Source organism: Bacillus sp. FDAARGOS_527, assembly GCF_003812125.1.
GTDB classification, from domain to species: domain Bacteria; phylum Bacillota; class Bacilli; order Bacillales; family Bacillaceae_G; genus Bacillus_A; species Bacillus_A paranthracis.
Window position 1 is genome coordinate 3,901,691 of record NZ_CP033795.1, and the last position, 45,810, is coordinate 3,947,500.

A 45,810-nucleotide genomic window follows, 5' to 3' on the forward strand; every position below is an offset into this window, starting at 1 on the left:
ACTTTCTTAAAAGTACGAAAAAAGCAATTTGGGATTTTAACAGTACTTGGCATATCCCAAAAACAATTAAAGAGACTCGTATTTCTAGAAAACATGCTAATTGGTGTTCTTTCCATCTTTTTCGGCATTCAACTTGGACTTGTTTTCTCGCAGTTCTTTTTATTAGTTACCGCCAAGATTACACATGTTCCTGGTTTATATTTATATTGGCCAACAGCTGCCATTATTTTAACTATGATCATTTTTCTAGGACTCTTCATTCTCGTCTCATCGTTTACGCCGATGCTCATTCGGACGAGAAAGGCTGTACGTCTTTTAAAAGAAGGAACAAAACAAAAAGAAAGAAAAGCATCTGTGCTCATCTCTCTATTTGGTGCGATATGTTTAATATCTGGATACGTACTAGCAGCCAATCCGCTATATTTCATGTCGCTCGGCGACGTAGTTGGGCTTTTGTACGCCGCCACCAGTATATTTCTCATTCCGTCACTTGTTACAGCTGGAACATACTTTTTCTTTTCACAAATTAGTTTTTTACTCATTCGTATATTAAAAACGCGAAGAACATTTTATATGAAGCGAATTAATATGCTTTGGATTTCTGATTTGGCAGCGCGCATTCGTACAAACATTAACATGCTCTTTATTGTAGCGATGCTATCAACACTTGCTTTTACTATGATTACATTCTTATACGGATTTAGTAAATTTATGAAGTTCGATACAGTAAGAGAAAATCCTTTTCCTTTTACATATTTATCACATACTGAAAATACGTTGGCGGATGAACATTTAAACTGGTTAGAACAAAAATTTAATGAAGAGCACTTTACTTATACAAAATTTAAAACGGATATATATGAAGTATCTTCAGCTGAAAATAACACGCAGCTCTATTATGCCATTAAGCAAAGTGACTATAATGTACTTGCTAAGGCTTTAAATTGGGAGACACTCACGGTAAATAAGAATGAATCTTATATTCTTATGAAAGACTTAGATGATCAAGTTATTGGAACGCTTCACAATAAAGACAAGAAAAATACTCTTACACTTACGCAAAACAATTTACAACTACAAGTGAAAGAATATAAAAGTTATAATCCATTCCCAAATCGCTTAATATACCAATTGCTCATACTATCTGATGAAAATGTAGAAGCATTATCCACTGTTTCAAAACAGATGAGTGTATATAGCTTTAAAGTTAAGGAATGGGAAAAAGCTAATAACATCGGCGCGGTATTCATAGACAAAATTAATACCGACGGGAACAACATTCAAGCAGAGCACCCGCCTTTCCATGCAAGTGAAGCGAGCGATTCTCTATACACAACAAAACAAAATGTCGCTTCGTTCTTCTTAATTGGTACTTTCTTAGGTGTTATTTTCTTTATTGGTGCTGGCAGTGTTCTTTACTTCAGGATGCATACAGATTTAACAAATGAACAAGAAAAGTATGTAACGATTACAAAAATTGGTTTAACAGAAGCCGAAATGAAACGATCTGCTACAATTCAACTTGCGATTCTATTCTTTGTCCCGTACATTATGGCATCCATTCATACGATGTTTGCGACAAAGATGCTGCAAGAAGTTTTACATCTCTCGTTCTTCGCTGAGATTACAGTCGTACTGATGATTTTTGGAACAGTTGAAATTTTATTTTTCCTTTTAATTCGTTCCTTCTATATGCAAAAATTATCACACCATATTAAGTTTTAAAGGATAGAAAGGTGATTATTATGGAAGAAGTGTTACACATTAAAAATGTCTCAAAAGTGTATGAAGGAAAGGTCCCTCATACTGCTTTAAAAAATATAAATTTACATGTAGATAAAGGTGAATTCGTTGCGATTATGGGACCATCTGGTAGCGGTAAATCTACATTTTTAAACGTTATTTCTACCATTGATTCTCCGACTGCTGGTGATGTCGTGATTAATGGAAAAAAACCGCACACATTTCGTAGAGAGAAGTTAGCTATTTTCCGCCGCCAAGAGCTAGGATTTGTTTTCCAAAACTTTAACCTACTAGATACACTAACAATCGGTGAAAATATCGTACTACCTTTAACATTAGATAATGTTCCTTTAAAAGAAATGGATGAAAAGCTTGATAACATTTCAAAGAAACTTGGAATTGATCATATTTTAGACAAGCGTATCTTTGAAGTGTCAGGAGGACAAGCACAGCGTACCGCAGTAGCACGTGCTGTTATTCATCATCCTTCACTTTTACTTGCCGATGAACCGACAGGAAATTTAGATTCAAAAGCGGCAATTGACGTGATGGAACTATTTACGAAATTGAACAAAGAAGAAGATGCAACAATTTTAATGGTTACGCACGATCCATTCGCAGCAAGTTATTGTAACCGCGTCATTTTCATTAAAGATGGCGAACTTTACAATGAACTACACCGCGGATTGTACCGTGAGAAATTTTATCAAGAAATATTAGATGTTTTAGCATTACTAGGAGGAAGACGTGGATGACATTTTGGCAATTCGCATTTAAAAATGTCTCCCGTAATTCAAAAGCATATTTCGCCTACTTTGTAAGTAGTGCGTTTTCTATCATGGTTTTCTTTTCATTTACTGTATACGCGTATCATCCGCGGTTACAAAGTGTACAAAGTTTCCAAGAACGTGATCCTCTAATGAACTTAGCTAGTACAGCGCAGTTGGTTATCGTTATGTTCTCGTTCTTCTTTCTCTTATATTCAATTGGAACATTTTTAAATGTACGGAAGCAGCAATTTGGCGTTTTAACTGTTCTCGGTATATCTCAAAAACAATTAAAACGTCTTTTGTTTACTGAAAATATGATCATTGGAATGCTTGCTATCTTTGCAGGTATTCAAGGCGGTCTTGTTTTCTCTAACTTTTTCTTACTCGTTACTTCTAAATTAACAAGTGCAAAAGGCCTCTATTTATATTGGCCAACAGAAGCTATTATCGTTACAACCGTAACTTTTATTATTTTATTTTTCATCGTATCTACGTTTACACCAATGTTTATTCGTACTCGAAAAACAACGCAGCTTATTAAGGGAGTTAACAAAGAGAAGAGCGAAAAAAGACCATCTATACTCATTTCACTATTTGCTTTAACTTGTCTAGGACTATGTTATTATATTGCCGGTTATCCGCAAGGCTACATAACAGAAAAAAATGCCCAAAATGGATCTGTATTCTTAATTATGTTATCTATTTTACCGCTTGTAGTAATTGGGACGTATTTATTTTTTTCACAAACATTTCTTCTCTTTATCTATATTTTAAAGAAACGAAGAAAGTTTTATTTGAAACAAATAAATATGTTATGGATTTCAGATTTAGTTTCTCGTACCCGCAGTAATATTAATGTACTCTTTATCGTTTCTATGCTATCTGCACTTGCATTTACGATTATTATCGGGTTATTTGCTGCAAACAATCATACGAAAGCACCCATACTAGAACGATATCCTATACCATTCACCTATACATCAGAAGGTATTAATGTATTTGAACAAAAGCATATTACTACGATTGAAACTGAACTTACAAATGCTAATTTTCAATATGACAAATATAAATTTACCGTTTTAAAAGATACAGCTTCAAAAGAATCAATTGCCATTATGAAAATGAGTGATTATAACGCAATAGCAAAGCAATTAAACAGGCCAGAAATCACTCTCGAATCTTCACAAGTTTATAATATTTCTCGCTATTCACCAGCGTTATTAAATCTCGTATCTAACCCATTTGCGAAGCAGGGCACGATTACACTTGGCTCTAATAAAAAGGAATTTCAAATTAAAGGTTTTATTAATAGAGGAATTGAGCCCCCCTTTGCATTACCTCACTTAATAGTGATTCGAGATGAAGTAATTGAAAATATGGTTCCTCATATTGAAACAATTACAGTTTATAACTACTTCGTGGAGAATTGGGAAAATGCAATTGTCCCAACAAAAAATATATTAAAAAGCTTAAATCATGATGAAGAAACTTTGTATGAAGCACATAAGGGTGAAGAAGATTTCATTAAACCATTTCATATTTATACAGCTACGGATGAACTGGTTCATAGTAAAGGAAATGCAGTTGCTCAATTCTTTATTTGGGCATTTCTCGGCTTTATTTTCTTTATCGGTGCAGCTAGTGTTTTATACTTCCGTATGTATAACGACTTAACGAATGAAAAACAAAAATATATTACGATTACAAAGCTTGGATTAACTGAGTCAGAAATGTTTCGCTCCGCAACGATTCAATTAGGAATTTTATTTTTCGTCCCTTACATTGTTGCTGGTGTTCATACATTATTTGCGGTTAAGTTTTTACAAAGCATGCTCGCTTTTTCTTTACTAAAAGAGCTATTAATTGTACTCACTTTCTTTGGGATTATCGAGATTATTTTCTTCTTCTTAATCCGATCTCTGTACATTAATAAATTATCACAACACATAAAAATATGAATAAAATGGCCTTGTGCGTATTGCACAAGGCCATTTTCAATAGTTTTTAATTAGCAGCAATATCCGCCGTAGCCACCATATCCGTAGCCGCCGTAACCGCCATAACCACAACCGCCTCCGCCACCGAAGCAGCTAGCACCGATGATAATTAATAAAATAAACAATACGATTAGAAGCGCAAAACCGCCTCCGCACCCATGTCTGCGGTTACAATCATCATGTCTGTGTTCACACTTTTCGCTCATTACTCTATTCCTCCTTTAGTATCATTCATAACAAGTTCACCTTGCTCTAAATGAGGGGATTCCATTTATATTATGTTTTCAGGGCGAATAGGAAGCTTGGCTTGCTTAAAAACGGGCTTGTTTTTAGAAATGGGCTTTATCAAAAAAAGATACCTGTTAAGGTATCTCCTAAATAAACATATTCAATAAAAGCGCAAAACCAAATGCGATAAATGATAACAATGTCTCCAGTACCGTCCACGTTTTAAACGTTTCCTTCACCGTCAAACCTAAATACTCTTTTACAAGCCAGAACCCTGCATCATTTACGTGAGAAAACATTAATGAACCTGCTCCGGTTGCAATAACAAGCAACTCTAAATTCACACCAGACATGTGCTGAATAACTGGTGAAACAATTCCTGCTGCTGTCGTTAATGCTACTGTCGCTGAACCTGTTGCGATTCGAATTAATCCAGCTACCATGAAAGCTAACACAATTGGTGATAACGATATATGTTCTGCCATTTGCGCAATCGCCGTTCCAACGCCGCTTTCAATTAATATTTGTTTAAATCCACCGCCTGCACCGATTATTAAAATAATGGAACCGACCGGTAATAAACTTTCGTCTGTTAATTTTTTAATCATCTTTTTATTAATTCCTTGTCTTATTCCAAGTAAATAAAATGCTGCGAAACATGAAATAAGTAAAGCGATTACTGGACTTCCAATAAATACAAAAAATTCAGTCATCTTTTTCGGTAATGAAATATATGGTGCAACGACCGATAAAATCATCAATACAACTGGTAATAAAATAATAAAGAATGAAACTTTACGACTCGGTAAGTCAGTTGAGACAGTCGTAACTCGAATAAGCTCTGGTTCATTTTCAGGTATAACCCTTTTATGTACCCACTTTGCAAATATCGGTCCTGCGATAATGGCTGTTGGTAACGCGATAAGTAATGAATATAAAAGTACCTTTCCTAAGTTCGCGTTATAAATACCGATTGCTGTCATCGCCCCTGGATGTGGTGGCACGAGCCCGTGAACAATAGATAACCCAGCAATAACAGGTAAAGCAATTAATAATATATTTTGCTTCGTTGTTTTTCGAATTGAAATAACAAGTGGTAATAAAATGACAATCCCTACTTCAAAAAAGACGGGAATCCCTATAACAAACCCTGCAAATAACATAGCCCACGGTAGTTTCTTTACACCGAAAAATCGAATAAAGAAATCTGCCACTTGCATGCCGGCCCCTGAATCGGACATCATTTTCCCTAAAATTGTTCCGAGAGCTAAAATACCAACTAAATGCCCTAGTACACTACCAACACCAGTTTCATAGGCAGTCACTATCTTCGTTAAGTTCAGTCCAGACATAATAGCTAAAAATAAACTCGCAACTGTTAAACTAATAAATGCATGCCATTTCCACCATGATACCCCTAAAATAACAATCGCAATTGCAAGTAACGTGACGATTAATAAGTATATATCCATCTCTCATTCCCCTTACTTTATAAAAAAAGAGGGCGAATACCCTCTTTTTATACGTCATAATTCACTACATAATGCTGCATTTCTGTATTGTAGTAGCCTTCGCTATATTCAATTACTTCGCCAACTTCATCGTAAGAATAGCGCATTCGTTTTAATAACGCTGTGCCCTCTTTTTCACCTAATGCTTCTGCAACGAAACTAGGCGCAAGTCCAACAGCGAATTCATCTCTAAAGTTTTCTAAATGAATGCCTCGGTCCTCGACTAAATCATAAAGCGATTGCAAATCAAAATCCGATAAATCTGTACTTGCCATTTTCGCTGAGAAATAGTGCGTATAATGAATGTACGGTGCATCATTTAACGTATATAAACGTTCAATACGAAAACTCTCTTTACCGAATAATCGAAATGGCACTGTTCCTTCTTCATTCTGAACAATTTCTGCTTTTAGCAATTTTTTCTGTACTTTATACCCTTCTTCCACTAACACTTCAGTAAATTTCTTACCCTTTGACAGTTTTGTCGCAGAAGTGTTACGGATGACTTTCGTTCCTTTACCGCTTTTCTTTTCTAAATACCCTTCTTGAGCGAGTTCTTTAATCGCATTTCGTACTGTAATTTTACTCACCTTGAACTCTTCTTCTAACTGCGGTTCGGAAGGAATATTTGTATGAATTGCATATACACCATGCAATATTCGATCACGAATAATGTTTTTTATTTGTAAATATAATGGTCCTTTTTTTCTCGTTACGTTCACCCTTACACCCACTACCTTTCTACATCACCTACTGATGCCGTCATTGCCCGAAGTATATCCTTCTCTGATGACATTGGCGTATCACCGACGATTGTATGTGCAAGCATTCCAGCTGCTGACGCAAATGAAACAGCTTTCTCTGGTGCAAATTCTTCTATCTCGCCATGAATAATCCCGCTCGTATAAGCATCTCCAGCACCTATTCTATCATATACAGAAAACGTAAGTGTTTTTGCAAAAGTGAACGCACCATCTTTACATATAAATCCGCGAAGGGAGTGTGTATTATCGCTATTAATAGTGCGATGTGTACCAGCGATTGTAGCGATACTATACGTTTCAGCTACCTTTGGAATAAGATCAACAAGTTGCGCCTCTCGCTCCGTTTCTTCTGTTTTCATTCCTAAAACAAACATTGCATCTTTTTCATTCATCATTACAATATCAGCTAGCCCTAACATTTCTTCATAATGCGGTTTCGCCTGCTCGTACCCATCTTCTCCCCAAAGTGATGGACGATAATTGCAATCAAAAACGACAGTGCCTCCGTTTTGTTTAACTGCTTTCGCTAAAGATTTCATATGATGGCGCACAGTATCATTCATCGCAAGTGTAATCCCGCAAAAATGAACGATATCAATTTCCTTCGCGATTTCTTCAAATTGATACATTTCTTCACATGCCGTATTAAAGCTACTTTCTAATCGATTCGAATATGTAACGCGGCTTGCACGTGCGCCAAATCCATTTTCTAAAAAGTACATGCCGACATATTTACCGCCTCTTGAAACAAGCGAGGTTTGCACGCCTAATTTTTGAATGTAAGATAATGCAGCATCTCCAACCGAATTTTCCGGTAAAGTTGAAATAAGAAGCCCTTCATGCCCTAGATGAGAAAGTGCTGCAGCAACGTTCACACCTGTACCAGAAAATGAGTATTTTAATGTATTAGCTTGCGATAACAATTCATATCCTGGTACTTGCAGGCGCATCATTACTTCACCGAATGCTGCAATTTTCTTACGCATATTGATCAACTAACTTCTTCACGACTGCTAATAATTCACGAACATCTTCTGTTTTCGTATTGCCAGTTTCTTTATCAATAATAGAAGAGTACACGTGCGGAATAACTTGCTCTACATTTGCTTCAAGCGCGATACGTAAAATTGTTTCAAAGTTTTCTTTATCAATTCCGCCTGTTGGCTCTAATGCGAATCCTTCTTCCGCACAAGCTTTCGCAACTGCACGATATTCTTCTTCATGAGCTAGCCCTTTCATCGGGAAGTATTTCAATGAATTTCCGCCCATATCACGTACAAGTGCGATCGCTGTTTTAATTGGAACGATTGCTTTTTCTTCTCCAGCTGCACTAATTGGACCAGTAGAAATATTTACGTACCCTACTTTTCCTGTTGGCGATACTAAACTATTAATCCAGCTATCTTTTCCACCAAGATTTGCACGTGTCGCTCCAACTGAAGGGAATACTTGGTTAATATGGCTACCTGGATAATGTTTCGCAATTTCAGCTACAACTGCTGCTTGGCGATTATCTCCTGCTCCTAGTCCGATCGATACAGCGTCATCAATTTCTTTTCCATATGCTTTCATCGCTGTAACAGCTTCTTCTACTGTTGGATAATCTTTTGATAATACACCTACTACTACATAACCTTCTGCTGCTTCAAAAATATCTTTCGCATTTTCGATATTGTTCGCTAATACATTTAATGCTACGCGGCCTTTATAAAAACGTTTTTGAATGTTTGTCATTTTAGTTTCCCCCTACAATTTCTCTCAATTTTTCTTCAATCACATGTATGTCATCACCTTGAAGTGGACGTGGATCAATATCAAAGAATCCTTGTCTTACTCCGTAATCACGTGTATAAATCGCGATTTCCCCTTCGCGTAATGCTGTCACAACGTCTTTTGCCGATTTATTTAACTCTTTTTCGTTAATATGAATACGGGCTCTAAAAATTGCTCTTCCCGCTTCATCTTGAACAATCGTTACATTTACACCGTTTAATTCTTTTAGCGGCATAAGTACTTGTAACAACTCTTTTTCTTGCTCACTCTTATCTTCTTTTACTCCGTACTCATCAAGCGCTTGAAGTAAGCCAAATGTTGTTTCTTTCCCAACTTTCATACTTCTTCCGATGCAATGTAATTGCACTTTCAGCCACTCAATATATTTTCGTTTCCCGCCAACAATACCAGAAGTAGGCCCTTCAATTGCTTTTGAACCGCTATAAATGGCAAGGTCTGAATACTTCACATATTTTTGAATATCTTCTTCAGCTGCCGCATCGACGATAAGTGGTACATTATTTCGCTGCGCAACTTCCCATGCTTCTTCAACAGAAATCATATTTTTTTGCACGGCATGATGTGATTTTACATAAAGAATTGCTGCTGTATTTTCACCAATTGCATCTTCAATATGCTCTGCTTTCCCTTCATTTGCGTAGCCAACTTCTACAAGTTTTCCTCCGCCTAAGTAAATCATCGTTTCAACAGGAGCACCGTATTGAACGTTATGACCTTTTAACATAATCACTTCGTTTTTCGCGATGACCTCTTGATGAAGTCTTTCACTTTTACGGCGATTTCCTTCTGTCACAATTGCTGCGATAGAAAGCGCAATTCCGCTCGATGCTGAATTCACAACAACCGCTGCCTCTGCATCTAGAATTCTCGCAATATGATCTCCTGCTTTATCTACTAAATCAGCAATTTCCACATAATTTTGTCCCCCATGTTTCATTGCATCCATAACTGTATCTGTCGGAGCGGATACACCTAAAATACTCATTCTACCGCTCGCATTTATTACTCTTTTTAATCCGTACTTAGCATTCAATGAATAACCCATTGACTACAACCCCTTTCGTATCAATTCTTCTTTCAGCAATACGCTGATCCCCTTCTGAATCTATTAACGTAATCTTCTCATCTTTCACCGTAAATAAAGTTAAATTTGCAATATCCCCTTCTTGAATACGGCCAAGCTCAGGTTTCTTAAGCCATTCTGCCGCATGTTTCGTCACCGCATCAATCACTTCTTCTAGCGGATAACCTAAGTAAAGGAATTTCGAAAGAACATGAGCCATACTATACACTGGACCGTGCACGCGATTCTTCCGGTAAATATCTGTACTAATTGTATTAAAGGCAATATCGTGACGCTTTGCTGCCTCTGCTACTTTAAAAGAAAAACTAGCATTACCATGCCCAACATCTAAATGAACGCCGCGATTCACTGCTTCTAGTAACACAGGTAGCGGTTTACCTTCTTCATCAAACAAATTATTTTCTTTCCCGTTTAAGTAATGTGTAATAACATCATCTTTTTCTAAAAGAGGTACAACTTCCTCAATGCGAGGAGGCGCTGAACCGATATGTACCATAATCGGTAATGATGTTTCACGTGATAAAGAGCGCGCTACATGCAGCGGTTCAATTCCACTATCACAAACGACGCTTTTACTCATTCTCGCCTTTAACCCAACGATTACATCTTTATACTTTTCTACTGCTTCTATTACTTTCTCTTTATCGATCCATTCCATATTGGATAATTCATCAATTCGTTTCAAACCGATGCGAGAAATATTTAAAAAGGCAAATAAATTCGTTTTCGCCTGCTCTCTACTTTTTACTAAATCTGCAATGCGATCAGCTCCGCAGCTACCCGCATCAACAATTGTCGTTACCCCTTGTTTAACGCCAATTTCATCCACCTCATCGCCATACGGATCAAACTCTGGAAAAGCATGAACGTGCAAATCAATCCAGCCACTCGATACGTAAGTACCCGAGTAATCAAGAACCTTTCCACCCTCTCCAGCACCTGCTTTCGTCACCTGTGCGATTTTATTATTTTCAATTACAATGTCAATCTCTTCCCCGTTCACACGTTTCACATTACGTAGTACGAATCGTTCTGTCATTGTACTTCACCCTTTTCTATAAGAAGCCATAAGAATACGCTTACATTAAAGTTTCATTTTATATCTCTTTCACACGTTTAGCGTAACACAAAAAAAGGGAGAAGTAAATATAACGTTATAATGTTTGGAAGTAAAATAAATAATACTCCTCAAAAGGCTGATAGTACAGGAGTTTATATCAACGATCTTTCGAATATATCTATCGTAACTCACAATATATCAACGATTCCACAAGAAATATCGATCCCTTTCTTATATACGAAAAGGCTGCTCCAAAACGGAACAACCTCTTTTTCTATTCCTGAACCGTCACAATAACCCCGTCCATATTGTTTCCCGAAATTTCATACTGCTTATTCACCGGAACATTCACTTTCCTATTCCCGGAAACTTTATAATAAGAAACCGTATATTGCTTACCTTCCACATCGGTTGTGATTTCTTTTTGTTCTTTTAAGAAGTCTAAGTATTCCTCTAATGTAATTTTCTTTTTTTGCATAATTGCACTATGAGGTAGGCCGACATAACGAATGTGCCATGGCTCATATTGAATGCCTGTAATGTTACTTTTATTTTTCGGATAGCGTAAAACAAATCCGTGCTTCCATACGTTCTCTTCAATCCATTTTCCTTCAGGCGCTTTTTCCATTTTCTTTTGCGTTGAACCAACGTCCAGTGATAACCCTAAATTATGTTCACTATATCCTGCTGGGAGTGCATAATCAGATCCCATTTTTTCATATAGCTGTCTTTGCTCTTGGAAATCTCGATAGCCGCTATTCATTAAGAAATGTTGTACGCCATCTTTTCCAGCCGCATCGACAACGTTCAAAAACTTTTTTACAACATCCTTTGATAAACGAAGATTTCTATCAAATATTACGTAGCCTCTCACTAATTCACTATTATGATTTACATTTATAATATCAGACCTAATGCTATCTTTTTTTAGTGGATAATCTTTGTTAACTAATAATAGATTCCCTTTATAAATTTCTTCTTTTGTAATCTCTACCTTTTCCATATTTGCATTCTTTATTGCGCTATTTTCCTCACCGATTTTCACATCAATTTCTTTTTGAAATAACGGTGATATATATAAGCCTACACAGATTGTGCATGCGATAAAAAGAGAAATAAATACCCACTTTTTCATTTCTAGTTCCTCCTTAACGTAACTTACGTATAGAATAGAAAAAACTATTAAAATAAAAAGTGGGGTAAAGTTTAAATTTTTATTAAATTGTTACGTGCTCGTCTTTTGGCAATCGCACTTCAAACATTGTTCTAACTATATTACTTTCAGCAGAAATCGTACCGTTATGCTGTTCAACAATATTTTTCGCAATAAACAGTCCAAGGCCTGTCCCGCCACGGTTCTCTGACCTCGATTTATCACCTGTATAAAACATATCAAAAAGATACGGTAAGTCTTCTTCTGGAATGCTATCTCCGTAATTCATAACTTGTACAACAACTTCTCCATTATCGATATACCCATTCAGATCAACAAATTGCCCATCATATCCGTAACGAACAGCATTTGTTAACAAGTTTTCAAATACTCTAGCTAACAATTTCCCATCACCGTTAATCGGCAAATGAGGATCAACATTCAATCTAGCTTCTAAATGATGTTTTTCTAATAACGGATACAATTCCTCATCTAGCTGTATAAGCAGCTCACTTATATCAATCGGCTTTTTATCCAGCTTTAGCATGCCATAATTCATACGTGTAATTTCAAATAACTCATCAATTAAACTTTCGAGCCTTTGCGATTTCGTATATGCAATTGTAGAGAAATGTTTAATTTGTTCTTTTGTTAAATTTTCATCTTTAAGAATTAAATCTAAATAACCTAACACAGATGTTAACGGCGTTCTTAAATCGTGAGCTAGGTTAACAATAAGCTGGTCCTTACTACTTTCTGCGAAGTCTCCTCGTTCCACTGCTTCCTTTAACTTTTCACTCGCAACATTTATTTCACGCGCGATGTCTCCAAATTCATCATTTGATGAAACTTGAACTCTATTCGTAAAGTTACCGTTCGCAAGATGATGAATCCCGTTAGAAATCTCACTAAAATACTTTAAATACGGTTTTGTCAAAAAGAAGAAAAAGATAATAGACAACGGGATAAAGAAAATTAAAAAGAAGTTAATGTCTCCAAATTCCCTTACGATCGACCTAAATTGTGCTAAAGGCTCTTCATAGCGAACCATCGTTTTATAATACAACTGCAATCCTTTATAAATTATATAAGTTACAGTTGCAGCGAGCACCATACTTAACGCAAATAAGGCAATCATTTTAAATCGAAAGCTTTTCATCATGTTATCCATTGAAAGTATACCCTACTCCCCACACTGTTTTTATTAACTTATTCTTTCTTTTATCCTCCCCAAGTTTTTTCCGCAATGTGCGAATATGTACCATAACTGTATTTCCGCCTTCAAAATAATCATCGGCCCATACTTGCTGAAAAATATTTTCCACATTGTACACTTTCTTCGGGTGACTCGCTAATAAATATAAAATATCAAACTCTTTCGGTGTTAATTCAACTTGTTCTCCGTACACATTTACCGTTCTTCGCTCAGGATCAATAACGACTCCTCCTACCTCTAAAGCAGATTTATTCTCCGCCACTTTCGGCTGATTTAACGTAAGAAATCGGCGTAATTGTGCATTTACACGTGCGACTAATTCAATCGGTGTAAAAGGTTTCGTCATATAATCATCTGCGCCTAGCACAAGACCTGTCACCTTATCAAAATCAGACGTTTTCGCACTTAAGAAAATGATTGGCATATGATGCTTCGCGCGAATTTGGCGCGTCACTTCATACCCATCCATTTTCGGCATCATAATATCTAAAACCACTAAGTCGATTGGCTGCGTTTCAATAATATGAATTGCCTCTTCTCCATCAGCTGCTTTCACGACGTGGTACCCTTCTTTTTCTAAATGTATCTCAATTAAATCAGCAATTTCTGCCTCATCATCCGCTATTAAAATGGAAATGCGCTTCATTTTACTCCCCCTTTTATACGCTCGATTGTAAACTAGTCTATCCAATTTGTACAATACGAAAAGGTTACTCGCGGGAGTAACCTTTGTAAATAAAATTATATCAGCGATTTTCCAAATATATCGAACACAACTTGAATTATATCGACGTTTCGACAAGGAATATCGACTTACCGACAATTAACGACGAAATTCGCCCACTATTTTAAAGAATCCATTCACCGCTCAAAAACAATCCGCTGCTTCGTGATTTCCGCCAGCCTTCCGCGATCTACTTCATACTCAGCGTCAACACTTTGCGGCACCATCACTTTTCCGCCCTCAAGCGTCACTTCTGGTGAAATAATATCCTCCTCCCAATGTCTACTAGAAGCGGATATATCTCCTGGAATCGTAAAGTTCGGCAATGAGGCAAGCGCAACATTTTGCGCTCGTGAAATTCCCATCTCCACCATACCGCCGCACCAAACTGGTATGTTATGTTCCATACAATAATTATGAATTTGGATCGATTCTGTTAATCCGCCCACTCGCCCCGGTTTAATATTAACGATTTGGCAACTACCAAGTGTAATCGCAACGCGCGCGTCTTCTAAACTATGGATACTTTCGTCTAAACAAATCGGCGTTTCAATCTTCTTCTGTAGCTGTGCATGATCAAGAAAATCGTAATCTGCTAGTGGTTGCTCAATCATCATCAATTGGAATTCATCTAGTCGTTTCAGACTCTCCGTATCCGCTAATGTATACGCTGAATTGGCATCAGCCATTAACGGGATATGCGGAAACTCTTTACGTATTTCTTTTAATAACTCATAATCATGCCCTGGCTTTATTTTCACTTTAAAACGCTCGTATCCTTCTTCAGCGTACTTCTCGATTTGTTTTAACATAACCGGAATCGTATTAAGCCCAATTACAACACCGACTTCAATTTCAGACTTCGTTCCGCCAAGCACTGTCGCTAACGATTTCTTTTGACGCTTCGCATATAAATTCCAAACAGCCCCTTCAATTCCCGCCTTTGCCATTCGGTTTCTTTTTATATGCTGAAACAAGCTCGGCACTTCATTCGGATGAGAAATGTCAGCCTTTAATAAATCCGGTATTAAAAAATCTTGCAGTACATGCAGCGCGGTTTTCACTGTTTCTTCCGTATACCACGGTTCAGAAAATGCAACGACTTCACCAAATCCAATATGTCCGTCCGTATCTTCTAATTCAATGACGATACTTTCACGCTTTTCATACGTTCCGTAGCTTGCAGCAAACGGGATTACGAGTGGCATTTCCGTTATATGAAGTGTCGCTTTTTTTATTTCCACTTACATCTCCTCCACTAATTGTCTTAACTCTCGTCTTAACAATTTTTTCGAAGCGTTTCGTGGTAATTCCTCTAAGAAACATGCTTTTTTCGGCACTTTATATTTCGCTAATTTCTCCTCGCAAAAGTGAATAATTTCTTCTTCTGTTACCTCTCCGCTTTTTACAACAAAAGCAGCGGGTACTTGTCCCCATTTATCATCAGTCATACCGACAACACCAGCTTCCGCTACCGCCGGATGAGAAAGTAACACTTCTTCAATTTGGGCCGGATATATATTTTCCCCACCAGAAATAATTAAATCACTTCGGCGATCTAATACGTATAAAAATCCTTCTTCGTCTAAATAACCGAGGTCGCCAGTATGAAGCCATCCGTTTTGAATTGTTTCGCGCGTCGCATCTTCACGGTTAAAGTAACCACCTGTTACGTTCGGTCCTTTTACTACGATTTCGCCTTCTGTAAATGCCGGCACTACGACGCCATCTTTTTCAATACGAAGTCGGCACTGAAATAGTGGTTTTCCAGCTGATCCTACTTTCGTTAACATATAATCTGCGGACAACGTACAAATTTGCGACGACGTTTCTGTCATACCGTACGTTTGATATACAGGAATTCCTTTTTCTACACACGTTTCTAATATTGGTTTCGGCGCTGGTCCTCCGCCAAGTAACATGCATCGTAAAGAAGATGGGTATGTCTCTGCCCCAAGTCGCTCTAATAAATCAGTTAACATTTTAGAAACGACAGAGATAATTGTTACGCCTCTCGTTTGAAGTGCTTTATGAATAAAATCAGCATCATATTTCGGAACGAGTAAAATGCGCATGCCGTACATAATGTTTTTCATTAAAAGAGATAGCCCACCAACGTGGAACATCGGCATACAAGCTAACCAGCAATCATCATCACGAAGGCCTAAATTAAGCGAAGAACCAACTGCGCTTGCCCAATGATTGCCGTACGTTAAAATAACGCCTTTCGGTTTGCCTGTCGTCCCAGACGTATAAATAATTGTCATTGCTTCTTCTAAAGAAAACTCTTCTTGTATAGAGGCTTCCTCTTTTGGTCCATTCATCACTTCAGCGAATGAATATACAGGAATATCTTTAGCATCAAAGTCTTGATCTGTCACTAAACAAATAACTTCAGCATCATCCATTTGCCAAAGTAGCTCTTCTCTTGAAAGACGCGTATTTAAAAGCACAGCTACTGCACCTACGTAAGATAGGGCGTGAATAACTGTAATCATCTCCATACCATTTTTCATCAGAACAGCCACCTTTTGCCCACGCTTCACTCCAACATGCGTAAGGTGTTCGCAAACAGATACTACTTTTTCATGCAGCTGCATAAAAGTAACTTTCTCTTCCTCTATTTCAATTGCAGTGCGATCTGGTGTTAAAAATGCACGTTGCATTAACCAATTTGGCATCGTCTCCATCACTCATTCTCCTTTCATGAAAGAAAGAGACTTGATATGACATCAAGTCTCTTAGTTGTTTTGTTTCCGATTGATTCCATCTAGCTACAGCGGCTAGAACAGTCGGTCGTTTCACGCCTTCCTACGAGGCAAAAAGCGCCTCTACGTCAGGAGTTCCAACGCCCTCTTGTTCTAAGTGAGCCGCTTTCGCTTTTAAAACATCCAGCTACAGCAGCTAGAATGTTCGGTGGCTTCACTTCTTCCTACGAGGCAAAAAGCGCCTCTACGTCAGAAGCTCCATCCCCCTCACATTCTGAACGAGCTGCTTCCGCTTTTGATCAAGGGAAACGAGGGAATTGACCGAAGTCTGGACGGCGTTTTTCTTTGAACGCGTCGCGACCTTCTTTTGCTTCGTCAGTTGTGTAGTACAATAACGTTGCATCTCCAGCTAGTTGTTGAATACCAGCTAGACCGTCTGTGTCTGCGTTGAATGCAGCTTTTAGGAAACGAAGTGCCATTGGGCTGTTTGCTAAAATTTCTTCTGCCCATTGTACTGTTTCTGCTTCAAGTTGTTCTAATGGTACTACTGTATTTACTAAGCCCATATCAAGCGCTTCTTGCGCGTTGTATTGACGGCATAGGTACCAAATTTCGCGAGCTTTCTTGTGGCCTACCATACGAGCTAAGTAACCAGCTCCGTATCCACCGTCAAAGCTTCCTACTTTAGGACCTGTTTGTCCGAATACAGCGTTGTCTGCAGCAATTGTTAAGTCACATACGATATGAAGTACGTGTCCACCACCGATTGCATAACCTGCTACCATTGCGATAACTGGTTTAGGAATTGCGCGAATTAGACGTTGTAAGTCTAATACATTTAAACGAGGGATTTGGTCGTCACCTACATATCCACCATGACCGCGAACTTTTTGGTCGCCGCCTGAACAGAATGCACGTCCACCTTCACCTGTTAAAATGATAACGCCAACATTTGCATCATCACGAGCATGTGCAAAAGCGTCGATTAACTCCATTACCGTTTTAGGACGGAATGCGTTATGTACTTCAGGGCGGTTAATCGAAATCTTTGCGATACCATTGTATGTTGAATAAATAATATCTTCGTAATTGCCTTCTTTTACCCATTCAATAGCCATTACAACTACCTCCTTGTATATTTCTGATCTCCTCTATAAGTGCAACTTCATTCTTAACTGAAAAAAGCATCACTGCATAGTTTTTAGAAATCCCTTTACTATTGTATCAAAATTTTCCGGTTGTTCCACATGAATTGCATGGCCAGCGCCATCAATTTTGACAAATTTCGCGTCAGAGACGCATTTTTCGATATTTTTTAATATGCGAAAGAACTTTTCATCATGCTCACCGTTCATTAAAAGAACAGGCATTTTTAAGTTTTGCAGCTCATTCCACCATGAAGGCTGAGCCCCTGTTCCCATGCCGCGCAAGCTATTTGCAAGCCCTTTTGGATTGTTAGCGAGTCGTTCTTTTCGCACTGCTTCTTGTACGTTTTGTGCTAAACTTTTTTGCGTTTCAAACAGCGGAATATTTTCCCACATCGATACAAAACTTTCGATGCCTTCTCGCTCAATTTTTTGAGCAAGTCGCTCATCTTTTTCACAGCGTTCTTTTCGCTCATCTTCACTTTCAAGCCCAGCTGTACAGTTTTCTAATAAAAGAGAACGTACATATTCTGGATATAGACACGCCATCGTAATCGCCAGTCTACCGCCCATTGAATAGCCAAGTATATGCGCCTTTTCAATATGAAGATAATCTAGTAGTTCTTTCATTTGCAATGCCGCATTTCGAATATCATAATGCGTCACATCTTCAGGACTTTCCGTTTTTCCGTGCCCAACAATATCTACTAAAATGACTTGAAACTGCTCGCTCCAAGAAGGAATGAAGGAACGCCACGTTTCCATACTTCCCGTAAAACCATGAAGAAGTAGAAGTGGTTCTCCGCTTCCGACTACTTCATATTCATACGATAAACCTTGCAGCGTTACGTTCATTTTGATTCACCTTGCAACGATGTAGTAATGACGTCCTGTGTTTTTGCCCATAACGTACGGTGCAACGTTAAGTTTTCATCACGGTTCGTACAAATTTCCACAACGTGTAAACCTTCTGTCGTCGTTCCTTTTTGTACCTCTTCACGGAATTGCTCCCAACCATTTACACGGCTAAATGAACCACCGTACATGTTGACAACATGCTCATAGTCAAGCCCAATTGGAGTTCCAAATAATGATTCGAAATGTTCCTTTTTCTCATATTGTGGTAAGAATGAGAAAATACCACCACCGTCATTATTTACAACAACAATCGTTATATTTAACTCATGTAATTTTGCGGCTAATAATCCGTTTAAATCATGATAAAATGATAAATCACCGATTACTAATACGAGCGGATCGCAAATCATGCTCGCTCCTAAAGCTGTCGAAATGATTCCATCAATCCCATTTACACCGCGGTTAGCCATCACTTGAATATTTTTATCCGATGTGAAAAAGAATGAATCTGTATCACGAATTGGCATACTATTACTCGCAAATAACGTTGCTCCTTCTGGTAATACGCGGACAATATCCGTAATGACTCTTCCTTCAAACGCAGTATCATATGTTTCCATTTCGCGAAGCGTTTCCTTCGTTTTTTCGTTTATATGTTGCCACATTTGGGACCAATCATTCTTTTTCATAACTGGCATTTTTTCTATTAGTGCACTGCAAAATGCAATATCACTTGCTTGGACAACTTCTGTTGCAACGAGAGCTGGATCTCTCCATTGTCCTGATTCATCAACAACGATATGAACAGCTTTCGTTTGTTTTTTGATGAACTGCGTTAATGCTTTCGAAACAGGCATACCACCGAAGCGAATTATAACTTCTGGCTTCCACGTTTCTTTTAACAGCTCATTTCGTAAAAATGTATCGTAACAGTCGATTACCATCGTTTTATCGTGGTGTCCACTACGAATGTTAGAAAGTGGATCCGCTAATATTGGATATCCCGTTTTTTCAGCTAGTTGCGTTGTAAACGTTGCGATTTCTGAATGACTATCATCTCCACAAATAATAAGCCCCTTTTCCATATGTGAAAGGCGCCCTACAAGAGAATCTACATATTCACTCGGCATCACCGCATTCCCTCGCTGAACTACTCCTGTATATTCTCCGCGTCCTTTATCCCATAAACTTTCTAATGAGAAGTCCGGGATAAGCGGTTCACGAACTGGAAAATTAAGATGAACAGGTCCTTGCGGTGCTAAAAGCGCGCTCGCTATCATGCGCTGCGTTGTCATGCGAGCGTAATGATACATCGCCTCATTCGCTTCTGGAAGTGCCATCTCTGTAAATTGCTTCACAAACGTGCCGTATAAATTAATTTGATTCATCGCTTGTGGTGCACCGACATCTCTTAATTCATGCGGTCTATCTGCCGTTAAGACGATAAGCGGCACTCGCGAATGAAAAGCTTCACATACAGCTGGATAATAGTTCGCTGCAGCCGTTCCTGACGTACATAATAATGCAACAGGACGTTTTTTCGCTTTTGCGATACCGAGCGCAAAAAATCCTGCTGATCTTTCATCTACATGTAAATATGTGTTCATTCCTTCATGTTGTTCCATTAGTAGAGCAATCGGCGTTGACCGTGAGCCTGGACTAATGACAACATCACATACATTTAGACGCGTCAGTTCATCCACGAACGCGCCTAAATAATATGATAATGCTTCTATATGATTGTTCATTTCATTAATTCCTCCAAAGCACCAAGCATCGGTCTAAACTTCAAACTTGTTTCTTCATATTCAAGTTGTGGTACTGAATCAATTACAATCCCGCAACCGGCGAATAAGGATGCTTTCTCGCCATTTAATAATCCGCAGCGAAGTGCAACCGCAAATTCACCATTTCCTTCATCATCTATCCAGCCAATCGGTGCACCATATAATCCTCTGTCTAACAATTCAACATCACGAATCAGTTTCATCGCTTCCAAACGAGGTGTCCCGCCAAGAGCTGGTGTTGGATGTAATTCTTCTACCATTGTTAAAAGACTCGCATCGCCTTTTGCCTCTACAGGCGTATATAAATGAATTAAGTTTTTCGTTGTTAATAAGCCCGGACTTTCCGGAATATTAACAGATTCGCAGTGCTCATTTAATACAGACCTGATCATGTTCACAACATAACCGTGTTCAGCTAAATTCTTTTCATCATGAAGAAGCGCATCACTATTTCGCTTACTTTCTTCTATAGATTGACCATGACCAGTTGAACCAGCAAGACACATTGAAGTAAACTTCTCATCTTCTTTGCGAATTAATCTCTCTGGCGTCGCTCCTAAGAAGCATGCTCCTTTATAATCAAAAGAAAATACGTAACAATCTGGTTGCCCAATGCGAAGCGCTTCTAAAACAAGCGCAGAATCAATATGATGATCCATCTCTACTTTTAGCTCCCTCGCTAATACAACCTTCTGCACGTTCCCCTGCTTCATCTCATCTTGCACTTTCTCAATAGCCTTCATCCAGCCTTTCGGATCCACTTCTACTTTAGAAGTAACTGTTAATTTCGATCCTTCTAGTGCACATTTACTCTCCTCCAAAATTTTCTCTTCTAAAGAAACAATTTCGTTATAAAGAGTTTCTGCACAATCTGTTGCTGAAACGAATGTATTCATTGTTAACCATGCTTTTTCATTTTTTACAGTTAATAAAAATGCTGGTAGTGAAAATGTCGTATCATCAAATTCTTTCCATAAGTCTGTTTTCTCTTTTTCTTGGTCAAATGAAAATCCACCAAATAAAAGAGGACCTGTTCCAAATTCATATTTTTCTCTTTGTACAAACGATTTCTCTTTTACTTTATCCCACTCGTCACGAGCAGTTTGAAAGCGTTTGTGAGAAGCAGTTGCTATAGTGAAAACAGAACCAATTCCAGCAAATATTACATGCTGAGCTGGGTCTGCAAAATAACATCTATTTTCGAATGAGATCCTTTTTCCTGCTGCATAAAACAGAAGTGGATCCATCCAGTCTATTTGTTTTACAAAACTAACCAATATTTTTTCATCAGTTGCATGCTTAATGGCTGCACTTAGAACTTCTTGCAAGCCTTTTTGTTTCGTTTGAATCACAATTGTCTCCCCCCTATGGGCGAAAAATAGTCATAATTACGCTTGATTTTAAGATACACCTCAAACGAAAGGCCTGTCAACGTTTAGCATTTCTGAGAAATTCACCTTCTCTTCCTAGAAAATAAACGTTGACACTAAATGATGCTTTTTCTACACTTAGTTGTGTACAATATGTGACCAAAGGAGGATTCAACATGGAAATGAACGTCGAAACGAATTCCTCTCCTACGGCGCCAAAGCCAAGCAAGCAAACAGGCTGGCGCATTTGGTGGAGTTTACTACGTCCCCATACATTAACAGCAGCTTTCGTTCCTGTTTTCATCGGAACAGCCTATGCAATGCAGGTCGGAGGTATAAATCAAATACATCTCCCTCTTTTCCTTATAATGCTTCTTGCTTGTCTTCTCATTCAGGCAGCAACAAACATGTTTAATGAATACTTTGATTATAAAAGAGGACTTGATCACGAAGGTTCAGTTGGTATCGGCGGCGCTATCGTTCGCGATGGCATTCAGCCAAAAACAGTGCTTAACTTAGCATTTGGATTTTTCGGCATCGCAATACTATTAGGTGTTTATATTTGTATGAATTCTAGCTGGTGGCTTGCTGCAATCGGTCTTGTTTGTATGGCCGTTGCTTACCTTTATACGGGCGGTCCACTTCCCATTGCCTATACACCATTTGGAGAGTTAACAGCCGGATTATTTATGGGTGTCATTATTATCGGGATTTCATTCTTTATTCAAACTGGAACTGTAACATCAGAAGTCGTTTTACTATCTATTCCAAGCTCCATTTTAATTGGTGCCATTTTACTTGCTAACAATATCCGTGACTTAGATGGCGATAAAGAAAACGGTCGTAAAACGTTAGCAATTCTCGTTGGACGCGAGCGAGCAGTTGGTGTACTTGCTTCTATGTTCATCGTTTCCTACATTTGGACAATTGCTTTAATTATCGTCGGCATCGTATCACCATGGATGCTTATCGTATTTTTAAGTGCACCGAAAGCATATAAAGCGACGAAAGGCTTTATCGGCAAAAGCATTCCAATGGAAATGGTACCTGCGATGATAGCAACAGCAAAAACAAATACAATCTTCGGTCTCTTAATGGGAATCGGATTATTACTTGGATATTTCCTTTAAAAGGAGCTGCTAATGCGGCTCCTTTTTCATATACCAATTTCAGCTCATAATTCCTACTCGCAACGCTCATACTATGTAAAGAAACTGAATTGTAGGAAGGTGGACGACTATGTTAACTCCACAACAAATAAATCAATTTAAATCCGTTTTAGAAAAACAAAAGCAAGAACTAGAGCAAACGATACAAACACACGAAAATGAAGATCGTGCATCTGAACGTGAATCTGTTGGAGAGTTATCTAGCTATGATAACCATCCGGCTGATATGGCAACAGAGCTATATGAACGTGAAAAAGACTTCGGGCTTATTGAACTTTGGCATAAACAATTAGAGGATACGAAGCATGCCTTGCAAAAAATAGAAGCGGGTACGTACGGCATTTGCGAAGTATCTGGTGAAGAAATTCCATTTGAAAGATTAGAAGCGATGCCGACTGCTACAACATGCGTTGAGCACGCAACAAATAAGTTAAATATGAATACACGACCAGTCGAAGAAGAAGTATTGTCTCCTTCTTTCCATAAACATGATGAAGATCATTCTGTTGAGTACGATGCAGAAGATGCATGGCAAGATGTAGCCAATTACGGAACATCTGAAACACCATCTGATTTAGAAAGACAAGATTCGAAAAACTATAACGGCATGTACGTAAATAGTGAAGAAAACGTAGGCTACGTAGAGGATTTTGAAAACTTTATCGGTACAGATATGTATGGAAAAAATCCGCAAGTTTTCGCTACGGAAGAACATGAAGAATATGAGCAAATGCTTGATGACTTTGAAGAGCGTACCTTTAAGGGCGAATTGTCTTCAAATGAGTCGAGTTCCAAAGAATAAAAAAAAGCATTCCGAAAATCGGAATGCTTTTTATCGCTAGCTAATTAGTTTTTTGTAACGTTAGCAGCTTGTGGTCCACGGTTACCTTCAACGATTTCGAAAGAAACTTCTTGACCTTCTTCTAAAGTTTTGAATCCGTCACCTTGGATAGCTGAGAAGTGAACGAATACATCGTCTCCACCTTCAACTTCGATGAAACCGAAACCTTTTTCGCTGTTGAACCATTTAACTTTACCTGTTTGCATGTCATGTACCTCCTAAATAAAAATGAAACTATGAATCCACATGAAAAGGTGGATATAAAGGACATGAATGTATAACAAGCTTACAGCCTTTAATTCAACGTGCTTTATTTCCGTACCACATTATGTAGCTCAATAGTGACTTCACTATATCACGCTATATCCAAAACGTCAAATGAGAACACTTTCATTCCATTATTTTTTTATAATTTTAATATAATGTTGAACTTCCATATTCATATTTTATCTCGCTATTTGCGGACTGCTCGATTGGTGAGAGCTGACAACCAATTTTGGGTGCTCCCACTTTATTTGAAAATTAACAAAACTAAAGTATTCTAATCCTATTAAATTCTGTACAATATAAATATCTATTACATACGAGGTGAAAAAAATGAGAGCACATGAAATCGAGTATAAATTATACGGCGATGATATGCAGTTTGTTGAAATTGAGTTAGACCCAGAAGAAAGCGTGATCGCAGAAGCTGGCGCAATGATGATGATGGAAGATTACATAGAAATGGAAACAATCTTCGGCGATGGTTCTGGCCCATCTGGAGGTTTATTCGGAAAATTAATGGGCGCTGGTAAGCGTCTCGTGACAGGCGAAAGCATGTTTATGACTGTATTTACAAATACAGGTCACGGCAAGCGTCACGTATCCTTTGCTGCTCCTTATCCGGGTAAAATTATTCCTGTAGATTTAACAGAATATCAAGGAAAAGTAGTTTGTCAAAAAGATGCATTTCTTTGTGCCGCAAAAGGCGTTTCTATCGGAATCGAGTTTACGAAAAAAATCGGAACTGGTTTCTTCGGCGGTGAAGGTTTCATCATGCAGAAACTTGAAGGTGATGGACTTGCTTTCATGCATGCAGGCGGAACTGTATATAAGCGTGAATTAAAACATGGCGAAAAACTTCGCATCGATACAGGTTGTCTCGTTGCCATGACAAAAGACATTAACTACGATGTCGAGTTCGTTGGAAAAGTAAAAACAGCTCTATTTGGCGGCGAAGGTTTATTCTTCGCAACGTTAGAAGGACCTGGAACAGTTTGGATTCAGTCCTTAACACTTAGCCGCTTAGCAGCACGTCTGACAAGCCCAGCAGCGCAAAGCACTGGTGAAGGCAGCGTTTTAGGTGGACTTGGTCGTTTATTAGATGGAAAAGAGTAAAAAGGGCCCTTATAGGGCTCTTTTTATTTAGGTGGACTATACAAACCACTTTGAATCATATAATACTCCATCGCTTCGTTAAGCCATGCCTCTTCTTCTTCCGTATAAGGAGATGGCATCATATTATTATATTGTTCTTGTGCATTCTCTAATTTACCTAGAGAATACATTGTCTCTTCACCAACATACTTAAGAGTCGCCTTCATATGTTCATCAACCAATTTTTGCACTTCTGAATCCTCAATTTGTCTTCCGAATAACCTTTTCACTTCTTTTGCTAAACGCACAAACTCTTTATCAAGTGCCAGACTCTCTTCTTCTGGTTTATTATATAATCCATCAACTGTTTCTTTTGATACATATTCTTCAAGCCATAAACGTTGTTCAGTTTCTTTTTGAATGCTGTTAATTAGACTCATTAATATGTCACTATCCAACTCTTCATCTTCCTTAAGACATACCATTGTTCGTTCAAGCGCCTTAATCGAAACTTCAATTTGTTTTCTTTTTTCTTCAAAGGCTTTTCTTTGTTGCTCCAATGTTTCTTTTAAACTTACATTCAAACTTGGCATTTTCAGCATGACGCTTATTTCTTCTAAACTATATCCTAATACTTTAAGGCTCACTATTTTTTGTAGCTCTAATATATCTTTTCCTTTGTACACACGGTGACCAGAGCTAACATTCTTTTCAGGTTTAAGTAATCCAATTTCATCGTAATATTGGAGCGTTCGTATCGTTGTACCTGTTCCCCTTGAAAACTCACCAATTGAATAGCCTTCTCTTTTGCTCATCTTACACTCCTCCTAACAGTATGTTTACAAAAATCATACTCCCTCACGTAACTGTAGGTTCAAGCTTTTTTTCTAAAAGAATGAATCAAGTCCCTCACTGCATATATTGAACTATACCTTTTCTTAAGGAGGCTCCCTTAATGCGTACTCCTTTATCCTTTGATAAAGATACCGCCATACTGTTAGCTTCTTGTTGTGAGTTAACATATGAACAATATAAACAAAATGGGATTTTTGAAATACCAGATGGTTTTCAATATGTACAAGGCTTTCAAGGAAAAACCATTCAAACGACAGAATGGTTCGGATTCATACTAGAATCTGAGGATACCGTTATTGTAGCTTTTCGCGGGACACAAACAGATACAGACTGGATTATCGATTCACTCGTTAACCAAAAACCATATCCATATGCTTTAAATAGCGGAAATGTCCATAACGGCTTTCTTTCCATTTATGAATCTTGCCGAGATTCTATTATGGATATGCTCGTATCGTTACCAGCCCATAAGAAACTTCTTGCAACCGGTCATAGCTTAGGCGGCGCACTCGCTACACTACATATACTCGATGCGCGTATAAACACTGCCTTCGCACAGTACGGTCTGTATACATTTGCCTCCCCAAAAGTGGGAGATATTGCATTTCGTAATTATTATAAACTACAAGTAGCTAGTAGCTTTCGTTTCGTCAACTTATTTGATGTCGTTCCACTTCTTCCTCCTCGAAACATAAATTTTAATGACCAAGACTGGGAATATGCACACGTTCATCACAACATGACTTTTACAAAAAACACAAAATCTATTACAAATAATCATGCCATGACAACATACAAAACATGTCTGACTTCTCATTTTTAACCAGTAAACAATTGGAAATTAAATATCCTTATACTATAATAATATATGAAGTTACTTTTGGATGAGGGGACCTTACATGCTAAAATTTATCTTCGCACTTTTTCTCATTGTAATTTTTACGTTTACAGGTTTCTTTACATTTTCATACTTTGCGACAGGAGAATATGGTGGAACGGGTGTAATATATACTGCGATCCCATTTCTTTCTTAAGCAAAAAAGAAAACCGAGCTTAATGAGTTTAAGCTCGGTTTATTTATTAGTGTCAATTTTTGTCGGTAAATCGATATATCTTAAAAATCGCTGATATAAATTTCATATAATCTTTTCCAACGTAGCAATCTCTTTAAATTTGCGTAACTGTATTACCAATACCCCAAATCTCATTACTATACTGTAAAATCGTTCGATCGCTCGCAAAATGACCAGATTGTGCAATATTTAAAATCGACATTTCGAGCCACTTCGTTCGGTTCTCATAAGCTCTACCAACAGCTTCTTGCTTTTCCGCATATGGGCCAAAATCTCGCAGAACGAAATATTCATCATTTTGAATAACGAGAGAATCGTAAATTGCTTCAAATTCAGCTCCCGACTGTGCAAAGAAACCATTCGTTAACTGGTCTACTACCTTCTTAATGTGCCCATTGTGGTGATAATAATCACTTGCACGATATCCACCATTTTGATAGTAATGAAGAACCTCTTCGGCCGTTAAACCGAAAATGAAACAGTTATCATCACCGACTCTATCTTTTATTTCAATATTCGCTCCGTCTAACGTGCCGAGCGTAATCGCACCATTCATCATAAATTTCATATTGCCTGTTCCGGATGCTTCTTTACTCGCCGTTGAAATTTGTTCACTTACATCGGCCGCTGGGAATATATCTTCCGCTACAGACACTCGATAGTTTTCTAGAAAGATAACTTTCATATATTGGCTTACGTACGGATCGTTATTCACTTTCCTTGCAAGTTCATTTATTAATTTAATAATTTTTTTCGCATAGTAATAGCCAGGTGATGCTTTCGCTCCAAAAATAAAAGTACGCGGATAAAATGTAAAACTAGCATCCTCTTTCAAACGGTTATACAAATATAAAATATGAAGAACATTTAATAATTGTCGCTTGTAAGCATGTAGCCTTTTTACTTGCACATCAAAAATAGAATTAGGATCAATTGTAATCCCCATTGTATTATGAATGCGCGCTGCTAAAATCTCTTTGCGCTCTTGTTTTACCTCTGCAAATTTCTCTTGGAAACTCGCATCGTATTGAACTAATTGTAGCTCTTGAAGCTTAATCGGTTCTTTCTTCCACTCTGTTCCAATCGCCTCTGAAATAAGGTTTGTCAGCTGTGGATTCGCCTTCATTAACCAGCGTCTATGAGCGATTCCATTCGTTTTATTATTAAACTTATCTGGATAAAACTCATAAAACAATCGCATTTCACGTTGTTTTAAAATTTCCGTATGAATTTTTGCTACACCATTTACGCTATGACTACCGACAATTGCTAAATGAGCCATTTTCACAAGATCATGCGCAATAATCGCCATCTCTTCAATACGATGCCATTCATACGGATAACGCTCCCAAAGTTCATGACAGAAACGTTCATTAATCTCTTCAATAATCATATAAATTCTCGGTAATAACGGTTTAAAAATGTGAATTGGCCACTTCTCAAGCGCTTCTGATAACGTCGTATGATTCGTATAAGAAATCGTTTGCGTCGTTATGTGCCAAGCTTCTTCCCATGCTAGTTTTTCTTCATCTAATAAAATACGCATCAGTTCTGGAATCGCCAAAACTGGATGTGTATCATTAATATGAATCGCAATTTTCTCATGTAATTGACGAAGGTCACCATATCTTTCTCTATGCATACGAACGATATTTTGCAAGCTTGCTGATACGAGGAAATACTGTTGTTTCAAACGAAGTATTTTCCCCTCATCATGCGTATCATCTGGATATAAAAACTCCGATACCGCTTCTGTTTCACGCTTATATTTCAAAATATCTTTGCAATTTTGTGGGAAAGGAACTGGTTCCGCATTCCAAAGTCTAAGTGTATTTACAGTACTCGTCTCATAACCTACTACTGGAACGTCATATGGTACGGCCATAATTACTTCTGCATTTGTATGCCTGAATTCTAAACGCCCATCAATGTAGAGCGGTTCAACATTGCCGAAATAACTTACTTCTACAGCTTGATCATGCCTTCTTACTTCCCATACATTTTCATGAAGAAGCCACTGTTCTGGAAATTCAACTTGATAACCATCAACAATTTTTTGATCAAATAAGCCGTGTTTGTAACGAATTCCGCACCCATGACCTGGTAAGTTTAAAGATGCAAGTGAATCAAGGAAACAGGCTGCTAATCGTCCAAGTCCACCATTTCCAAGACCTGCATCTGCTTCCACCTCTTCTAATTGTTGCAACGAAATTCCAAGCTCAGAAAGCCCTTGCTCACATACATCCTTGATGCCTAAATTTAATATGTTACTTCCAAGCAAACGCCCAAGTAAAAACTCAATGGATAAGTAATACATTTGCTTTCGCTCTCCAGACCGATAACTTTCATTCGTTGCAATCCATTGACTATTCATATACTCACGTACCATATACCCAAGCGTATTGTATTGATCACGAGTTGTAGATTCTTTGAAACTTTTACCATACATCGTCTCTAACTTTTCTAGAAAAGCTGATTTGAAACTTTCAACATGAGTAAACATCTCTTCACCACCTACATGTTATTCCATGAGACTTTTATACAATTTCTTATAAGCCAGAGCTGATTTTTCCCAGCTATAATCTTCAGTCATTGCTTGTTTTACAAGCTGCTCCCATACCGGTTTATCCTGATAAAATTCAATTGCACGACGAACAGTGTGCAACATGTCATGTGCATTAAAGTTCGTGAAACTGAAACCATTTCCTTCTCCAGTTTCTTCGTCATAAGATTGTACCGTATCATTTAATCCGCCTGTCTCTCTTACAATTGGAATCGTACCGTACGCTAATGCGATAAGTTGTCCAAGTCCACATGGTTCAAACAATGATGGCATTAAGAATAAATCACTTCCCGCATATACTTGGTGGGCTAATTCTTCATTAAAGCCAATATACACTTTTACCTTCTCAGGATACTCATATGCCATCCACTCAAAGAATTTCTCATATTCCGAATCACCTGATCCTAAAATAATACATTGTACATCTTCTTCCATTATTTCACGGAATACAGTACGTACTAAATCAAGACCTTTTTGCTTCGTTAATCTCGTTACCATTGAAATAATCGGCGTTTCTTCTTTTTCTGGCAAACCAAAATAACGCTGCAACGCGCGTTTATTTTTACTCTTTTCATATAATGAATCTGCATCGTACTGAGCAGTAATATACGAATCCGTTTCTGGATTATACACGCTCGTATCAATTCCATTTACAATGCCGCTAAGCTTACCATTATATTTTCGCAACAATCCATCTAACTTCTCACCGAAAAATTCATATTGAATTTCTTCTTTATATGTCGGGCTAACCGCTGTAATTTGATCAGAAGCGATAATACCGCCTTTCATAAAGTTCACATTTCCATAAAACTCTAACTGCTCACTATGAAAATATTCATCACCAAGTTCTAGCAAGTCGTACATTACTTCAGGAGGAAATACACCTTGGAACTGCAAGTTATGAATTGTATATACTGTTTTAATATGCTCATATAATGGGTTATCTTGATACTTTTCACGTAGTAAGAAATTTACCATAGCTGTATGCCAATCATGGCTATGAAGAACATCCACTTCAAAGTCAAGATGAGGAATACACTCTAAAACTGCTTTCGAAAAATAAGAAAAACGCTCTCCGTCATCATAATGACCATACAGAGAATCCCTCTTAAAATAATATTCATTATCTATTAAGTAATACGTAATCCCGTCTTGCTCACCTTTTAAAATTCCGCAATATTGATTTCTCCATCCAAGCGGGACGTTAATTACTTTATGTAGCGTACATCCATCCCTTAATTTTTGCGGAATAAGACTATAATTCGGGAGTATAATACGAACTTCCACACCTAATTTTTTTAGCTCTTTTGGGAGCGCACCTGCTACATCAGCTAATCCTCCCGATTTAACAAATGGTACACATTCTGATACTGCAAATAAAATATTCACTTGTTGTCCCACTGCACGAAAAGCTTATACTACTTCCCTTGCAGCTTCCTCCCTTCGAGTTTTCATTTAAATTAAAACTTTAATCAGTGGAGGAAAAACCCCCACTGATTCCTTAAGAATAACTATTAATCGTACTGTTTTGCACGCTTCCTTTTTCTACAACGTATGGCTCATCGGCGTTTCCTTTTAGTACAACACCGTCACCAATTTTCACATCTTTATCAATAATAACACCGTCTATTATACAGTTATCTCCAATTTGGCTCTTTTGCATAATAATGCTATTACGAACAATTGAACCTTTCCCAATTTTAACAGAACGGGAGACAACACTATTTTCTACTTCACCTTCGATAATACTACCATTTGCAATCATTGTATTTTTCACGACTGCACCCTTTACATAACGAGTTGGTGGCTCATCTTTTACTTTCGTAAAGATTGGTGCTTCTTTCTTAAATAGTTGCTTCCAAATAGCAGGTTGCAAAATTTCTAAGCTATGTTTATAGTAGCTTTCAATTGAATCAATAATAGCTACATATCCTGTATGCTCATACGTAGCAATATGTAGTGATTTTCCGCGCTTTTCTCTCACTACATCGAATAAGCTATATTGCTCCACATCTTTATATGAATCGAATAAATCTAACAGTAATTGTTTCTTTAACACGTACGTTTGAAGCGAAACCCCTTCATGGCAAACTTCCGTAATATCAGCTGCCGTATGTATATGTCGCTCTAACACCGCTTGAAAATTCAATGCTGTTACGAGATGGCTATTCGTAATAACGACGTATTCTTCTCTAGCTCTTAGAAAATAATCAATATGTCTTCTAAAATGTGCAAAAGATCCAAATTCATCTTGATCACATTGGCAATTTGGCGGGAATAAAAACAGTCCGTCTCTTTTTCTATCTAAATCCCACTGTTTGCCTGAACCAACGTGGTCCATTAACGAGCGGTTTTTATGACTTGTAAAAACCGCTACACTATGAATATTAGAATTCACCATATTTGAAAGCATGAAATCAATGAGTCGATAACGGCCCCCAAACGGTAACGCCGCTAGTGAACGATGCCCTGTTACTTTCTTTAAGGAAGGAAAACTTCCCGTTGCATTAATAATTCCTAACATTTTTTCTCCCATTCATTTCATCCCCCTTTTCTATTTCCCTTCAGCAATGAGTACTACATCGTCGACATTTTTTTCTGGACGAATAATTGTTCCATCTTCAATAACCATTTCTGATCCAACGATCGCTCTTTCAATCACAACATTTTTACCAATCTTCGCTCCCGGCATAACGACAGAATCAATAACCATACTACCTTCTTCCACCGTCACTCCTTGGAATAGTACAGAATGCTTCACGTCCCCTTCAATGACGCATCCTTCGTTAATAAGTGATTCTTCTACTTTTGCCTTTTCAGCGATATATTGAGGTGGTTCGTTTGGATTAACAGAATAAATACGCCAATTACGATCATTTAAATTCAGTGATGTTTCATCGCGAAGTAAATCCATATTCGCTTCCCATAAGCTTTTCACCGTTCCAACATCTTTCCAATACCCTTCAAACGGATACGCCATTAACTTCTTCCCTTCATCTAATAAAAGCGGAAGTACATCTTTTCCGAAATCATTACTAGATTCAGGGTTTCTTGCATCCATTTCTAAATACTCTTTCAAAATTGCCCAGTTAAAAATGTAAATTCCCATTGATGCAAGATTACTTCTTGGAAATTGCGGTTTCTCTTCAAATTCAACAATCTCCATCTCTTCGTTCGTATTCATAATACCGAAACGACTCGCCTCATCCCAAGGCACTTCAATAACAGAAATGGAAACGTCCGCTTCTTTCTCAATATGGTAATCTAGCATTTTACTGTAATCCATTTTATAAATATGGTCGCCTGATAAAATGAGAACATACTCTGGTTCATATTGACTTAAATAGTTTAAGTTTTGATAAATGGCACTTGCCGTACCTGTGTACCACTTCACACCTGAAGACTCCGCATAAGGAGGTAATACTGTGACTCCACCGCTTACTCGGTCTAAATCCCACGCATTGCCGATTCCGATATAATTATGAAGTTCGAGTGGTTGATATTGCGTTAAAATCCCAACCGTTTCAATACCAGAATTTGCGCAGTTACTTAGCGTAAAATCAATAATGCGATATTTACCACCAAATGGAACAGCTGGCTTGGCTAAATTTTTTGTTAATGCACTTAATCGACTACCTTTTCCCCCTGCTAGTAACATTGCTACGCACTTTTGTTTTTGAGCCATCTTGTTTTTTGCTCCCCTTTCTCGTCTTCACTGGTCGTAATATGGATACGCCAAATGGTGGAATTGTAATTTCTACATGTGCTGCTTGATTATGAAACGGCTCTTGAATCGCCTTCAGACGCTTCTTATTTACTTGCCCTGATCCGCCATATTGCTCAGCATCACTGTTTAAAACCTCGTTATAATACTCGAAATCTGGTACACCTACTTTATAGTTTTCATATGTAGCTTTCGTAAAATTACATACGACAACTAACGCATCTTCTTGTTTATCCCCTTGGCGGATAAAAGAGAAAATACTTTGCTCATTATTATTAGCATCAATCCACTGAAATCCTTCAGGCGAATGATCAAGCTGCCAAAGTGGTTTGGAGCGCTTATACAATGCTATGAGCTCTTTAAAGTAATCATGCATATAACGATGCATTTCAAAATCATGTAAATTCCAATCTAAATCTTCAAGGTCTTTCCACTCATCAAACTGCCCGAATTCTCCACCCATGAAAAGTAATTTCTTTCCTGGATGAGTAAAGAAATATCCATATAATAAACGAAGTTGAGCAAACTTATCCCAGTAGTCTCCTGGCATTTTATTTAATAACGACTTTTTCCCATGAACGACTTCATCATGAGAAAGCGGTAATATGAAATTTTCAGAGTAAGCATATAGTAAAGAGAACGTCATTTTCTCATGAATATATTTTCTGTACTCTGGCGCACACTCCATATACTTCAGCACGTCATTCATCCAGCCCATATTCCATTTGTAATTGAATCCAAGCCCACCTTCATACGTTGGAGCTGTTACAAGTGGCCAAGCTGTTGAATCCTCTGCTGTCATAAGGAAATCTTCATCCTCTGCAAATACCGCTTCATTTAACTCCCGTAAAAATGAAACAGCGTGCTCATTACTTTGCTCTTGTCCTTCTTTATTCCAGTACAGCATGTTTGCAACTGCATCCACCCTGAAACCATCAATGTGGAAATATCTCATCCAAAATAACGCATTTGAAATTAAGAAATTACGTACTTCCCTCTTTCCTAAATCAAAGTTAACAGTTCCCCATACTGGATTTTCTTGCACATCTTTATCTTTATATTCATAAGTCGGTGTCCCATCAAACAAATATAAACCGTGAGCATCTTTACAAAAATGCCCCGGCACCCAATCTAAAATGACACCGATTCCATATTTATGACATTCATCGACAAAATACATCAAATCATGTGGCGTGCCGAATCTACTCGTTGCGGCATAATATCCCGTTCCTTGATATCCCCAAGAACGATCATACGGATGCTCAACAAGGGGCATAATTTCAATATGTGTAAATTGATGTTCCACCACATAAGGAATGAGTTCTTCTGCCATTTCCCTGTAAGAATACAGCGTTCCATCTTCTTTCTTTTTCCAAGAACCGAAATGCAATTCATAAACTGTCATCGCTTCTTTATAAACCGATTTTTTCTTTTTCTTACGACTCCAGTTTTTATCATTCCATTCGTATCCCTTTATATCAAAAACTACAGATGCCGTATTCGGTCTTACTTCTGCATATACAGCATACGGATCTGCCTTAAAAATGACATCACCAGCCGTCGTTTCAATCGCATATTTATATATTTCTTTTTCTTCAATATGCGGTATAAATAAGGACCAAATTCCCTCTTCTGTCACTTGTAGCATCTTATGTTGCTCATAATCCCATTCATTAAAATCTCCAACAACACTCATTGCTTTCGCATGAGGAGCCCATACTGTAAATCGTACACCTCGCATCTCATCTTCCGTCACAATATGTGCGCCAAAGATGTTATAACTGTCATAGTACTTTTCTGTATGAAACTCATCTCGTTTCACTTCTTCACAATTTATTACACTCAATATGCTCACCTCACTAAGATGACAGAATTTTTTATACTTTACCAATTCTGCGAAAAACTGAAATATCCTTGTTAATTTATAAAAAACATACGTTTTTTTCTTAAAAATGTTGAATTTTTTTCACATTTCTATTTAAAATATCGAATTTTGACGAATATTCATTGAAAACGCTTCATTTTTTACTAGCTTTTCATCTTACTATTTATTTCTCAACATCTATTTTATTAGCTTTATCCCCTTTTTCATGCTATTTCCCACTTGAAATCGCAACAAAATAATCTACCATAAAAAAATGTTTCTCAACATTTTTCGTCACAATTTTATTGAAATGGAAAATTGATAAGCATATACTTGTTCTCAATAAAGAACAGAGACTTTTCGTAACTATAATTCATAGTGGACTACTATGTTTACTTATTTATCCTTGTTACGAACAGTCGCTATAAAAATTTAATTAGGGGGCTTTCTTATGTCATTAAAACAAAAGGTTGGAATGGGAGTTGTCACCGCAACGCTCGGCTTATCCCTTACATTCGGCGGTGTATTCGCCTACTTCAGTGATTCTGAAACATCTAGTAACTCATTTCAAGCTGGAACACTAGACCTTTCTATTAATCCCAATGTAATCGTTGATGTGAAAGATTTAAAGCCAGGTGATTTTATTGAAAAGAATTTCACGCTTGAAAATAAAGGGTCATTGGATATTGCAAAAGTAGCACTTGAAACATCCTATGAAGTTACAGATGCAAAGAAAAATAATGATGGTGAAGATTTAGGCGATCACATCATCGTCAAATTTTTAGTGAATGATGGAAAACCATCTAATCCAAACGATGATCATGAAATTTTGTGGGAAACAAAACTATCACAATTAAAGACTATGAAACCTGAGGATGTGGCTACTTCTTTAGAACGTCATAACTTAATAGACGGTATTAAATCTGGTGAAACAGATTATTTACACGTGCTCTTCTCCTTTGAAGACAACGAACAAGATCAAAATAAATTCCAGGGTGATTCCTTACAGCTAAACTGGACATTCCATGCAGAGCAAACACCGGGCACAGATAAAGTGAAACTTTAATCAGTGGGGGTTTTCTTCATCCCCCACTGATTATCAGCCCTCACCAATCGGACTTTTATGAGCAGTTGATCCCCCACCTAACTTCTTTGCTTTCGCTGCATTTTAAGGTGGGGGTCTTACTGCCCATTAAAGTCGGAAAAATAATTTTTAAAATATAAATTATCGGAGGCTTATACATGAAAAAGAAAAATCGTTTTGTTACCGGAATTGTAACGGCTGGCGTTCTGTTTTCAACTGCCCTTCCGTTCAATGTACTTGCTGAAAATCCTATTAACCAAATTGACTCTTCAAACGCCCAGTCTTTACTATCAAAACTTTCTAAAGAACAACGTCAGGCATTACAAACGTTAGATGCCAACCCTGGTTTTACTATCTCGCCAGATATTAATACAAGTAGTTCCGAACCAGTAAATATCATTGTAGAATTTCAAACGGCTCCAGTAAAGATTAATGAATTAAAACAAAAAGAAAAAGGGTTACAAGCTGCTCCTGAAAATATAAAGGCACGTATTGATCAAGAACATGAGGAATTTCAAAAAGGACTAAAACGTCTTTATCAGTTCAGCCCATCAGTAAAGTCAGGGAATTTCCAGTCCGTACAAATTAAACGTTCTTATAAACATGCGATAAATGGGGTTGCGCTGACGTTACCTGCAAATACAGTGGAAGAATTGTTACGGATTGGCGTTGTAAAACGTATTTGGAAAGATTACGAAGTGAAATTAAATTTACCAAAACAAGCAAAGCAGAAAGCACCTCAAAAACTAACAGATAGCATTCCGCAAATTGGGGTCGATAAGTTACATAGCGAAGGCATTACCGGAAAAGGAATTAAAGTTGGTGTATTAGATACAGGTATTGATTACAATCATCCCGACCTAAAAGACGTGTATAAGGGCTATCGCGCAAAACCTGGCGAAGACTCTAGCAAGGTAGATCCAAACTCAGTAAAAGGTTGGGACTTTATTAATAACGATGCAGATCCGATGGAAACAACTTATACAGAGTGGCAACAATCTGGTGCTCCTGAATTTGATGATCGTGGCTCTTCCTTCTACACCGCGCATGGTACTCACGTAGCAGGTATCGTTTCTGCGCAAAAGAAAAACACATCAGATTCCGCAGTAAAAGGTGTTGCACCTGACATTGAACTGTATAACTATCGTGTACTCGGTCCATACGGAAGTGGAGATAGTTCTGGTATTATTGCTGCAATCGATAAATCTATTTCTGACGGCATGAATGTTATTAACTTATCGTTAGGTGACGATAGCAACAATCCACTTGATCCTACGTCTATCGCTGTCAATAACGCGATGCTTTCCGGTGTTGTTACAGTCGTTGCTGCTGGAAACTCTGGTCCAAATCCAGCGACACTCGGATCACCAGGTGCTTCTCCATTTGCGATTACGGTTGGCGCAAGTGATAGCTCTATTTCCTTACCGAAACTATCAGGTCATGCTGGACAATTACAATTTCCTAACCTAATTTTATTCGGCAAAAACTTTACTGATAAAATAGAAGATTTCAAGGGACAAACTTTACCTATTGAATCTGTAGGAATTGGTACGCCTGACGAGTTTAGTAAAAAAGATGTAAAAGGAAAAATCGCTCTCGTTGCACGTGGTACACTGTCATTTGATGAAAAAATTGCGAATGCAAAACAAGCTGGTGCAAAAGCCGTTATTATTTATAACAATGTGGACGGAGAAATTCCTTTCTACGTTGGCGAAAGTACAAAATACATTCCCGCATTCCGCCTAACGAAAGAAGACGGTGAAAAACTAAAAGCTCAAATCGAACAAGGTAATACATCCTTTACCTTTGACGAACTTAGTTATATTCAAACAGAAGGCGATCATCTTGCAGACTTTAGCTCACGCGGTCCTGTTACATCAAATGATGATATTAAACCAGATATTACAGCGCCTGGTGTTGCTGTACTTTCAACAGTACCTGAATATATTAACGACCCACAAGAGGGCGAAAATTATGATGTTTCCTATGAGCGTATGCAAGGAACATCTATGGCTTCTCCTCATATCGCTGGCGTTGCTGCTCTTATTTTACAAGAACACCCAGAATACTCTCCATTCGATGTAAAGACGTCTCTTATGAACACAGCTGATGATTTAAAAGAAAAGTATTCCGTATATGAAGTTGGAGCTGGACGAGTAGATGCGTACAACGCCGTTCATACGGAAACTAGTTTTAAAGTGCTAGATACAACAAAAACAGTTGTAAATGATGAAGTAATTGAAGTACCTGAAGAAACTGGATCCATTGCATTCGGGAAGTTCTATCAAAAAGACGGTGAATCTCTTGAACAAAAACGAAATATAAAAGTACAAAATCATAATAAACAAGAGAAAAAAGAATTTAAAACAGAAATTTCTTATACACCAGCATCTTCTTCTATTAACGACGCTACCGCAAACGGTGTAAAAGTTTCTGTTCCAGAAACAATTACTCTTGATGCTGGCAAATCAGATGAAATTGAAGCAAAAATTAATGTTCCAGCCGGTGTAAAACAAGGCCGATATGAAGGATATATTCATATTACAAATACGAAAAATAAAGAAGAAACGTACCAAATTCCGTTCTCTATTCGTGTATCAGAACCTGGTATTGAAAATGCAATATTATCAAGAAAAGCAATTTCAACTGATACATCTAAATTCAATCCATACCGTGAATCGTATTTGCACGGGGCGTTCCAATTAAACAGCGAACTTGAAACGTTAGATCTTATCGTGAAAGATTCCAAAACAAATAAAGCTCTCGGTTTCCTTGGTACATTAAACACTAGTGGATTAAAAACTGATGTGTATTACTACTTAGATTCATTCTTTAACGGCAGGGTGTATCCTTTTACAAATGATCCTGCAAAACCAATTGGTGATGAGAAAATCGACTTACCAGAAGGTGATTACACAATTGAGTTTGTTGGCTACGATAAAGACGGTAAAGCACGTGTGAAAGGGGATTATGTCGTAATTGATAATACACCGCCAGAAGTGAAATTAACTGGATTACAGCCTGGTATTTATGAATTAAATGAAGAGAACTATACAGTAGAAGACGGTAAAAAAGCACTATGGATTAAAGGAAATGTGTATGATTCGAACGTTGACTACTTAAAAGGAAAAGGATTAAACATTACGCAAGAAGCAAACGGAGTGATGTACTATGATTATTCTCCATACTTGCATAAGTTTTTACCTATTAATGCAAATGGTGACTTTAAAGTTGGCATTACTCCTGAATCCTTTAAAGTGGAAGGTCCAATGAATACAGGCGTATATATTTTCGATTATGCAACTGCAGGAGCTGACTATCCGAGCGGTGTAAATAACTATTGGTTTATCCCGCAAGGAGCTCAATATGCGAAAACTAGTTATGATAAAAAAGAAGTATATAAAGGTGATGAATTCACTGTGACGCTAAACGCCAAACATGTGAAACAATTTGTTGCTGGGGAATTTAACGTAAAATTCCTAGAAAAGAACTTCAAATTTGCAAATGCGAAATTAAATCCTGCTTTTGAAAAGCTACTTTCCGAAAAAGGGGTGACCGCAAAAGTAAATGAACCGAAACTAGAAGAAGGTTCTGTTACAGTTGGCGGAGCTATCGATGACAAAAACTTCGCTGGATTAGATGGTGATTTCCCGTTCATTGATGTAACGTTCAAAGTAGAAAATGATGAGTTTTATGAAGCAAATGCTCAATTAGATTTATCAGTGTTCGCTTACTGGAAACAAGGTGAATCAGAGCCAAATAGAATGCGTGTCCTTCAAGATCAAACATTCTCAGTTATGTCTTTAAACTCACTAGTCGAAGGAAGTATTAAACCTGGTGCTTTCTTAAATGAACGCGGATATTTAGATGAAAAATTCGATTATACAAAGCATGGCGTAAAAGTATATGCAACAGATTCTTACCGTCATAAGTTTGAAGGCTCACTTGATAAATACGGATCCTTCAAACTAAATGGACTTCCTGTTAATAAACGCGACTATAACTTATATGTAGAAGTACCAGGGCATTTAACAAGCCGACTAACAACGAAACTTGGTACTGAAAAAGACGGTAAGCTACTTGGCCAATATTATTATGCACGCTTTGATGAAAACCTTGCAGGTGATGTAAATGGCGATAAAGTAATTGATATAAAAGATGCTGAAATTATCGCTAACAACTACGGTAAAAAAGGACTATCTGTGAAAGACGGTGACCTAAATAAAGATGGTATTGTTGACGAAAAAGATATTCGCTTCGTTGAAAAGAACTTCTTGAAAAAAGGTCCCGATGCATCTAAATCACAAACACCTGTTGAAAAATCAAAAAGCGGTACACTGGCAGATATTTTAAAGAAATTGGGATTAACGCCTAAAAAATGATAATAATAAAGAGCACTCTACGCAAAGTAGAGTGCTCTTTTCTATAAACGACCCTAATCCAGCAAAAGGGGTATATTGGGGATATACAAGGGAAACCGGAAAAGGAATTTATATTAAATTATATATAAATCCAGAAGTAAGAAGTAGTTCCCCACTTCTGGATTATTTAGCAATTATTATTATAGTACTGGTGCCATTGTTTCTTTTAATACTTTTACAGAATGAGCAAATTTCGCTTTTTCATCCTCATTTAACTCAAGCTCTACAATTTCACGTACACCTTCACGGTTAATTACAGCTGGAACACCTACGTAAGCATCTTTCTCACCGTATTGACCTTCAAGGTATGCAGATACAGTTAATACGCTGTTCTCGTTGTTTAAGATTGCTTTAGTTACACGAAGTAGTGACATACCGATTCCGTAGTAAGTTGCACCTTTACGCTCGATAATATGGTAAGCCGCATCACGTACGTTTTCGAAGATTTTATCTAAGTCTTCTTGTTTGTACTGTGCGTTGTTAGCTAAAATTGTTTCTAGTTTTTGTACACCGATAGTAGCGTGACTCCATACTGGAAGTTCAGTGTCACCGTGTTCACCAACGATGTAAGCATGAACGTTACGTGGATCTACATCTAAGTAGTCACCTAACATGTAACGGAAACGAGCAGAGTCTAAAGTAGTACCAGAACCAATTACGCGCTCTTTTGGTAGACCAGATTCTTTCCAAGTTACGTAAGTTAAAATATCAACTGGGTTAGTTGCGATTAAGAAGATTCCATCGAATCCGCTATCCATAATACCGCGAACGATTTGTTTAAAGATCTTTGTATTTTTCTCAACTAAGTCTAAACGAGTTTCACCTGGCTTTTGTGGTAATCCAGCAGTGATAACTACTAAATCTGCATCTTTACAATCTGCATAGCTACCGCTCCAAACTTTTGTTGGTGATGGAGAGAATGGTACCGCATGGCTTAAGTCCATTGCTTCCCCTTCTGCTTTTGCTTCATTAACATCTACTAATACGAATTCTTCAGCTACACCTTGGTTGATCATTGAGTAAGCGTAACTACAACCTACAGCTCCTGTTCCTACTAATACTACACGATTGATACCTTTTTTCATGGTAATTTCCCCTCTCTATTGTTCACATATATTTTTTATGATTGTTTAAGTAATTAATTAAAATACTAATTTAATGTTGTTTAACTTCTTTACACTCATATTGTAGCACGTATTATTGTGAATTACTTCACAAATTATGACCTATTTGTGAACTTTTTCACATAGAGTGTAAAGTTATTAGATCAGGTATGGAATCCATTTCAATGGAGGCGTTTTCTTTAGATTGTGAACGTGAAATAGTTCCGTTTTATCGGTAAGTGAAATTATATCGACGATTATTTAAATATATCAACGATTTTTATAATATATCGACCGTAAATCAAATTATATCGGCGATTCGACAAGGAATATCGACTTACCGACAAAACTCGACAATAATGACAACATAAAAAAGCTGTCTTCAGTAGATCACCTACTGAGAGACAGCTTCTTCTATATATTATTTATTTTCCGCGGTAGCTCCTAATGCAGCATGCTTGGTTTGAACAACCCGTATTTCGATTTTATTATTCAACGGTATCTAATAACTCTACAACTAATTCCTTAGGATTTTCCCAGCTATGATATATTTCTAAGTGCCATTTCGTTAATGACCTTGAGTATCTCTTTTTCTATCCAAAGTCCACTTTTACACAACAAAAAAGAGATAGCAGATTATGCTATCTCTTTTAGTATGACCCGTACGGGATTCGAACCCGTGTTACCGCCGTGAAAGGGCGGTGTCTTAACCACTTGACCAACGGGCCAATTACTGGCAGAGAAGAAGGGATTCGAACCCTCGCACCGCGTTCGCGATCTACTCCCTTAGCAGGGGAGCCCCTTGAGCCACTTGGGTACTTCTCTATAAATATGGCTCCGCAGGTAGGACTCGAACCTACGACCGATCGGTTAACAGCCGATAGCTCTACCACTGAGCTACTGCGGAACAATTATGGTGGGCCTAAATGGACTCGAACCATCGACCTCACGCTTATCAGGCGTGCGCTCTAACCAGCTGAGCTATAGGCCCATAATTGAAAAGCGGGTGAAGAGAATCGAACTCTCGACCAGAGCTTGGAAGGCTCTTGTTTTACCACTAAACTACACCCGCATTAAATTGTAAATGGTGAGCCATGAAGGACTCGAACCTTCGACCCTCTGATTAAAAGTCAGATGCTCTACCAACTGAGCTAATGGCTCATTTTGAAAGTGGTGCCGGCTAGAGGACTTGAACCCCCAACCTACTGATTACAAGTCAGTTGCTCTACCAATTGAGCTAAGCCGGCTTGCGACTTCAAAATGGTGGCTCGGGACGGAATCGAACCGCCGACACGAGGATTTTCAGTCCTCTGCTCTACCGACTGAGCTACCGAGCCTTTATGTAAAAATGGCGGTCCCGACCGGGGTCGAACCGGCGATCTCCTGCGTGACAGGCAGGCATGTTAACCACTACACCACGGGACCTTGGTTGCGGGGACAGGATTTGAACCTGCGACCTTCGGGTTATGAGCCCGACGAGCTACCAGACTGCTCCACCCCGCGACGATAAAATATTTAATTAAGAAAAAATGGAGGAGGTAGAGGGATTCGAACCCCCGCGCGACTCTCGCCGCCTGTCGGTTTTCAAGACCGATCCCTTCAGCCGAACTTGGGTATACCTCCGAGATATAAACTTCTAATGGTGGACCTTGTAGGACTCGAACCTACGACCGGACGGTTATGAGCCGTCTGCTCTAACCAGCTGAGCTAAAGGTCCTTTATGGTAGCGGCGGAGGGGATCGAACCCCCGACCTCACGGGTATGAACCGTACGCTCTAGCCAGCTGAGCTACACCGCCATAAATGATATTAAAATAAGTGGAGCCTAGCGGGATCGAACCGCTGACCTCCTGCGTGCAAGGCAGGCGCTCTCCCAGCTGAGCTAAGGCCCCATGTTTTTTGGGAATATCGGGAAGACAGGATTTGAACCTGCGACCCCCTGGTCCCAAACCAGGTGCTCTACCAAGCTGAGCCACTTCCCGTTAATAAAAGCGCGCCCGAGAGGAGTCGAACCCCTAACCTCTTGATCCGTAGTCAAACGCTCTATCCAATTGAGCTACGGGCGCATATGGTGCCGAGGGCGGGGGTCGAACCCGCACGGTGGTCACCCACCGCAGGATTTTAAGTCCTGTGCGTCTGCCTGTTCCGCCACCCCGGCATGTCATATTGAAAATTGGAGCGGAAGACGGGATTCGAACCCGCGACCCCAACCTTGGCAAGGTTGTATTCTACCACTGAACTACTTCCGCAAGACATGTATGAGTTATTTAATTAAAAGTGCGGGTGAAGGGAGTCGAACCCCCACGCCAAAGGCGCCAGATCCTAAGTCTGGTGCGTCTGCCAATTCCGCCACACCCGCATATTAATTTATTTAAGAAAAATGGGGCGACTGATGGGAATCGAACCCACGAATGCCGGAGCCACAATCCGGTGCGTTAACCACTTCGCCACAACCGCCATGATTTCTGGTGCCGACTAGAGGACTTGAACCCCCAACCTACTGATTACAAGTCAGTTGCTCTACCAATTGAGCTAAGTCGGCTAAATGGTGGAGGATGACGGGATCGAACCGCCGACCCCCTGCTTGTAAGGCAGGTGCTCTCCCAGCTGAGCTAATCCTCCATTTGCCTGGCAACGTCCTACTCTCACAGGGACAAGGTCCCAACTACCATCGGCGCTAGAGAGCTTAACTTCCGTGTTCGGTATGGGAACGGGTGTGACCTCTCTGCCATCATTACCAGACTGTATTCATTTAAGACAAGAATTATTGTAACTCATTTAACTTTGAAAGTCAACAAGTTTTTTTATATTCTTTCAAAACTAGATAACATTGCTTCATATTATATGGTTAAGTCCTCGATCTATTAGTATTCGTCAGCTCCACATGTCACCATGCTTCCACCTCGAACCTATCAACCTGATCATCTTTCAGGGATCTTACTAGCTTACGCTATGGGAAATCTCATCTTGAGGGGGGCTTCATGCTTAGATGCTTTCAGCACTTATCCCTTCCGCACATAGCTACCCAGCTATGCCCTTGGCAGAACAACTGGTACACCAGCGGTGCGTCCATCCCGGTCCTCTCGTACTAAGGACAGCTCCTCTCAAATTTCCTACGCCCACGACGGATAGGGACCGAACTGTCTCACGACGTTCTGAACCCAGCTCGCGTACCGCTTTAATGGGCGAACAGCCCAACCCTTGGGACCGACTACAGCCCCAGGATGCGATGAGCCGACATCGAGGTGCCAAACCTCCCCGTCGATGTGGACTCTTGGGGGAGATAAGCCTGTTATCCCCGGGGTAGCTTTTATCCGTTGAGCGATGGCCCTTCCATGCGGAACCACCGGATCACTAAGCCCGACTTTCGTCCCTGCTCGACTTGTAGGTCTCGCAGTCAAGCTCCCTTATGCCTTTGCACTCTACGAATGATTTCCAACCATTCTGAGGGAACCTTTGGGCGCCTCCGTTACACTTTAGGAGGCGACCGCCCCAGTCAAACTGCCCACCTGACACTGTCTCCCGGGTCGATAAGACCCGTAGGTTAGAATTTCAATACAGTCAGGGCGGTATCCCACCAGCGCCTCCACCGAAGCTAGCGCTCCGGTTTCAAAGGCTCCCGCCTATCCTGTACAAACTGTACCAAAATTCAATATCAGGCTACAGTAAAGCTCCACGGGGTCTTTCCGTCCTGTCGCGGGTAACCTGCATCTTCACAGGTACTATAATTTCACCGAGTCTCTGGTTGAGACAGTGCCCAAATCGTTACACCTTTCGTGCGGGTCGGAACTTACCCGACAAGGAATTTCGCTACCTTAGGACCGTTATAGTTACGGCCGCCGT

The 45,810-nt window shown here is 38.6% G+C and carries 34 protein-coding genes, 22 tRNA genes and 2 rRNA genes (2 of these 58 only partly in view); 10 read left to right on the forward strand and 48 right to left on the reverse strand.

What is annotated here, in order from left to right:
• The 3 genes in view from EGX95_RS22950 to EGX95_RS22960 are tightly spaced (at most 20 nt apart) and all read left to right on the forward strand, a layout consistent with a single transcriptional unit that may run on beyond the window.
• Positions 1 to 1,725, forward strand: the 3' portion of a protein-coding gene (locus EGX95_RS22950) for an ABC transporter permease (RefSeq protein WP_123805753.1). It extends 231 nt beyond the left edge of the window; 1,725 of the gene's 1,956 nt are visible here — the last part of the coding sequence; its start codon lies off the left edge, out of view; the stop codon is at positions 1,723 to 1,725.
• 20 nt (positions 1,726 to 1,745) lie between these two features.
• Entirely contained in the window at positions 1,746 to 2,498 is a 753-nt protein-coding gene (locus tag EGX95_RS22955) for an ABC transporter ATP-binding protein (RefSeq protein WP_000393244.1), read from the forward strand.
• Positions 2,495 to 4,471, forward strand: coding sequence for an FtsX-like permease family protein (locus EGX95_RS22960; protein WP_000144964.1), 1,977 nt, complete (start codon positions 2,495 to 2,497; stop codon positions 4,469 to 4,471). Before EGX95_RS22955 ends, EGX95_RS22960 begins: the two co-directional genes overlap by 4 nt.
• 50 nt (positions 4,472 to 4,521) lie before the next feature.
• Here the strand turns inward: EGX95_RS22960 and EGX95_RS22965 are convergent, their stop codons facing one another.
• The 16 genes from EGX95_RS22965 to EGX95_RS23040 all read right to left on the reverse strand — a co-directional run bounded on the left by EGX95_RS22965 (position 4,522) and on the right by EGX95_RS23040 (position 21,894).
• A complete protein-coding gene (locus EGX95_RS22965) occupies positions 4,522 to 4,716 on the reverse strand; it encodes a YjcZ family sporulation protein (protein ID WP_001290395.1) in 195 nt (64 codons plus the stop codon).
• Between the two features lie 168 nt (positions 4,717 to 4,884).
• Positions 4,885 to 6,210: a gluconate permease GntP gene (gene gntP, locus EGX95_RS22970; RefSeq protein WP_000356177.1), complete on the reverse strand. Its 1,326-nt coding sequence runs from the start codon at positions 6,208 to 6,210 to the stop codon at positions 4,885 to 4,887.
• A 47-nt stretch (positions 6,211 to 6,257) separates the two neighbouring features.
• A complete protein-coding gene (locus EGX95_RS22975; RefSeq protein WP_000539068.1) occupies positions 6,258 to 6,983 on the reverse strand; it encodes a GntR family transcriptional regulator in 726 nt (241 codons plus the stop codon).
• A complete protein-coding gene (locus EGX95_RS22980) occupies positions 6,983 to 7,999 on the reverse strand; it encodes a sugar kinase (protein ID WP_001227480.1) in 1,017 nt (338 codons plus the stop codon). The genes EGX95_RS22975 and EGX95_RS22980 overlap by 1 nt, the downstream gene beginning before the upstream one ends.
• Positions 7,992 to 8,747, reverse strand: coding sequence for a 2-dehydro-3-deoxy-phosphogluconate aldolase (gene dagF / locus EGX95_RS22985; protein WP_000181910.1), 756 nt, complete (start codon positions 8,745 to 8,747; stop codon positions 7,992 to 7,994). The genes EGX95_RS22980 and dagF overlap by 8 nt, the downstream gene beginning before the upstream one ends.
• Before the next feature lies 1 nt (position 8,748).
• Positions 8,749 to 9,852, reverse strand: coding sequence for a DgaE family pyridoxal phosphate-dependent ammonia lyase (locus EGX95_RS22990; RefSeq protein WP_000542376.1), 1,104 nt, complete (start codon positions 9,850 to 9,852; stop codon positions 8,749 to 8,751).
• Entirely contained in the window at positions 9,830 to 10,930 is a 1,101-nt protein-coding gene (locus EGX95_RS22995; protein ID WP_000139955.1) for an amidohydrolase/deacetylase family metallohydrolase, read from the reverse strand. Before EGX95_RS22995 ends, EGX95_RS22990 begins: the two co-directional genes overlap by 23 nt.
• 295 nt (positions 10,931 to 11,225) lie before the next feature.
• Positions 11,226 to 12,086 carry a D-Ala-D-Ala carboxypeptidase VanY gene (locus EGX95_RS23000; RefSeq protein ID WP_000759413.1) on the reverse strand — a complete coding sequence of 287 codons (861 nt, stop codon included), beginning with the start codon at positions 12,084 to 12,086 and terminating at the stop codon, positions 11,226 to 11,228.
• Positions 12,087 to 12,168: 82 nt separating this feature from the next.
• Positions 12,169 to 13,275, reverse strand: a complete 1,107-nt coding sequence (locus EGX95_RS23005; RefSeq protein ID WP_000369656.1) for a HAMP domain-containing sensor histidine kinase — start codon at positions 13,273 to 13,275, stop codon at positions 12,169 to 12,171.
• On the reverse strand, positions 13,268 to 13,966 hold the full coding sequence (locus EGX95_RS23010) for a response regulator transcription factor (protein ID WP_000822490.1): 699 nt from the start codon (positions 13,964 to 13,966) through the stop codon (positions 13,268 to 13,270). The genes EGX95_RS23005 and EGX95_RS23010 overlap by 8 nt, the downstream gene beginning before the upstream one ends.
• Before the next feature lie 215 nt (positions 13,967 to 14,181).
• On the reverse strand, positions 14,182 to 15,288 hold the full coding sequence (menC, locus tag EGX95_RS23015; protein ID WP_000403280.1) for an o-succinylbenzoate synthase: 1,107 nt from the start codon (positions 15,286 to 15,288) through the stop codon (positions 14,182 to 14,184).
• A complete protein-coding gene (locus EGX95_RS23020) occupies positions 15,289 to 16,734 on the reverse strand; it encodes an o-succinylbenzoate--CoA ligase (RefSeq protein WP_000449584.1) in 1,446 nt (481 codons plus the stop codon).
• 317 nt (positions 16,735 to 17,051) lie between these two features.
• Complete coding sequence (menB, locus tag EGX95_RS23025; protein ID WP_000963874.1) at positions 17,052 to 17,870, reverse strand: 1,4-dihydroxy-2-naphthoyl-CoA synthase; 819 nt, start codon at positions 17,868 to 17,870, stop codon at positions 17,052 to 17,054.
• Positions 17,871 to 17,939: 69 nt separating this feature from the next.
• Positions 17,940 to 18,752 carry a 2-succinyl-6-hydroxy-2,4-cyclohexadiene-1-carboxylate synthase gene (menH, locus tag EGX95_RS23030; RefSeq protein WP_001103342.1) on the reverse strand — a complete coding sequence of 271 codons (813 nt, stop codon included), beginning with the start codon at positions 18,750 to 18,752 and terminating at the stop codon, positions 17,940 to 17,942.
• The gene (menD, locus tag EGX95_RS23035) at positions 18,749 to 20,503 is read right to left on the reverse strand and encodes a 2-succinyl-5-enolpyruvyl-6-hydroxy-3-cyclohexene-1-carboxylic-acid synthase (RefSeq protein WP_001059236.1); all 1,755 of its coding nucleotides are present in this window, start codon (positions 20,501 to 20,503) and stop codon (positions 18,749 to 18,751) included. Before menD ends, menH begins: the two co-directional genes overlap by 4 nt.
• Positions 20,500 to 21,894 (reverse strand): isochorismate synthase, encoded by a 1,395-nt coding sequence (locus EGX95_RS23040; RefSeq protein WP_000616755.1) that lies wholly within the window; start codon positions 21,892 to 21,894, stop codon positions 20,500 to 20,502. The genes menD and EGX95_RS23040 overlap by 4 nt, the downstream gene beginning before the upstream one ends.
• A 194-nt stretch (positions 21,895 to 22,088) precedes the next feature.
• Here EGX95_RS23040 and EGX95_RS23045 point away from each other — a divergent pair, with 194 nt between their 5' ends.
• Positions 22,089 to 23,042, forward strand: coding sequence for a 1,4-dihydroxy-2-naphthoate polyprenyltransferase (locus EGX95_RS23045; RefSeq protein WP_000425748.1), 954 nt, complete (start codon positions 22,089 to 22,091; stop codon positions 23,040 to 23,042).
• A gap of 109 nt (positions 23,043 to 23,151) precedes the next feature.
• Positions 23,152 to 23,883 (forward strand): yteA family sporulation protein, encoded by a 732-nt coding sequence (locus EGX95_RS23050; RefSeq protein ID WP_000957380.1) that lies wholly within the window; start codon positions 23,152 to 23,154, stop codon positions 23,881 to 23,883.
• Between the two features lie 44 nt (positions 23,884 to 23,927).
• Here EGX95_RS23050 and cspD read toward each other — a convergent pair whose 3' ends face one another.
• Positions 23,928 to 24,128 carry a cold-shock protein CspD gene (cspD, locus tag EGX95_RS23055; protein WP_001193054.1) on the reverse strand — a complete coding sequence of 67 codons (201 nt, stop codon included), beginning with the start codon at positions 24,126 to 24,128 and terminating at the stop codon, positions 23,928 to 23,930.
• A 391-nt stretch (positions 24,129 to 24,519) separates the two neighbouring features.
• Here cspD and EGX95_RS23060 point away from each other — a divergent pair, with 391 nt between their 5' ends.
• Positions 24,520 to 25,302, forward strand: a complete 783-nt coding sequence (locus tag EGX95_RS23060) for a TIGR00266 family protein (RefSeq protein WP_001201255.1) — start codon at positions 24,520 to 24,522, stop codon at positions 25,300 to 25,302.
• Positions 25,303 to 25,325: 23 nt separating this feature from the next.
• Here EGX95_RS23060 and EGX95_RS23065 read toward each other — a convergent pair whose 3' ends face one another.
• On the reverse strand, positions 25,326 to 26,096 hold the full coding sequence (locus tag EGX95_RS23065; RefSeq protein ID WP_000043965.1) for a MerR family transcriptional regulator: 771 nt from the start codon (positions 26,094 to 26,096) through the stop codon (positions 25,326 to 25,328).
• Positions 26,097 to 26,236: 140 nt separating this feature from the next.
• Here EGX95_RS23065 and EGX95_RS23070 point away from each other — a divergent pair, with 140 nt between their 5' ends.
• Together EGX95_RS23070 and EGX95_RS30960 are read left to right on the forward strand one after the other, a co-directional pair.
• Positions 26,237 to 26,959 carry a lipase family protein gene (locus tag EGX95_RS23070; RefSeq protein ID WP_001260123.1) on the forward strand — a complete coding sequence of 241 codons (723 nt, stop codon included), beginning with the start codon at positions 26,237 to 26,239 and terminating at the stop codon, positions 26,957 to 26,959.
• A gap of 76 nt (positions 26,960 to 27,035) precedes the next feature.
• Complete coding sequence (locus EGX95_RS30960; protein ID WP_000911074.1) at positions 27,036 to 27,170, forward strand: hypothetical protein; 135 nt, start codon at positions 27,036 to 27,038, stop codon at positions 27,168 to 27,170.
• A gap of 133 nt (positions 27,171 to 27,303) precedes the next feature.
• Here EGX95_RS30960 and glgP read toward each other — a convergent pair whose 3' ends face one another.
• From glgP to glgB, 5 genes are all read right to left on the reverse strand, one after another.
• Positions 27,304 to 29,712, reverse strand: a complete 2,409-nt coding sequence (gene glgP, locus EGX95_RS23075; protein ID WP_000494089.1) for a glycogen phosphorylase — start codon at positions 29,710 to 29,712, stop codon at positions 27,304 to 27,306.
• Positions 29,713 to 29,730: 18 nt separating this feature from the next.
• Positions 29,731 to 31,161: a glycogen synthase GlgA gene (gene glgA / locus EGX95_RS23080; protein WP_002081130.1), complete on the reverse strand. Its 1,431-nt coding sequence runs from the start codon at positions 31,159 to 31,161 to the stop codon at positions 29,731 to 29,733.
• A 112-nt stretch (positions 31,162 to 31,273) separates the two neighbouring features.
• Positions 31,274 to 32,308 carry a glucose-1-phosphate adenylyltransferase subunit GlgD gene (glgD, locus tag EGX95_RS23085; RefSeq protein WP_000504138.1) on the reverse strand — a complete coding sequence of 345 codons (1,035 nt, stop codon included), beginning with the start codon at positions 32,306 to 32,308 and terminating at the stop codon, positions 31,274 to 31,276.
• An 18-nt stretch (positions 32,309 to 32,326) separates the two neighbouring features.
• Entirely contained in the window at positions 32,327 to 33,457 is a 1,131-nt protein-coding gene (glgC, locus tag EGX95_RS23090) for a glucose-1-phosphate adenylyltransferase (RefSeq protein ID WP_000057613.1), read from the reverse strand.
• On the reverse strand, positions 33,405 to 35,342 hold the full coding sequence (glgB, locus tag EGX95_RS23095) for a 1,4-alpha-glucan branching protein GlgB (RefSeq protein ID WP_000111368.1): 1,938 nt from the start codon (positions 35,340 to 35,342) through the stop codon (positions 33,405 to 33,407). The genes glgC and glgB overlap by 53 nt, the downstream gene beginning before the upstream one ends.
• 469 nt (positions 35,343 to 35,811) lie before the next feature.
• Here glgB and EGX95_RS23100 point away from each other — a divergent pair, with 469 nt between their 5' ends.
• On the forward strand, positions 35,812 to 36,426 hold the full coding sequence (locus EGX95_RS23100) for a CalY family protein (RefSeq protein ID WP_000053945.1): 615 nt from the start codon (positions 35,812 to 35,814) through the stop codon (positions 36,424 to 36,426).
• Between the two features lie 176 nt (positions 36,427 to 36,602).
• A complete protein-coding gene (locus tag EGX95_RS23105) occupies positions 36,603 to 40,826 on the forward strand; it encodes a S8 family serine peptidase (RefSeq protein WP_000728875.1) in 4,224 nt (1,407 codons plus the stop codon).
• A gap of 179 nt (positions 40,827 to 41,005) precedes the next feature.
• Here EGX95_RS23105 and EGX95_RS23110 read toward each other — a convergent pair whose 3' ends face one another.
• The 25 genes from EGX95_RS23110 to EGX95_RS23230 form a co-directional block, all read right to left on the reverse strand.
• Positions 41,006 to 41,950, reverse strand: a complete 945-nt coding sequence (locus EGX95_RS23110; RefSeq protein WP_000715337.1) for an L-lactate dehydrogenase — start codon at positions 41,948 to 41,950, stop codon at positions 41,006 to 41,008.
• Between the two features lie 674 nt (positions 41,951 to 42,624).
• A tRNA-Glu gene (locus EGX95_RS23115) sits at positions 42,625 to 42,696 on the reverse strand.
• Positions 42,697 to 42,702: 6 nt separating this feature from the next.
• Positions 42,703 to 42,793, reverse strand: a tRNA-Ser gene (locus EGX95_RS23120).
• 7 nt (positions 42,794 to 42,800) lie between these two features.
• A tRNA-Asn gene (locus EGX95_RS23125) sits at positions 42,801 to 42,875 on the reverse strand.
• Positions 42,876 to 42,882: 7 nt separating this feature from the next.
• Positions 42,883 to 42,959: transfer RNA gene (locus EGX95_RS23130), tRNA-Ile, on the reverse strand.
• 10 nt (positions 42,960 to 42,969) lie between these two features.
• A tRNA-Gly gene (locus EGX95_RS23135) sits at positions 42,970 to 43,040 on the reverse strand.
• A 13-nt stretch (positions 43,041 to 43,053) separates the two neighbouring features.
• Positions 43,054 to 43,129: transfer RNA gene (locus EGX95_RS23140), tRNA-Lys, on the reverse strand.
• Positions 43,130 to 43,139: 10 nt separating this feature from the next.
• Positions 43,140 to 43,215, reverse strand: a tRNA-Thr gene (locus EGX95_RS23145).
• A gap of 14 nt (positions 43,216 to 43,229) precedes the next feature.
• A tRNA-Phe gene (locus EGX95_RS23150) sits at positions 43,230 to 43,305 on the reverse strand.
• Between the two features lie 12 nt (positions 43,306 to 43,317).
• Positions 43,318 to 43,393 (reverse strand) — tRNA-Asp (locus tag EGX95_RS23155).
• Between the two features lies 1 nt (position 43,394).
• Positions 43,395 to 43,471 (reverse strand) — tRNA-Met (locus tag EGX95_RS23160).
• A 27-nt stretch (positions 43,472 to 43,498) separates the two neighbouring features.
• Positions 43,499 to 43,591: transfer RNA gene (locus EGX95_RS23165), tRNA-Ser, on the reverse strand.
• Between the two features lie 17 nt (positions 43,592 to 43,608).
• Positions 43,609 to 43,685, reverse strand: a tRNA-Ile gene (locus EGX95_RS23170).
• A 4-nt stretch (positions 43,686 to 43,689) separates the two neighbouring features.
• Positions 43,690 to 43,766 (reverse strand) — tRNA-Met (locus EGX95_RS23175).
• Between the two features lie 20 nt (positions 43,767 to 43,786).
• A tRNA-Ala gene (locus tag EGX95_RS23180) sits at positions 43,787 to 43,859 on the reverse strand.
• Between the two features lie 16 nt (positions 43,860 to 43,875).
• Positions 43,876 to 43,949 (reverse strand) — tRNA-Pro (locus EGX95_RS23185).
• Positions 43,950 to 43,959: 10 nt separating this feature from the next.
• Positions 43,960 to 44,033, reverse strand: a tRNA-Arg gene (locus EGX95_RS23190).
• 3 nt (positions 44,034 to 44,036) lie between these two features.
• Positions 44,037 to 44,125: transfer RNA gene (locus EGX95_RS23195), tRNA-Leu, on the reverse strand.
• A gap of 16 nt (positions 44,126 to 44,141) precedes the next feature.
• A tRNA-Gly gene (locus EGX95_RS23200) sits at positions 44,142 to 44,216 on the reverse strand.
• A 29-nt stretch (positions 44,217 to 44,245) separates the two neighbouring features.
• Positions 44,246 to 44,326, reverse strand: a tRNA-Leu gene (locus EGX95_RS23205).
• Positions 44,327 to 44,348: 22 nt separating this feature from the next.
• A tRNA-His gene (locus tag EGX95_RS23210) sits at positions 44,349 to 44,424 on the reverse strand.
• Between the two features lie 9 nt (positions 44,425 to 44,433).
• Positions 44,434 to 44,509, reverse strand: a tRNA-Thr gene (locus EGX95_RS23215).
• Between the two features lie 4 nt (positions 44,510 to 44,513).
• Positions 44,514 to 44,589: transfer RNA gene (locus EGX95_RS23220), tRNA-Val, on the reverse strand.
• Positions 44,590 to 44,593: 4 nt separating this feature from the next.
• Positions 44,594 to 44,709 (reverse strand): 5S ribosomal RNA (rrf, locus tag EGX95_RS23225).
• 102 nt (positions 44,710 to 44,811) lie between these two features.
• Positions 44,812 to 45,810: ribosomal RNA gene (locus tag EGX95_RS23230) — 23S ribosomal RNA — on the reverse strand; it runs 1,924 nt beyond the window's last position.

Bases quoted from the DNA above. Each gene is read 5' to 3' on its own strand.
- EGX95_RS23060 (WP_001201255.1), top strand. From the start codon at position 24,520: ATGAGAGCACATGAAATCGAGTATAAATTATACGGCGATGATATGCAG.
- glgP (WP_000494089.1), bottom strand. From the start codon at position 29,712: ATGTTTACTCATGTTGAAAGTTTCAAATCAGCTTTTCTAGAAAAGTTA.
- EGX95_RS22995 (WP_000139955.1), bottom strand. From the start codon at position 10,930: ATGACAGAACGATTCGTACTACGTAATGTGAAACGTGTGAACGGGGAA.
- glgC (WP_000057613.1), bottom strand. From the start codon at position 33,457: ATGGCTCAAAAACAAAAGTGCGTAGCAATGTTACTAGCAGGGGGAAAA.
- EGX95_RS23065 (WP_000043965.1), bottom strand. From the start codon at position 26,096: ATGAGCAAAAGAGAAGGCTATTCAATTGGTGAGTTTTCAAGGGGAACA.
- EGX95_RS22965 (WP_001290395.1), bottom strand. From the start codon at position 4,716: ATGAGCGAAAAGTGTGAACACAGACATGATGATTGTAACCGCAGACAT.
- EGX95_RS23000 (WP_000759413.1), bottom strand. From the start codon at position 12,086: ATGAAAAAGTGGGTATTTATTTCTCTTTTTATCGCATGCACAATCTGT.
- menH (WP_001103342.1), bottom strand. From the start codon at position 18,752: ATGAACGTAACGCTGCAAGGTTTATCGTATGAATATGAAGTAGTCGGA.
- menD (WP_001059236.1), bottom strand. From the start codon at position 20,503: ATGAACAATCATATAGAAGCATTATCATATTATTTAGGCGCGTTCGTG.
- cspD (WP_001193054.1), bottom strand. From the start codon at position 24,128: ATGCAAACAGGTAAAGTTAAATGGTTCAACAGCGAAAAAGGTTTCGGT.
- EGX95_RS23105 (WP_000728875.1), top strand. From the start codon at position 36,603: ATGAAAAAGAAAAATCGTTTTGTTACCGGAATTGTAACGGCTGGCGTT.
- EGX95_RS23050 (WP_000957380.1), top strand. From the start codon at position 23,152: ATGTTAACTCCACAACAAATAAATCAATTTAAATCCGTTTTAGAAAAA.
- glgD (WP_000504138.1), bottom strand. From the start codon at position 32,308: ATGGGAGAAAAAATGTTAGGAATTATTAATGCAACGGGAAGTTTTCCT.
- EGX95_RS23100 (WP_000053945.1), top strand. From the start codon at position 35,812: ATGTCATTAAAACAAAAGGTTGGAATGGGAGTTGTCACCGCAACGCTC.
- menB (WP_000963874.1), bottom strand. From the start codon at position 17,870: ATGGCTATTGAATGGGTAAAAGAAGGCAATTACGAAGATATTATTTAT.
- EGX95_RS22960 (WP_000144964.1), top strand. From the start codon at position 2,495: ATGACATTTTGGCAATTCGCATTTAAAAATGTCTCCCGTAATTCAAAA.
- EGX95_RS23110 (WP_000715337.1), bottom strand. From the start codon at position 41,950: ATGAAAAAAGGTATCAATCGTGTAGTATTAGTAGGAACAGGAGCTGTA.
- EGX95_RS22980 (WP_001227480.1), bottom strand. From the start codon at position 7,999: ATGCGTAAGAAAATTGCAGCATTCGGTGAAGTAATGATGCGCCTGCAA.
- EGX95_RS22955 (WP_000393244.1), top strand. From the start codon at position 1,746: ATGGAAGAAGTGTTACACATTAAAAATGTCTCAAAAGTGTATGAAGGA.
- EGX95_RS23010 (WP_000822490.1), bottom strand. From the start codon at position 13,966: ATGAAGCGCATTTCCATTTTAATAGCGGATGATGAGGCAGAAATTGCT.
- EGX95_RS30960 (WP_000911074.1), top strand. From the start codon at position 27,036: ATGCTAAAATTTATCTTCGCACTTTTTCTCATTGTAATTTTTACGTTT.
- EGX95_RS23045 (WP_000425748.1), top strand. From the start codon at position 22,089: ATGGAAATGAACGTCGAAACGAATTCCTCTCCTACGGCGCCAAAGCCA.
- gntP (WP_000356177.1), bottom strand. From the start codon at position 6,210: ATGGATATATACTTATTAATCGTCACGTTACTTGCAATTGCGATTGTT.
- dagF (WP_000181910.1), bottom strand. From the start codon at position 8,747: ATGACAAACATTCAAAAACGTTTTTATAAAGGCCGCGTAGCATTAAAT.
- EGX95_RS22990 (WP_000542376.1), bottom strand. From the start codon at position 9,852: ATGGGTTATTCATTGAATGCTAAGTACGGATTAAAAAGAGTAATAAAT.
- EGX95_RS23070 (WP_001260123.1), top strand. From the start codon at position 26,237: ATGCGTACTCCTTTATCCTTTGATAAAGATACCGCCATACTGTTAGCT.
- EGX95_RS23020 (WP_000449584.1), bottom strand. From the start codon at position 16,734: ATGGAGACGATGCCAAATTGGTTAATGCAACGTGCATTTTTAACACCA.
- EGX95_RS23005 (WP_000369656.1), bottom strand. From the start codon at position 13,275: ATGGATAACATGATGAAAAGCTTTCGATTTAAAATGATTGCCTTATTT.